Annotated in this window: 49 protein-coding genes, 2 tRNA genes and 2 pseudogenes (1 of these 53 running past the window's edge); 31 read left to right on the forward strand and 22 right to left on the reverse strand. The window is 37.0% G+C overall.

The annotated features are described in order from the left end of the window. Positions 1 to 205: 205 nt before the first annotated feature. From H6F39_RS05960 to H6F39_RS05990, 7 genes are all read right to left on the reverse strand, one after another. On the reverse strand, positions 206 to 844 hold the full coding sequence (locus H6F39_RS05960) for a Uma2 family endonuclease (RefSeq protein ID WP_190396385.1): 639 nt from the start codon (positions 842 to 844) through the stop codon (positions 206 to 208). Between the two features lie 21 nt (positions 845 to 865). Continuing rightward, on the reverse strand, positions 866 to 4,162 hold the full coding sequence (locus tag H6F39_RS05965; protein ID WP_190396386.1) for a helicase-related protein: 3,297 nt from the start codon (positions 4,160 to 4,162) through the stop codon (positions 866 to 868). 219 nt (positions 4,163 to 4,381) lie between these two features. Continuing rightward, complete coding sequence (locus H6F39_RS05970; RefSeq protein WP_190371916.1) at positions 4,382 to 6,661, reverse strand: dynamin family protein; 2,280 nt, start codon at positions 6,659 to 6,661, stop codon at positions 4,382 to 4,384. Between the two features lie 12 nt (positions 6,662 to 6,673). Further along, positions 6,674 to 7,261: a hypothetical protein gene (locus H6F39_RS05975; protein WP_190396387.1), complete on the reverse strand. Its 588-nt coding sequence runs from the start codon at positions 7,259 to 7,261 to the stop codon at positions 6,674 to 6,676. A 158-nt stretch (positions 7,262 to 7,419) separates the two neighbouring features. Beyond that, positions 7,420 to 8,277: a hypothetical protein gene (locus H6F39_RS05980; RefSeq protein ID WP_137907650.1), complete on the reverse strand. Its 858-nt coding sequence runs from the start codon at positions 8,275 to 8,277 to the stop codon at positions 7,420 to 7,422. Positions 8,278 to 8,321: 44 nt separating this feature from the next. Then, positions 8,322 to 10,742, reverse strand: coding sequence for a dynamin family protein (locus tag H6F39_RS05985; protein WP_190396388.1), 2,421 nt, complete (start codon positions 10,740 to 10,742; stop codon positions 8,322 to 8,324). 270 nt (positions 10,743 to 11,012) lie between these two features. Further along, a complete protein-coding gene (locus H6F39_RS05990) occupies positions 11,013 to 11,363 on the reverse strand; it encodes a hypothetical protein (protein ID WP_028090359.1) in 351 nt (116 codons plus the stop codon). Between the two features lie 231 nt (positions 11,364 to 11,594). Here H6F39_RS05990 and H6F39_RS05995 point away from each other — a divergent pair, with 231 nt between their 5' ends. Then, complete coding sequence (locus tag H6F39_RS05995; protein ID WP_190396389.1) at positions 11,595 to 12,491, forward strand: cation diffusion facilitator family transporter; 897 nt, start codon at positions 11,595 to 11,597, stop codon at positions 12,489 to 12,491. A gap of 49 nt (positions 12,492 to 12,540) precedes the next feature. Here the strand turns inward: H6F39_RS05995 and H6F39_RS06000 are convergent, their stop codons facing one another. Next, the gene (locus tag H6F39_RS06000; protein WP_190396390.1) at positions 12,541 to 13,257 is read right to left on the reverse strand and encodes a pirin family protein; all 717 of its coding nucleotides are present in this window, start codon (positions 13,255 to 13,257) and stop codon (positions 12,541 to 12,543) included. Between the two features lie 149 nt (positions 13,258 to 13,406). On the opposite strand from H6F39_RS06000, the gene H6F39_RS06005 reads away from it, so the two are divergent. The 3 genes from H6F39_RS06005 to H6F39_RS06015 all read left to right on the forward strand — a co-directional run bounded on the left by H6F39_RS06005 (position 13,407) and on the right by H6F39_RS06015 (position 15,410). Next, positions 13,407 to 13,820 carry a thiol-disulfide oxidoreductase DCC family protein gene (locus tag H6F39_RS06005; protein ID WP_137907665.1) on the forward strand — a complete coding sequence of 138 codons (414 nt, stop codon included), beginning with the start codon at positions 13,407 to 13,409 and terminating at the stop codon, positions 13,818 to 13,820. A gap of 146 nt (positions 13,821 to 13,966) precedes the next feature. Then, positions 13,967 to 14,305 carry a type II toxin-antitoxin system RelE/ParE family toxin gene (locus tag H6F39_RS06010; RefSeq protein WP_137907646.1) on the forward strand — a complete coding sequence of 113 codons (339 nt, stop codon included), beginning with the start codon at positions 13,967 to 13,969 and terminating at the stop codon, positions 14,303 to 14,305. Beyond that, complete coding sequence (locus H6F39_RS06015) at positions 14,295 to 15,410, forward strand: helix-turn-helix domain-containing protein (protein WP_137907645.1); 1,116 nt, start codon at positions 14,295 to 14,297, stop codon at positions 15,408 to 15,410. Before H6F39_RS06010 ends, H6F39_RS06015 begins: the two co-directional genes overlap by 11 nt. A 29-nt stretch (positions 15,411 to 15,439) precedes the next feature. Here H6F39_RS06015 and H6F39_RS06020 read toward each other — a convergent pair whose 3' ends face one another. Continuing rightward, positions 15,440 to 15,868 carry a hypothetical protein gene (locus H6F39_RS06020; protein WP_137907644.1) on the reverse strand — a complete coding sequence of 143 codons (429 nt, stop codon included), beginning with the start codon at positions 15,866 to 15,868 and terminating at the stop codon, positions 15,440 to 15,442. Between the two features lie 143 nt (positions 15,869 to 16,011). On the opposite strand from H6F39_RS06020, the gene psbQ reads away from it, so the two are divergent. Both psbQ and H6F39_RS06030 read left to right on the forward strand, forming a co-directional pair. Continuing rightward, positions 16,012 to 16,464 (forward strand): photosystem II protein PsbQ, encoded by a 453-nt coding sequence (psbQ, locus tag H6F39_RS06025; RefSeq protein WP_190371922.1) that lies wholly within the window; start codon positions 16,012 to 16,014, stop codon positions 16,462 to 16,464. Positions 16,465 to 16,667: 203 nt separating this feature from the next. Beyond that, positions 16,668 to 17,837 carry an FAD-binding oxidoreductase gene (locus H6F39_RS06030; protein ID WP_190396391.1) on the forward strand — a complete coding sequence of 390 codons (1,170 nt, stop codon included), beginning with the start codon at positions 16,668 to 16,670 and terminating at the stop codon, positions 17,835 to 17,837. A 342-nt stretch (positions 17,838 to 18,179) separates the two neighbouring features. Here H6F39_RS06030 and H6F39_RS06035 read toward each other — a convergent pair whose 3' ends face one another. Next, on the reverse strand, positions 18,180 to 19,544 hold the full coding sequence (locus tag H6F39_RS06035) for an AAA family ATPase (RefSeq protein ID WP_190396392.1): 1,365 nt from the start codon (positions 19,542 to 19,544) through the stop codon (positions 18,180 to 18,182). Between the two features lie 275 nt (positions 19,545 to 19,819). Between H6F39_RS06035 and H6F39_RS06040 the strand changes: the two genes are divergently transcribed. Further along, positions 19,820 to 20,836 carry a hypothetical protein gene (locus H6F39_RS06040; protein ID WP_190396393.1) on the forward strand — a complete coding sequence of 339 codons (1,017 nt, stop codon included), beginning with the start codon at positions 19,820 to 19,822 and terminating at the stop codon, positions 20,834 to 20,836. 116 nt (positions 20,837 to 20,952) lie between these two features. Beyond that, positions 20,953 to 21,561, forward strand: coding sequence for a hypothetical protein (locus H6F39_RS06045; protein WP_206753550.1), 609 nt, complete (start codon positions 20,953 to 20,955; stop codon positions 21,559 to 21,561). A 202-nt stretch (positions 21,562 to 21,763) separates the two neighbouring features. Here the strand turns inward: H6F39_RS06045 and H6F39_RS06050 are convergent. Continuing rightward, positions 21,764 to 22,706, reverse strand: a pseudogene (locus tag H6F39_RS06050) (Rpn family recombination-promoting nuclease/putative transposase). A gap of 236 nt (positions 22,707 to 22,942) precedes the next feature. On the opposite strand from H6F39_RS06050, the gene ffh reads away from it, so the two are divergent. The 3 genes from ffh (at position 22,943) to H6F39_RS06065 (ending at position 26,106) form a co-directional block, all read left to right on the forward strand. Next, on the forward strand, positions 22,943 to 24,388 hold the full coding sequence (gene ffh, locus H6F39_RS06055) for a signal recognition particle protein (protein ID WP_190396394.1): 1,446 nt from the start codon (positions 22,943 to 22,945) through the stop codon (positions 24,386 to 24,388). Between the two features lie 189 nt (positions 24,389 to 24,577). After that, complete coding sequence (locus H6F39_RS06060; protein WP_190396395.1) at positions 24,578 to 25,360, forward strand: Uma2 family endonuclease; 783 nt, start codon at positions 24,578 to 24,580, stop codon at positions 25,358 to 25,360. A 167-nt stretch (positions 25,361 to 25,527) separates the two neighbouring features. Next, a complete protein-coding gene (locus H6F39_RS06065) occupies positions 25,528 to 26,106 on the forward strand; it encodes a Uma2 family endonuclease (protein WP_137907639.1) in 579 nt (192 codons plus the stop codon). A 63-nt stretch (positions 26,107 to 26,169) separates the two neighbouring features. Here H6F39_RS06065 and H6F39_RS06070 read toward each other — a convergent pair whose 3' ends face one another. Next, positions 26,170 to 26,358, reverse strand: a complete 189-nt coding sequence (locus H6F39_RS06070) for a cyanobactin biosynthesis PatC/TenC/TruC family protein (protein ID WP_236097104.1) — start codon at positions 26,356 to 26,358, stop codon at positions 26,170 to 26,172. A gap of 14 nt (positions 26,359 to 26,372) precedes the next feature. Beyond that, the gene (locus H6F39_RS20950) at positions 26,373 to 26,564 is read right to left on the reverse strand and encodes a cyanobactin biosynthesis system PatB/AcyB/McaB family protein (protein WP_347238704.1); all 192 of its coding nucleotides are present in this window, start codon (positions 26,562 to 26,564) and stop codon (positions 26,373 to 26,375) included. A gap of 528 nt (positions 26,565 to 27,092) precedes the next feature. On the opposite strand from H6F39_RS20950, the gene H6F39_RS06080 reads away from it, so the two are divergent. Beyond that, on the forward strand, positions 27,093 to 27,776 hold the full coding sequence (locus tag H6F39_RS06080) for a Uma2 family endonuclease (protein ID WP_190396396.1): 684 nt from the start codon (positions 27,093 to 27,095) through the stop codon (positions 27,774 to 27,776). Here the strand turns inward: H6F39_RS06080 and H6F39_RS06085 are convergent. The 3 genes and pseudogenes from H6F39_RS06085 to H6F39_RS06095 all read right to left on the reverse strand — a co-directional run. After that, positions 27,769 to 28,374, reverse strand: coding sequence for a hypothetical protein (locus tag H6F39_RS06085; RefSeq protein WP_028090379.1), 606 nt, complete (start codon positions 28,372 to 28,374; stop codon positions 27,769 to 27,771). The two genes, H6F39_RS06080 and H6F39_RS06085, sit on opposite strands and share 8 nt — an antisense overlap. Positions 28,375 to 28,437: 63 nt before the next feature. Continuing rightward, positions 28,438 to 28,773 carry a XisI protein gene (locus tag H6F39_RS06090; protein ID WP_168359007.1) on the reverse strand — a complete coding sequence of 112 codons (336 nt, stop codon included), beginning with the start codon at positions 28,771 to 28,773 and terminating at the stop codon, positions 28,438 to 28,440. A gap of 33 nt (positions 28,774 to 28,806) precedes the next feature. Continuing rightward, positions 28,807 to 29,022, reverse strand: a pseudogene (locus tag H6F39_RS06095) (element excision factor XisH family protein); the annotation flags it as partial. Between the two features lie 68 nt (positions 29,023 to 29,090). Here H6F39_RS06095 and H6F39_RS20585 point away from each other — a divergent pair. Both H6F39_RS20585 and H6F39_RS06100 read left to right on the forward strand, forming a co-directional pair. Then, positions 29,091 to 29,270 (forward strand): hypothetical protein, encoded by a 180-nt coding sequence (locus tag H6F39_RS20585; RefSeq protein WP_228036437.1) that lies wholly within the window; start codon positions 29,091 to 29,093, stop codon positions 29,268 to 29,270. Beyond that, entirely contained in the window at positions 29,254 to 30,516 is a 1,263-nt protein-coding gene (locus tag H6F39_RS06100; protein WP_242028613.1) for a PatA/PatG family cyanobactin maturation protease, read from the forward strand. Before H6F39_RS20585 ends, H6F39_RS06100 begins: the two co-directional genes overlap by 17 nt. Positions 30,517 to 30,567: 51 nt before the next feature. On the opposite strand, the gene H6F39_RS06105 is transcribed toward H6F39_RS06100, so the two are convergent. Then, a complete protein-coding gene (locus tag H6F39_RS06105) occupies positions 30,568 to 30,756 on the reverse strand; it encodes a hypothetical protein (RefSeq protein ID WP_137907636.1) in 189 nt (62 codons plus the stop codon). Between the two features lie 68 nt (positions 30,757 to 30,824). Here H6F39_RS06105 and rpsP point away from each other — a divergent pair, with 68 nt between their 5' ends. The 15 genes from rpsP to H6F39_RS06180 all read left to right on the forward strand — a co-directional run bounded on the left by rpsP (position 30,825) and on the right by H6F39_RS06180 (position 43,368). Next, positions 30,825 to 31,085, forward strand: coding sequence for a 30S ribosomal protein S16 (rpsP, locus tag H6F39_RS06110; protein WP_137907635.1), 261 nt, complete (start codon positions 30,825 to 30,827; stop codon positions 31,083 to 31,085). A 7-nt stretch (positions 31,086 to 31,092) separates the two neighbouring features. Next, positions 31,093 to 31,479: a KH domain-containing protein gene (locus tag H6F39_RS06115; RefSeq protein ID WP_137907663.1), complete on the forward strand. Its 387-nt coding sequence runs from the start codon at positions 31,093 to 31,095 to the stop codon at positions 31,477 to 31,479. A gap of 411 nt (positions 31,480 to 31,890) precedes the next feature. Next, the gene (locus tag H6F39_RS06120) at positions 31,891 to 32,841 is read left to right on the forward strand and encodes a PhoH family protein (protein ID WP_190371932.1); all 951 of its coding nucleotides are present in this window, start codon (positions 31,891 to 31,893) and stop codon (positions 32,839 to 32,841) included. A gap of 60 nt (positions 32,842 to 32,901) precedes the next feature. Beyond that, positions 32,902 to 33,309 (forward strand): ChuX/HutX family heme-like substrate-binding protein, encoded by a 408-nt coding sequence (locus tag H6F39_RS06125; RefSeq protein WP_137907633.1) that lies wholly within the window; start codon positions 32,902 to 32,904, stop codon positions 33,307 to 33,309. Positions 33,310 to 33,388: 79 nt separating this feature from the next. Then, on the forward strand, positions 33,389 to 34,165 hold the full coding sequence (locus H6F39_RS06130; protein ID WP_137907632.1) for a DUF6816 family protein: 777 nt from the start codon (positions 33,389 to 33,391) through the stop codon (positions 34,163 to 34,165). Between the two features lie 158 nt (positions 34,166 to 34,323). Next, positions 34,324 to 34,406, forward strand: a tRNA-Tyr gene (locus H6F39_RS06135). A gap of 88 nt (positions 34,407 to 34,494) precedes the next feature. Next, a tRNA-Thr gene (locus H6F39_RS06140) sits at positions 34,495 to 34,566 on the forward strand. Between the two features lie 175 nt (positions 34,567 to 34,741). Continuing rightward, positions 34,742 to 35,860, forward strand: coding sequence for a magnesium chelatase ATPase subunit I (gene bchI / locus H6F39_RS06145; RefSeq protein ID WP_028083523.1), 1,119 nt, complete (start codon positions 34,742 to 34,744; stop codon positions 35,858 to 35,860). 582 nt (positions 35,861 to 36,442) lie between these two features. After that, entirely contained in the window at positions 36,443 to 37,600 is a 1,158-nt protein-coding gene (locus H6F39_RS20200) for a GUN4 domain-containing protein (RefSeq protein ID WP_199290873.1), read from the forward strand. A 473-nt stretch (positions 37,601 to 38,073) separates the two neighbouring features. Then, a complete protein-coding gene (locus tag H6F39_RS06155; RefSeq protein WP_190396397.1) occupies positions 38,074 to 38,766 on the forward strand; it encodes a DUF3800 domain-containing protein in 693 nt (230 codons plus the stop codon). A gap of 76 nt (positions 38,767 to 38,842) precedes the next feature. Next, positions 38,843 to 39,397, forward strand: a complete 555-nt coding sequence (locus H6F39_RS06160) for an RDD family protein (protein WP_190396398.1) — start codon at positions 38,843 to 38,845, stop codon at positions 39,395 to 39,397. A 46-nt stretch (positions 39,398 to 39,443) separates the two neighbouring features. Continuing rightward, on the forward strand, positions 39,444 to 39,638 hold the full coding sequence (gene rpmG, locus H6F39_RS06165) for a 50S ribosomal protein L33 (RefSeq protein ID WP_010998585.1): 195 nt from the start codon (positions 39,444 to 39,446) through the stop codon (positions 39,636 to 39,638). Positions 39,639 to 39,640: 2 nt separating this feature from the next. Next, on the forward strand, positions 39,641 to 39,856 hold the full coding sequence (gene rpsR / locus H6F39_RS06170; protein WP_137907629.1) for a 30S ribosomal protein S18: 216 nt from the start codon (positions 39,641 to 39,643) through the stop codon (positions 39,854 to 39,856). Positions 39,857 to 40,053: 197 nt separating this feature from the next. Continuing rightward, entirely contained in the window at positions 40,054 to 42,114 is a 2,061-nt protein-coding gene (locus H6F39_RS06175) for a ribonuclease catalytic domain-containing protein (RefSeq protein WP_137907628.1), read from the forward strand. A 162-nt stretch (positions 42,115 to 42,276) separates the two neighbouring features. Further along, entirely contained in the window at positions 42,277 to 43,368 is a 1,092-nt protein-coding gene (locus H6F39_RS06180; protein WP_190396399.1) for an extracellular solute-binding protein, read from the forward strand. Positions 43,369 to 43,370: 2 nt separating this feature from the next. Here the strand turns inward: H6F39_RS06180 and H6F39_RS06185 are convergent, their stop codons facing one another. From H6F39_RS06185 to H6F39_RS06200, 4 genes are all read right to left on the reverse strand, one after another. Further along, positions 43,371 to 43,901: a hypothetical protein gene (locus H6F39_RS06185; RefSeq protein ID WP_190396400.1), complete on the reverse strand. Its 531-nt coding sequence runs from the start codon at positions 43,899 to 43,901 to the stop codon at positions 43,371 to 43,373. 201 nt (positions 43,902 to 44,102) lie between these two features. Beyond that, the gene (locus H6F39_RS06190) at positions 44,103 to 44,999 is read right to left on the reverse strand and encodes a restriction endonuclease (protein ID WP_137907626.1); all 897 of its coding nucleotides are present in this window, start codon (positions 44,997 to 44,999) and stop codon (positions 44,103 to 44,105) included. Positions 45,000 to 45,134: 135 nt separating this feature from the next. Next, on the reverse strand, positions 45,135 to 48,077 hold the full coding sequence (gene uvrA / locus H6F39_RS06195; RefSeq protein WP_137907625.1) for an excinuclease ABC subunit UvrA: 2,943 nt from the start codon (positions 48,075 to 48,077) through the stop codon (positions 45,135 to 45,137). Between the two features lie 91 nt (positions 48,078 to 48,168). After that, positions 48,169 to 49,065, reverse strand: a complete 897-nt coding sequence (locus tag H6F39_RS06200; RefSeq protein ID WP_137907624.1) for an alpha/beta fold hydrolase — start codon at positions 49,063 to 49,065, stop codon at positions 48,169 to 48,171. Between the two features lie 253 nt (positions 49,066 to 49,318). Between H6F39_RS06200 and H6F39_RS06205 the strand changes: the two genes are divergently transcribed. Next, positions 49,319 to 50,830 (forward strand): S-layer homology domain-containing protein, encoded by a 1,512-nt coding sequence (locus tag H6F39_RS06205; protein ID WP_190396401.1) that lies wholly within the window; start codon positions 49,319 to 49,321, stop codon positions 50,828 to 50,830. 93 nt (positions 50,831 to 50,923) lie between these two features. Here H6F39_RS06205 and ppc read toward each other — a convergent pair whose 3' ends face one another. Beyond that, a complete protein-coding gene (ppc, locus tag H6F39_RS06210; protein WP_236097100.1) occupies positions 50,924 to 53,923 on the reverse strand; it encodes a phosphoenolpyruvate carboxylase in 3,000 nt (999 codons plus the stop codon). 603 nt (positions 53,924 to 54,526) lie between these two features. Here ppc and H6F39_RS06215 point away from each other — a divergent pair. After that, a protein-coding gene (locus H6F39_RS06215; RefSeq protein ID WP_190396402.1) for a glycoside hydrolase family 15 protein crosses the window boundary here: on the forward strand, positions 54,527 to 57,671 show its 5' portion. Its footprint extends 62 nt past the window's final position; 3,145 of the gene's 3,207 nt are visible here — the first part of the coding sequence; its start codon is at positions 54,527 to 54,529; the stop codon falls past the right edge of the window.

Genomic DNA, 57,671 nt, shown 5'->3' on the forward strand with positions numbered 1-57,671 from the left:
TCAGGGGTTGATAATAATTGCACGTTAGCAAATGTTTGTCCTAGAAATTGTTTCCATTTAGCTTGGTTGTAGGGTTGGTTAAATAGGTTTTGGATTTGTTGTTTTTTCATAATTTTGGTATAGGTTAATTACATTCATTTCTTAGTCCACGTAGGTAAACTTTGTTTGTGTAGCACCGAATTATATTCGCAGGTTTAATTCTTTCTTATTGCTGTTTTATCCACTGTCGAAACTTCCTTAAAGTAGGACTTCTCCCAAAAATACGACTTTCTTGAACGAATTGAGGAATTATTGGCAAAATTGGTAAATTAGGAAAATTAGGACTAACTTCTGATTCTATATATTTACCATTTTGTAGAATATTAATGTATAATTTATCATCTTCATATCGCCATACTTCGGGAACTGCTAAAGCTAAATAAGCATCTAATTGTGTTTTGGAAGTAACATCAATTTCTATGACTAAATCAGGAGGAGGATCAATAGTTAAATCTATTTTTTGTTTACCAATCATCTGTAGATGATTTTGAATATAAAATGAATCATCTGGTTCTATACCACTATTCATATCTTGACGTTTAAAAGTAGTTGAACCAAAACATTCACAATCAATTTCTAACTCCTCTAGGATAATTTTCACTAAATCTCCAATAATAACTTTCGCTACTTCATGCTTAGGTAACGGCATTTTAATTTCTAAATTCCCCTGATAATAAGCTAATCTACTAGCACGATTTTCTCCTAATTCTGTTAATATTTCTTCAAATTCCGGCCAAGAAATTTTGTGTAATATAATTCTATGTCCTGGTGGTACTGTTAATTGTCTTAGTTGTATTGTCACCATATTAGAAAAGGGGTAAGATGATTATATAAAAGATTCAGAAATAATTAATACTGGTTTCTCAACTTTTCTTTTTTCTCCTTTTAGGAAATTGGCTGAATCTAGACTATATTTTTCAGCGATTTTATCAAGTTCCAAAATAGCTACATCTAATTTTAACTTTTTCTTTTGTAATTTGTCAACATCCGCAGGTAAATTAGTGTATTTTCCTATATCAATTAACATGATAATTTTCTTAATATTTTCCCTTTGTTTTTCCATAATTTTAGGATGTTTAATAATTTGAGACAGGAACTTTTTAGCATTTTGGGCTACACCTCCGAACGCTTCTGGATCTATTTGTGATTGTACTAAGTTATATTCTATCCTTTCAAAATGCTTGATAGCGTTATTTATGTGATCATGATGGTTAGCGATTAATTCTTCAGGTTTTTCATTTTCATCAGCTTCAAATATTTTAAATGCTTCTAAGGGTGTAATCTCTCTGGGTTGGTTATGACTATCTATCCAATAAAACTCAAATTTTTTATCTGTCTTTAAAAAAGCAATTGTACCATTTTGTAAAGCAGGTTTTTTAATTGCAGTGGAATTTCTACCTACTCTCGATTTTAACGGCATTTTTTGGATTTTCTCAAACCAAGTTTGATGTTTTTTTCTAAAGTTTCTTAAAAAGTACAAAAATCTTAATCTTTCGTCTTGTTCTTCCTGATAATTCCCGCTAAAAAGTTTAACTTCATCTAAAATTTCCTCAGTAGAGAATACTTGATTATCTTCTCCAAATGCAGTATGAAAAGCCTGAATTTTCATCAAAGCAGTTTTGTTTAACTGAATTTGTGAATCTCCCTGTGCTGAGGGATAAAAAACATAGTTATAAATTGCATTGGCCTTTGTCCCAATGCGATTAACTCGGCCAATTCTTTGCATTAACTTAGTTGAGTTCCAAGGTGTATCATAGTGAATAATCACATTAGCACGATGTAAATTTACACCTTCTGCTAAAACCTCTGTAGTCATGATAATACTATAATCATTTACCTGTTTATCCACCGCACAATTAGCATCAAAATTACTAACAATAGTATCATAAAGCTGTTTTCTATTTTCACTAGAAACTACCAAGACATCTTTGCGAAATTTAGCCTTTAAAGCCTGGGACAAATAATCAACAGTATCCTTTGATTCAGAGAATATCACCAATTTACCTTCTAAATTCATCTTTTTATCAAAAAACAGATTATTTAATTTAGTAATAAATACATCTAATTTCGGATCATTTTCAATTGCGTTCCAATCTTCCACTAATTCGCTTAAAATTTCAGCATCTTTCCTTAAACTTTCAATAAAATCAGGTTTAAAATCCGTACTTTTAAAAGTTTGATTTTTAGGATTTTCTTCGCTTAGTCTCTCAATTTCTTTTTCGATTTCTTCCTCACTCCAACCCTTATCTAACAACTTATTAATATTAGTATCAGGAGCTATAAATATTTTATCATTAGCAAACATAGTAATCATTCTCTTAGTTGCTTGTTGAAAATTAGTTAATGATTTTTTAAAAGCATAAAAACTACTTTCCAATCTTTTCACTAATTGGGTTTTCATGATAAATGCTAAAGATTTAGAAACCGTTTCCGCATTTTCATAATACTTACTTTGAATTTCTGGATTTAACCCCGCAATAGCTTGATAACGACTATATGTAAGTTTATATGTCAGTTGTTCCTTACCAGTCAGATAAATCACAGTTTTATGAAATAACTCATTTAATTTTTCATCCATAAGATATTCCACTTTTTGAGGTGGTTTTACTTGAGGAAATATAATTCCTTGCGCTGCTAAATCTAATTTATATTCAATAATATTTTCTAAATCTGTTCTAGTTCTTCTAATAGTAATAGGTTCAATTACCTTACTCCTAATTTCTCCATAAATTGCTCTGAGCTTATTCACATCTAATTCTTCAAATCGTTTCAAACTTTTATACTGTTCCATTAAAGGATTAAAAAAAGCAGTTAAATTTGTAATTGGTAGGGTTGACTGTCTAGCGTCTTGAAACATTTGAATTTGATAATAAATGTCATCTGGACGATTATTTAAAGGTGTCGCAGATATTAAAATTACTTTTTTTTGATTACCGGGAATTAAACCCTGATTTATTCTGGGACTTTTACAAATTAATTGCAAGTTTTGAAAAGCACCAGTTTTATGATGACGAAATTTATGGGCTTCGTCAACTATCACTAAATCATATTCTTCCTTGTTCCAATAATCTTCATGTTGTGTTAATATCTTATCAAGACTACCATTAGTGATAAACTTGGTATATTTGTCAATATTAAAATCTTTGAAAGTGTTTTTCCAATTCTTTTCTACTGCTGGAGGATAAACAACTAATATTTTTGTATTGTTTCTGCCATTTTCCATTAAAAACTTTTTAGCTACCATAACTGCGATTACCGTTTTACCTAATCCCACCACGTCAGCTAAAATAAAGCCATTGTGCTTGATCAACATATTAAAACCTTCATTTACAGCATCAACTTGATAAGAAAGTTTTTTAAAATTTTCCGGTAAATCACCCATAGAATCAGCATCATAACTAATATGATCACCAACATATTCACTAAAATATTCACTCAGTAATTTTATATATAATTCAAAGGGAGTGGTTTCTGCATTCAAATAAGTTTCTTTAGTAATATCTTTAATATCAACTGGTAATATATCAACAGATTCAACCCAAAGTTTCTCAAATTCCGTAGTCGCAAATTGCACATCCTCATATTCCGTTAATTGCACATTAAACTCATAATTATAAAAATTTCCCCCACCCAAACCTGCATCTGTGAGATTAGAAGAACCAGTTATGACCGTAGCTGGTGTATGTTGATTAAATGGTTCAGGACGTAAAATATAAACCTTCGCGTGCATCTTTTTTTCTGGATGTGCTTTGACTTGAATTTTGTTTTGAATTATGTCATCAATAAATTGTAAAATCCCTTCTTCAGTCTCTTGATCATAATTAGCACTTTGAATATCTTTTTGAATTTCCCGAATAAAATCTGCTCTTGTCCTTTCCTCATGTTTAAAAAATTCCAGCCCTGATTTTTGAGCATTAGCCAGCATTTTATCAACATTAATTCCTACTAATATTCTAATCTGGGGAACTTTGTCTAAAAATGGTCTAATCCTAAAATAACCTGATGCTCTAAAATATCCTACCAAAGCATCAAAATATTGAATATGAGGATTATATGTAAACACCCCTGCAAACTTGTTAATTAGGGTATTTTCTTCGCTATTAGTAAAAAATTTTGTTGACATATTAATGTTTTTTGGATATTCTTTCCCCCATTCTCCATAATATTACTTTTTAAAGCTAAGTAGGTGAACGGAAAAAAACCGACATCAGTAACGAAAAGTAAAGTTGCTCAAAACCGTTCGGCTGACGCTCACGGCGAAGCCCCTTCCCAGTTAAGAGTTCCCAGTTAAGAGTTCCCAGTTAAGAGTTCCTTTGTCATAACGACAATTTTTAGCGCCCACCTACTTACTTTTTAAAGCAATAGATAATTGTCGTAATCTTTCACTAACTTCTAAATTAGATGCTTGTGATTTTAAATGATTTAAATTATTTGGTATCTCCGCTAATAAAAGCGGATTTCCTTGTAACCATTCATTCAAAGCTACCCCCGTCCAAGTACCTTCCTTTTCTCGAAAACTATCAACTAAACCCTTGAGTTCTTGAATACAATAGGATTCAAAACTAGCAGCGTTAAAAATTGCAAACTTTAAATATTCCTCAAAAGCATTAAGATCATTTTCCACTTCAAAAATTACCGCTTGTTGTGGTATTTCATTATTAATAGCTGCTGTTGCTATTCCTGTTACTGTTCCCGTTATTCCCAATACTTGTTGACGAACTTCTAAGTTAAAAAGTAAATCTGCACCATATTTGACATATCTTTTTAAAAGACTATAAGCAGGTTCTTTACCACTATAATAATTGTCAACAATTTCAATATCTACCCCCAGACCTTTAATGATTTTATTGCGAGTGTCACTATTAACAGGACCTCTAATTAATGCTTCTGCGACAGGCCGCGCAAACCGCAAAAATAAAACACTGAGACTATTTTCCAATTTAGCTAAAAAATAATCTTCTGAATTTTCAATTAACCTAGCTTTTACTTGATCACTTCCCCATAATAAACTTGTCATATATGTAACCAAGTTTAAGGATTCATGTTGTAATTCTAAAGCCAATTGTCTAGCAATATTAGATAAAAGTCTACTTATATCATTATACAAATCCTCTCTCCAAGCAAAGTTAGCTTTCATTCTATCAAATTCAGGATTAGAATTAGCCAAAAAGATAGTATCTTTCTTTTTAAATGTTTCCCCTCGGAGTTTCTGCATTTCCTGATCAACGATTTCCAGATATCCTTCTCGAAACTTCTCTATTTGAGTTAAGGAATTAGCAGTTAAATCTTCTACAGCTTTATTGACAACATAGGTATCATAATATTTTTGTAAATCAGCTTTAATGATTAACCATTTTTGATTCCACCATTCTGCAAATAAAACCCGTTGATTGTTTTCTGCAAATAGCTTGGCCTGTTCAGGATTTTCTGGATGATTTTTACTAACTAAACGATAAATTTCTTCAGATGTGCTAATAATTGTATTTAAAGAAGCTTCACACCGTTTCCTTAAAATAGCGACTCTTTCGGTATTAATATAATCAAAGATTTTCTCCTTAATTATCGGCATACCAGTAGCATCTGTTTTGAGAATTTCCACATCATCAATACCTGTTAATCTCTGCAAATGAGATTGAATAACATGAGTATCTCCTATTTCTAATTTAGTTTGTTCTCCAGCGATATTATTTAATAGCAAATATGCACCAGCAGAACCAGAAACTATTCTATGATTTGGTAAATTTGCCCGTTTTAACCAATCTTGAGCAGCTTCTTGAATGTGGGTTTTCATTGCTTCTGCACTACCTAATGAATCAATGCGACTTAAAAATACAAATAATTTATCAGCAACGGTGACGTTTTTATCTCCCTGTTCTGTAAACTTAATGATTTCTAATTCCTTTTCTCGCAGACTGGTAAAACGCTGTACTAATATCACAGCATCACAATCTGATAACATTTCTTGAGCTTCGTCAACGTGCTTTGCTAAACCAGAATCTAAACCAGGAACATCATAAAATACAATCCCTTCCGCTTGTGCAAGTTTGTTTGTATAAAGTCTCGCTTCTAACACAGCATGAGCATATTTTTCATCTGCTACATATTTTTTTAAAGGTTCTCGAATATCCTCTAATCTCGTAAATGGAAATGTTAGATTTCCTTCTTGTCTCACTTCTTGTAAAGTGATTTCATTGGTGCGAATAGTATTAATATCTTCTTGGGCTTGAGCTTTTTCTAATTCTTTGAGTAAGTTAATAAATTCAGCTTCGGTTTTTGCTTGTACTTCTAGTCTTTGTTCTGATTCATGTTCAACCGAATAAATTTGTGTGGTAGTAAATGTACATCTTCCTCCCTTCGCTGGAAGTAAGTCACATTCTAACCAAGCATTCACAAAAGTGCTTTTCCCGGCTTTTTCTAACCCGACTACTGCAATGCGAAATTCCCGTTTTTTGAGTCTTTCCAGTTGACGACGTGCGGGTTGTGCTTCTTGTAATAGGATTTGTTTTAATTTAGGGGGAACTTCTGCTTGAGGTAAGTTGGCTAAATTAACCGCGTGTCTTTGGATGTTTAAAGCGTCGGTTAAACGGGTTTCATAGTAGGAAGATGCTGTTTTCCAATCCATTGTAGATACTCCTTAAATAATGCGGTTAAAATTTTCTAAACCAGATACAGATAGATATTTCAGACAAGCTATTTTTCTCACCACACCTTGTCCATTAGCAGGAAGATTTCTCTTTAAAATGTATGGAACTTTTTTTCCCATGATTCCTGGTGCATCAGCAATATTAATTCTGATGTAAACTTCTCTTTGTTCACTTACATTCGTCATATTTTCCTCAGTTAATTCTAGCTGATTTTGTATCATATCTGCTTCTGCTGGTTCTATACAGAGAAAATATGCAGAATTATCTATTAATTTTTCTAAATCAGAGATATCAATAGGATAATTTTCTCTTATATTTCCTCCCAATACCGAGGCTGGTACAACCAAACACAAGGATACAGGTGATACAGTTTGAGGATTTTTTTGTGGTGGTGAAAATTTACCTGATGGTATAGTTTTAGAACTTTGTGGTTGCTGAAGATATATAAGATAAGCAGCAAATCCTACAATTAAACATCCTGCAACAATCATCAGTAATGGGAGATCATTATTTTCCATATATTTACTCAAATCCGGTAAGTTGTTAAGGGGTTGTTTTTGATCATTTGACGTACTCACAAAAAGACTCAAGAGGTTATCTCTTAATAATGCTTTACTAACAATACCAAATGATGAGCAAATTTTTGTCGCCGATTCTTGTAGAACTATTGAATATATCACTTAACCTAAGACTCCTTTTTTTCATTTTTTATGTCGGGATAACGGGATAAATTTCTTCAAAAAATGCGGTTAAATTCGTCTAAACCAGATACAGATAAATATTTAAGACAAGCTATTTTTCTCACCACACCTATTCCATTAGCAGGAAGATATCTCTTTAAAATATATGGAAATTTTTTTCCGATGATTTCTTCTGCATCAGCAATGTTAATTCTGATGTAAACTTCTCTTTGTTCACTTACATTCGTAATATTTTCCTCAGTTAATTCTAGCTGATTTTGTATAGTATCTGCTTGTGCTGGTTCTATACAGAGAAAATATGCAGAATTATCTATTAATTTTCCTATCTCAGAGATATTAATGGGATAATTTTCTTTGATATTTCCGCCTAATACCGAAGCCGGTACGACCAAACACAAGGATTGAGGATTTTTTTGTGGTGGTGAAGAGTTACCTAATGGTATATTTGATGGTATATTTGATGGTATATTTTTAGGGCTTTGTTGTGCTTTTCTGAGAAATGAAAGACAAGCAGAAGCTCCTACAATTAAACATCCGATCACAACAATTTGAAATAGCTTGAGATCATTATTTTCATATTTATTCAAATCCAGTAAGTTGTTAAAGACTTCTTGGAACTGTGCTGTGATCTGTTGTTTTTTACCATTTGGCGTACTCACAAAAATATCAATGATGTCAGATAATATAGATAAGTCCTCTTCTACCGATGCTTTATCACTAATATTTGATAATGAGAGAATTTCTTGGGCATTTTCTGGAACTATTAAATGTATTACTGTAAAGAGAATTCCTTTTTTATGACCGTTTATGTGGGGATAAACTTTTTCAAAAACTTGTTCATAAAGGGTCTTTAAGTTTTGACCTGGGGAGGATACTAGTTTTTTGTTGCTCATATCATTGTATTTTTGGATGGATAGATCTTATTTTACTTACAAGATTAGTTCTTGAATTTCCAGGAAGTTTCTAAACCAGAAAATTCTGCTGATAGATTTTGAGCTTTTGCTTGCATAGGTAGCCAAACATCTTTTTGTTTTTCATAATCTAAGGTAATTTCTTGGTTAGCTCTATCCAGTTTTTCTTGATAACGATCAAGAATATCATTCTGAATATTATTTACATTTTTTTTTAGAACGTCAATTTGTTCTAACAACCAACGCGCAATTTGATTTACTATTTTAATTTGTTCACCTTGTGATTGGATAATCCAACCTGCTAGTAAGTCTTCCACACTAGGTACTTGAGCATTATCACTAGAACGGGTTTCATATTGGGTTTCATAAAAAGTATGTTCCCAAAGCCATAATGTGTACCAATCTCTTCGCTTTTTTTCAATCTTTATTGCTTCTAGCCATGTTCCTTGTGTAATCGCAAATCCTGCTGTAAACTGAAAATTGAATGTTAGTTGATGATCAACTTGATTGAGTTGATAATCAGAAAACTTGATAGATATATCAGGTGCAATTGTATTTAATCCATCTTCAGTATAAGACAAATGGTGACGAAATAGTTGAGATACAGCTTCATAAATCCTATTTAATTCTTGGGTAGAAATTTGCTTTAATACATCCTCTATGACAATATTGAGGTGGATAGCTAATTCATTCAGTTCTTCATTGATTTTTTGAAGTTGATTTTTCTCTTCCTCTGTCTTTGCTTCCATTGTTTTACCTTCTTTAGCAACGGCAGCAGTATAACCCAAGTTGACTAAATGATTTAAGTTTCTGGATAGTAAATTTACATCTGAAATATTTGCCTTTTTCAAATTTGGATTGTTTAAGTCTATCTTACCAGTTTCTAAAGACTTGGCTACCGCTTCTAATACTTCCTGAAGTCCTTTTCTTAACGCATCACGCCATCCAAACAGGGGAGATAATTTTTCTCCCAATTCTTTATATGGTGCTACATTTTGCAATTCCGCAATTGCCTTTTTGATATGATTTACAGCATCATCTTTTAATTCCTCTTTTAATTCCTCTGCTAGAACTTGCTTAACTTTTGTATCTAATTTTTCAAAAGGTTTTCTTAAATTTGTATCGCTAATTTGTAAGAAACGCTCAATTGATGATCTAATCTGTGATATCTTTTCACATTCTTCTTGATACCGTTCCTCCGAACTATTAAGCACAGCATTTGTTGTCTGTGTTGCCCATTCCGCGATCGCATTTCCAGCAGCTATATTAAAACGTTCTATAATTTGGGGAATTACTAACTGGGGAAAATGTTTATTAATATGTTCCCTGAGATTTTCCTGAAATTCCTCACCATAGGATTTCTCCCATAATGCTTCAGCAACTCTATTTTTATCGTGTCTATTCCATTTTTGTGTATTACGTGGCAAATCTTCTAAAATATCTTCAATTAAGCCATTAAAATGATTATCGGCTTTTTTACAAGCTTCAGCACTGTAAAAATCATCTTGGTTTTGAATTTGCAAAGCTAACAAAGCAGGCCATGTACTCAGTTTAACTACTTTTAAATTTTCAATATCTTCGGTATATTCCTTTAATTGCTCAGTTAATTCATTTTTAATATCACGAATAGCTTTTTCTACAAACCGATTTTCTGATTCTGGCCAGCTTCTATCGGCTCGAAAAACATCAATCCTATTCAGTGCAAAAAGCATCCGCGCTGGAGAACCACCTAAATCTTTTACCTGCTGTACTACCTCTTGCAATAAACTTTTTACCTTCTGAGAATCTGTCTCAGCACTATTATAAGTAACTATACACAAAGCCTCTCGACATTGTTTAATCACATTAGCATTACCCTGATCACCCACATAAGCTAAACCAGGTAAATCAAGTATTCTTACTCTTGTTGCTTTTGGTAATTGTAATTGAGATTCTTTTAACAGTCGAAAAGGATAAGTAATTGTAGATTGGGGACAGGCTAAATTAGGTTGGGTTTCTCTATTTTCGATATAACCTATCATTGCTTGATAAAGACGTTGATAAATTTTATCGTCACTAATGCCTCTCCATTCTCCACATTCCCATAACGCCCCTGGTGTTTCATGAATGATCAGAGATTTTTCTTGACTATACTCAATGGTCACTGCACCAGCGCTCATTTCACTAACTGCAACCGGGACAATTTCCGCACCACATAGCAAATTAACCAGAGTGCTTTTACCACTGCTGGTAGTTCCCGTTGTGGCCAGGGTGAGAGTAGGATTTTGTAGTTCGTAGACTAATTGATTTAATGCTGTTTCTAATTTATCGGTAAGTTCTTGTATTTCCGGTTGATAACTCTCCGGTAGGTGCTGGGATATTTCCGTATGAAAGTTATCCCAATATTGAGCTAGTAGTTTGGCTTTAGACTCGATTTCTGCAAATACTTTATATACTGAGTTGCTCATATTGCCAAATCCATACTTGGTAACTTTGGGTGTTGTCTGGTTGAAAATCCTATTACATAGTATATACATAGAATGTTTCATAAAGCAAGTCCAAGCAAAAAATAGCTTAGTAACAATAGCTCCACCGGAATTTGGTGACAAGTTTAGTCAGGGGTGCTAACTTATCTGGTGATCTCATTCCCATACTCTGTATGAGAGTGAGATATACGCACATTTAATTTTCACCAGATGTTTATTGGCAAAAATTCCCCTTCTTCCCTACTACCTAATTTAAAACTGCTCTAAATACTGATTAAGATCCTCAATAACGCGGGTAAGTTCCGCCTCTGTTGTCAACCGAATACCTAAATTGCGAATTGTTAACAAAACTTTAGCCGCAAAGGGAGTAGGCCAGATATTAGGATTACAAAATATCTCCACAAATACATCCCCAGTATAACGATACTCCAGGGAGGGTTGGGGGCTAACTTTACCTGTACCTGGGGTGGTTTTAGCAGCAACAGCTTTGAGGCTTTTCATTAATTCATTGATTTCTGCTTTTAATTCTTGCGCTGCTTGGGGTGAAAAACTGAAGGAAACAGAACCTTCTACTAGATTTAGTGTTAAAGGTACAAAAGACATAAGCTACTTATTAAAAATAATTCGTAATTATCCATATTACCTCAAGATGCTCCCAGATACCCAACTTCTCAAAGAAGTTGAGAATCTTTTTGTGTAATAAAGATATTAATTCTTAATTAGCAAATTTTGACCTATTTCCTGTATATTTATTCCTAGAAATAAATACCTATTGTTGTACAGTAAGAGAATAAATTCTCTATTCTTTTTTCCACAAATCACAATTATAAATATATGACTTACGATAACCGCACTGAAGTTAGGAAAGTTTTAATTATCACTCTCCTGCTGAATGTATTCGTCATGGGTTTAAAAGTCGTTGTAGGTTATTGGACAGGTTCTTTAAGTTTACTAGCGGATGCTTTACATAGTGTGACAGATAGTGCTAATAATGTCTTAGGATTAGTTGCTATTAAGTTTTCTTCACCATTACCAGACCGAGAGCATCCTTATGGACACAATAAATTTGAAGCAGTGGGGGCTTTAGGTATCGCTGCATTTTTAGGTATAGCCTGTTTTGAAATTGTCCAAGGTGCAGTAGAAAGAATTATCAAAGGTGGTGAACCTGTGAGAGTATCACCTATAGAACTGTGGTTATTACTGATTGTGTTAGGAGTAAATATTTTTGTCGCCTTTTATGAGCGCAATGTCGGGAGAAGAGTCGGTAGTTCCATTTTAGTCGCTGATGCTACCCATACCATGAGTGATGTGTGGGTGACAATCTCCGTTATCGGTGGTTTAATTGGGGTTTGGTTGGGTTATCAGTTGTTAGATGTCCTACTGGCGTTCCCAGTGGCTTTACTGGTATTTTGGAGTGGTTGGTCAGTTTTAAAAGAAAATTTACCTTGGCTAGTAGACCAAATGGCGATCGCTCCAGAAATAATTCATACAATTGCAGTTTCCGTACCTGGTGTCATTAACTGTCATGATATCGCCTCCCGTGGTGTCATCGGTCGTCAAGTATTTATAGAAATGCACTTAATTGTAGATGTACGCGATGTAGAGACTGCTCATATTATCACCGAAGAAGTAGAAAGACAACTAGAAGAACGTTTCAGTCCAGTCAGGATTTTAATTCATGTTGAACCACCCGCATATCAGTCTGAGCGCATAACCTTTGAATCTGAATAAACACTGTTTTCGGTTTAACTTTTGACTTTCGCCGATACTAGTCTGTATTTTAACCTAAATCAAACAGTAATATTTCCCCATTTGAATTACTGCTAATTGTTAATTTTTCTTCTCCTGTAATTTCTACACCATCTCCTGCTTTTAATTTATGATTATTAAAAACTACTTCACCTTTAGCTATTTGTAACCAAGCATAACGATGATTTTGAACGTGATAATTTACCACCTCACCTGGTGCTAAAATTCCCGCATATAAGGATAGGTCTTGGTGAATAATTACAGCCCCATCTCGTCCATCTTCAGCCGCAATTAACCGCAGTTTTCCCCGCTTTTCTTCTATAGAAAAAGCTTTTTGTGCATATCTAGGTTTTAGTCCTTGCTGATTTGGTAAAATCCAGATTTGCAGTAAATGTAATTCTTCTGTTTGAGAAGGATTAAATTCACTGTGCATAATTCCCGTTCCCGCACTCATAACCTGTGCTTCACCAGGAAGAATTACCGCACCTGTGCCTAAACTATCCTTATGTTCAACAGCACCGGATAAAACATAAGTAAGAATTTCCATATCCTTATGTCCATGAGTGGGAAATCCTGCACCAGCAGCAATGCGATCATCATTAATTACTCGCAAAGAACGGAATCCCATCCGCTTGGGATCATAAAAACTGCTAAAAGAAAATGTATGATAACTATTGAGCCAGTCAATATGATAATGTCCACGGGCATCGCCATCATGAATTACATAATTAATGGTATTTTGAGTCATGATTCCACCTTACTATTAATAGTTAGTTGTTTGTACCAGATAATAAATATTTTTCATCTGTTTATATAGTAAAGTAGTTACAGGTAAATTCCCAAATACACACTAAAAAGTAAGATACTTACCAAAAATATACTATGGCTAATAATTTTATGAACTACTACGTGATCTATGATGGCAACTGTAATCTTTGTGTAACTTTAGTCCAATTGTTGGAAACTTTAGACCAAGGGAAACTGTTTCGCTACGTTTCTATGCAAGATGAAGAGACATTATGCCAATGGGGAATTACTTCAATAGATTGTCAACAGGGGATGATTTTAATTGATAGTAATGCCACAGAGAAACGTTGGCAAGGTAGTAATGCTGCTGAGGAAATTGGACGACTATTGCCTTTGGGTAGTATATTTGTGGATGCGTATCGGGCGTTACCGGGGATGAAATGGGCAGGGGATAGGTTTTATGAACAAATTCGGGATCATCGTTATACATTGTTTGGGAAGCGTTCTCAAACCTATCAATCAGTATACTGTCTAGATGGTAGTTGCAAAGCTGATCATGAGTAATTTTGAGTCAGACTTTAATTTAGTACATGAGTTCTATTATGTAAGAATTTAAACCTCTTTTCTGGGCTATTGCCGTTATTTTTGCATTTAAAGCCTAAAATATATTTAACCTTAAAGGTTAACAATATTTATGAAAAATTGGTATAATGGATATTGTATTCGAGAATAGCAAATTTGAAGAAGAGTGCAATAACCAACGCCTTTTAGTCAAAAATCATGGTGCAGATCGAGCAAAACGCATCCAAAAACGGCTCAATTCCTTACTTTACGCCAACGTACTAGAGGATATGCGAAATGTTCCTGGACGTTGCCACGAATTAGTTCATGATCGAGCAGGTCAATTAGCGCTTGACTTGGATCATCCATACAGACTCATCTTTGAACCTGCAAATCACCCAATTCCCACCAAATTAGATGGTGGTCTCGACTGGAATCAAGTAACTACCGTAAAAATAATCGGCGTGGAGAATTATCATGGAAAGTAAGATCCAAAATCGGTACAATCCAGATTACGTTTCACCTCCGGGGGATACCCTGTTGGAAGTGCTGGAAGATAGGGGTATGACCCAAGCAGAACTGGCTGAACGGACAGGAAGACCAAAAAAAACAATTAATGAAATTATTAAGGGTAAAGCCGCAATTACCCCAGAAACAGCATTGCAACTAGAACGGGTATTCAATATCCCAGCCAGTTTTTGGAACAATCACGAACGACATTACCGGGAATTTTTAGCACAAAAGGAAGAAAAAAAGCGTTTAGCAAAACAAGTACCCTGGCTGAAAGAAATTCCTGTCACAGCTATGATTAAATCTGGCTGGATTCGCCGCTGTGGGGATAAAGTAGAGCAACTGCGGGAAGTGTTAAATTTTTTCGCCGTCGCCTCCCCTGAACAATGGGAGGGTATATGGTTGAATCATCATATAAATTTTCGTCAATCTCAAGCATTTCAAAGCGACCCTAAAGCTGTATCTGCTTGGTTACGTCGGGGAGAAATCGAAGCATCGGCAATTGTTTGCGCTCCTTACAATGCCAATAAGTTTAAAGAGACACTACAAAAAATCCGTACTCTCACATTAGAACCACCAGAAATTTTCCAAGCAAAATTAATACAATTATGCGCAGAAGCTGGTGTAGCTGTGGTTTTTCTGCCAGAACTTCCGAAAATGCGAACTAGTGGTGCAACTCATTGGTTGAATGCTGACAAAGCCCTTATTCAACTCAGTTTGCGGTATAAAACTGATGATCATTTGTGGTTTACATTCTTCCATGAAGCTGGTCATATTTTACTACATGGTAAGCGGGATTTCTTTCTTGAGGGAACAGGTATTATCTCCGTTGAGGATCAAGAAAAAGAGCAGGAAGCTAACAAATTCTCTGCGGATATACTCATTCCTCCTGGAGATTTACAACGATTTCTGGACTCAGTTTCACAAATTAGTAAAACCAATATTATCCAGTTTGCTAATGAGATTGATATTGCACCGGGAATTGTCGTTGGTAGACTTCAACATGATCAAGTTTTACCCTCTAATCACTGTAATGATTTAAAGCAAAGGTGGGAATGGGCGTTAGATCAACAGAAAAACTAAAGAAAAACTAATTATTTTTACTGTTATTTTTACTGACTCGGCCGATTAAACACCTCTAAAATTTGCCGACAAACCTGTTTGAGTTTTTCCCCAACAACAGCCAAAGGTACAGAATCACCGATAAAACTCCAGGTTTCCACCGTAGAAAGTCGCCAAACTTCACCACGATGGTCAAATCCAGCCGCTTCCACACCAATGGCGCGACGGTGATCAGTGATGGGATCTTGATAAAATCGAATTTGAATTAAAATACTGCGACAGCGCCAAGATTTGCTGACACCTGGGAAGTGAAAACCGATGTCAATGGAATCTGGATCTACTAATTCTCTGGTTTCCAGGTCATTATGCCAGGGTTTGAGATCAGATTTGACATCAGGAAATTCGTATTTAAACAAATTGACCACCGTAGCAATTTTGCTGGCAAATTCGACGTTTGTGGCTTGTTCGGCTGCGTTCACTCAATAATCTCCTATATTCGGTTAGCCTGGAGGGAAGATGAAGATAAAGACAGAAAAACCTAAGTTAATTGTAACGGTTGATTACATAGCGATCTAAAATAACACTGTTCATCGGCAACCAAAGAAAAAATTAATTTCCATTTATGGTGCGTCAACGTTCTATTTTCTCACTGATTTTCGTATTATTAGCAACATTCCTGATTGGTTGTGGTGGTCCTAGTGTTGCTACTTTACCACCATCTTATACAGCAGCGGAAGTTGCTAAAATTCAGGAGTATGTTCCGGGAATTAAAGCGGTAATTGATCGCCAAGGGGAACTGAAAAGCTTGATTTCTGAGGGTGAATGGATAAAAGTCGGCAATTTTATCCATGGACCGATGACGGAAGCTAAGTTAAATATGACTTATGTAGTCCCCAATTTGGCACAGCAGAACCAGGGAAAGGCAAGACAAATCATTAAAGATTTGTTGAATGACTTAGTAAAAATAGACCAATCTGCTACCGTTGGCAATACCAGTCAGGCTTTGAGTAACTACAAACAAGCTTTTGCGGATATTGACAAGTTCTTAGAACTAGTTCCCGAAAAAAGTAGCTAAAGGAAAAGGCCACAGGCAACAGGTAGGAGGAAACAGGGAATAGGGTAAAGAATAATAAATATATATAATTTATTATAATTCTCCCTCTACTCCCTGCTTCCTGCCTGCTTTCGAGTCTTGAATCACAAAATGCTAGGGTGATGGAGTGATAGGGTGGAGAGGAAGACTTTTCATTCTTCACCCCTGACTCAAGTGCGAAAACCATGAATGTAGTAATTATCGGTTGTGGTGTGGTTGGGGCGGCGATCGCCTATGAACTGAGCCAAGTTAAAGGTTTAAATATCACTGTTTTTGAGCAAAAACAACCGGCACAAGGTTCTACTAGCGCCGCCCTCGGTGTATTAATGGGTGTAATTAGCAGTAAAACTAAGGGTATTGCTTGGCGAATGCGAGAAAGTAGCATCCAACGCTATGGAACTTTGATTCCTGAATTAGAAGCAATTACGGGGCGGAAAATCCCCTGTAACCGTCAAGGAATCGTCATGTTGTTATCGGAAAATTTAGAGCGTCCCCTAGAAAGTGGCGTTGAGGTACTTTCAGAATGGGAACAATTGCGGGAAATTCGTCAATCCCAAGGTTGGCAATTACAAGTTTGGGATCAAGAACAACTCCAAAAATATTGTCCTCAAGTTAATTATCCCCAAAGTATTGGGGCTGTCTATTCTCCCCAAGATCTACAATTAAATGCTACAGCTTTAACTTTAGCTTTAGTAGATGCCGCCCAACGCAATGGGGTAAATTTTCAATTTGGTGTGTCTGTTACGGGTACAGAAACCCCACCTCCTCCCCCCCCAACACCCTTACACATCAAAAAAGGATTGGGAGAAGCACACAAATGTAATTTTATTGAAACTACACAGGGTAAAGTCACCGCTGATTGGTTTATCATGTCTGCGGGTTTGGGTTCAACGGCTTTAACTGCAAAATTAGATCAGATGGTAAATATCCGTCCGGTACTGGGACAAGCTTTATATCTAAGTTTAGGACGGACTTTAGGAAATCCTGATTTTCAACCGGTGATTACTGGTAATGATGTGCATATTGTCCCCATGGGCAATGGTGATTATTGGGTTGGTGCAACGGTAGAATTTCCTAATGATCAAGACCAAATACCGCCAAATCAAGAATTATTAGATGCTGTTAGACAACAAGCGATCGCTTTTACCCCAGATTTAGCCGCCGCTAAGGTTCTCCGCACTTGGTCGGGACTGCGTCCCCGTCCTGAAGGACGACCAGCACCAGTTATTGATAAGTTACCGGGTTTTACTAATGTTCTTCTGGCTACGGGACACTATCGCAATGGTGTTTTACTCGCCCCAGCCACAGCCACAGCCATTCGAGAAATGATTTTACCCCAAGATTCTCATTCTTAAATTTTCCTATATTCCTAGTCCATCAGACCCCGGATTTCTTCAAGAAGTCTGGGATCTGATGTATGGCGATTTCTATAATTAAATACAATTACTGCAAGATAGTTCTTCCTTATCAGAAACTATTATACCAAATTCCCCAGCACAAGTCAATACCTTTAACTCTTAAAATGCGAAATTTTTTCTTTTTCATGAATAGGAATGATTAAAATCTTGTGGTCTGGGCATCTTGGCCGCCAAAGTTGCTAGCATTCCCACGAAAAAGAACAAAAGTAGGCGTAATTCATGAATTACCCTTGGTAAAAATAAGGTTTGTAGGCACATCTTACCTAAGTCCCAATCTACTTATTTAAGAAGTGATTTGACATATTCCCTAAAAATAGGAGACAAATGAAACAGAGTTTTATCTGCCTTGGTTTTGATGATGAGATAGCGTTGTTGTAGAGATTGTAGTCCATTAATAAATTCAATAGATGATAAATTCAGGGACTGTTTTAAACTTTCTCGAACCACGGGGTTTTCAATTTTGCTTAGTTCTAAAACGAGTTGCTTTTCCACAGATGACAATCGATCAAATAATTGTTTAAACTGCCTTTTCATCTGACTAGTAATGATTAACTTATTATCAGCTAAAAATTCAGCAATATTCGCATCAAAACAGTCTTTTATTAAAGCAGCAATATCTTTTAAGTATTGGGGATTACCTTGATATAACTTAATCAGATTCAGCCAATTATCTTCATCTTTTAACCCCATATTTTCCAGAATTTCTCTGTTATTTATTCCTAACAATTCCAGGCATTGAAAGGGGTACAATTCTTTGTCTAAGCATTGCATTTCTGGACATTTTTCCTGACTGATTAAAATGATCTGGCTTTGATGATAGGTTTCCCTGATTGCTTGGAAAAATGTTTGATAGTTGCGATATTCCGGTCGGTATTCGCCAGCCAATTCACCAGGTATAAAAAGATTTTGCACATCATCTATAACAATTAAGCATTTTTGATGCTGGAAAAGATCCAAGAGTTGTTGAAATTGTTCATGTAATGTTTCCTGGAGTTGCTGTTTGCAGCATTTCAACAAATCACTAATCAGTAAATCAAGACTTTTAGGAAAAGTTAAGTTTCTCCAAATAATGATTTCAAAATGTTGATAATTCAGGTCAATTAATTTTTTTACTAGGGTAGTTTTACCAATACCAGGTAGGCCTAAAACTGAAATGAGACGGCTATTTTGCTTGAGTAGCCAACAGCAAAGGATTTCTAGTTCAGATTCTCGGTTGTAAAACTCGAAGATTTGAGGCGCGGTGCTTAAATCGTGATAAGTTAGTTCTTGCTCATTTCTTTGGCATTTATGATTTGCCGCATAGGGATAGTTGCAAATATTAAAACTATTATTACTTTGATTATTATTACTTTGATGATGATTTTGTATAATAACTGGTGATTCAGTGAGTCTAAATCTTTCAATCGTAGAACAAAAATTAGATTTTTTTATATCCTCACTCAAGACAGATGATAAAAGTTGCCAGAGTTCTGCCCCCACATCACTTACATAATTCTTATTAAAATTGCACTGCTGGGCAATATCATCATAGGTTTGTCTTTGCCATGTTCCCACCACCACAGCCCTTTGCACATCATCCAGATGTTTTCCTGTGTGTTCAACTACCAGCCGATCTACAAATTGTAAAATTTCGTTTACATTCATGAAAACTATACATACTAAGGGTTGTAAGTATTGTAGCAAAAGTTGACCCGATTTTTTCTAATTTTTTCCGTTTTTTTTCTTCTAAAATTATTTCACAAAAGAGATGTTTAAATCCGTATTTTTCTGGGTTGTTAAAATTCACAATTAAAGTAAAAGTATAAAGTATCAAATAAAAATTCCCTATCTGCACTAAAACAACAATGAGTCACGTCAATTTTTACCTCCTGCAAAGGTTGGGAACTATGACCACCTTGTTTTGTTGCCTGATTCCGGGCTTGGCTTTAGCTCAGAGTTATTCTAGCGATGGGTATAATATTGAAGCCTTAGCCCAAACCAACCAATCAGACCCAAACATAATCCAGCCTGGGAATCTATCTATTTCTGATGATACCTCAGTTTTACCTGTTTTCTCTAACATTGAGACACAAACAACAAAAAATGATTCAGTTCCCACGGTGTTGGCTCAGAAAAATGTTGTGAATGATGAAAATACCTTACCTGGCAAAACAACAACACCAGCAGTCTCCCCGACTCCAGGAGAACTGGATAGGCAAATTCAAGACTTACAGAAACGGCTACAGGTCTTAGAGAACAACATTCCTGAGTTTATTTGGACTTCTTCCCCTGGTGATAGTTTTGACGTACCGAGCGCCTATGGTGCTTCTTTTGGAAATATGGGCATTGGCGCTGGTTTTCAGAGTCGGACTCGTTTTACCCAGACTGCTGATGGTGGTATGGGGATAACTTTTGGTTTAGGTGATCCCGATCATACCATTGGTTTTGATGTCGGTATTAATATCAACGATTTAGGTATTAATAGCAATCAAACCTTTGGTGAGAGGGGTAGTTTTTCCTTTAAGTTGCATCGGGTTTTACCGGGGAATTTTAGGGCTGCTGTAGGGCTGGAAAATTCTTTAGTTTGGGGTGCTACTGATACCGATACTAGTCTTTATGGCGTTGTCAGCAAGGTTGTAAAACTCAAGCAGAGCAAGTTTGACCCCCTTAGTCGGCTGTATCTTAATGCTGGGCTTGGTAATGGACGGTTTCGCACGGAGAGTCAAATTTTTAATAATACTGATTCCGTGGGTGTTTTTGGTAGTGCTGGTTTGAGGGTAATTGACCAGATGAATGTTTTTACTGAATGGACTGGTCAGGATTTAAATGTAGGGCTGTCTATCGCACCTTTTGCGAATATACCCATTGTAATTACTCCTGCGGCTATTGACATCACGGGTAGTGCGGGAGACGGTGTGAGACTTGGTATTAGCATAGGCTACGGATTTCAATTTTAAAATTGGCAACTTTTGTAATTCATAAAAAGGTGATGATCATGAAATTTTCTTTCCGGGAACAAAAAATTAATTTTACAATGGTTTTATTTCTAAGTCCATTATTTGCTACTACTCTTTTGGGTAAGCCTGTACTAGCAGGGAAAACATCTCAATCGGATAAAATTGTTGATGTTAAACCTATTCCTATTCCTATTCCTATCATCGGTCCTATATTGGAGAATATATTTAAAACTGTTAATATTTTGGTTAGCAACACAAATTTCAATGCCAATTACAATACCGGGCAACCAAAAACCCTGAAACCGGAAAGTGCTAAATCTAAATTTGGTTTTAGGGAAGCTGCTGTTCAATTGCTGAAAGGACAATCAATTATGGCATTACAAAGAGGTAAAGCAGTTAAGAGGATAGAGAATAATATGATTCCACTTGATACTTTTACTAAAGATTTTGAACAGGTGGCAGATGTTTTGTCTATTTTGATATCACCCAATAAAGAGGTAACTATAACTGAGATTAATAATCTGACGAAGGCGGTTAATAATTTAAGAAAATCTACATATATTGTAGGAGAGGATATGAAAAATATTTCTAAACAAGTTTCCTCTGAAGAAGACTTAATTGCTGTAAAAGATATGGTAAAATCTATTGAAACAGCAACGCTTTTATTAGAAAATCTCACTCCTCAACTTAACCAGATTCGCTTGGCAATTTCCACAAGTGATTAGACTAGACTATCTAATTCTTTTTTGAGATTGTCAATAAATTACAGCAGATTACCATAAGGTTGAGGTACAATTTTAACAGGCAAGACTTGTACTGAGTTTGTCCGTTGTATGCCCGCACCACAATGTTTTTATCATTAATATCTGTACCTCAGAATATGGGCAACTGCTGTAATAAGTCAAGTACAGTTTTATAAATTTTAACTTAATCATGCTTATCTAACCAATTTTGTAGATCTTCCACAGTATCTAAATCAAATATTGCTTCTGCTAACACTTCAATTACCTCGATATTTAAACTTTTCACGCGGTTTTCTAATTCCATATCAATATTTCCTACTTTTCTCTTGATTTGACGGACAATTAAATCTTTTTCCTTGACAATTGCTTCTTGACGACCTTGTTCAATACCTTGTTCAATACCTTGTTCCATCCAACTAGTAACTATCTGCATAACTTCCTCCTTTTCCGCTGGTATTAATGAACCTATTTCTGCTTTAAATGTCTGTTCTTCTATTTTATTCAGTCGCAAATATGTGTCAATAAATCCTGATATCAATTGCATTTTTGCCGGATTTAATTTTAGGGTTACTAACAACCTTAAACACTCTGCTTTTACCTTTGCTCTATCTGCTGGTGCTATATTCATTTTTGACATTAAAGCAGATGCAACTGGATTTTGACGATTTAAAAAGTCTCTCCAATTTAGCTGATTTAGTTGTATGACTTGATAATTAAATTTTAGCACTTCTAAATCAGGAAAGCTGATTTGATAGTTATTTATGGCTAAGGTTTTGGGAGAAGAATATGAAAAAATGACTATCGGATAAAATTGGTAAGTCAAATTTTTCATGTAATCTGGAAAAATAACGGAACATTCTTTGATTAAATTTCGGTTTTGCTCCTGATTCGGCCTCAATATGAATGAGAAAGTAAGAAGGTTTACCTAAAAATTGGACTTTGGCTATTAAGTCGGTTTCATATTTGTCTCCTGCGGTAACATCTGTAAATAATTCTTTGTCTAATAATGACACTGAGTTGGTATCTAGATATTTAAGAACTTGGGGAAAGAATAGTTCTATAAATTCTATGAAAAATGTGGATATCAGTTCTTTAAATAAACGGTCATGGTCTATTTTTTCGCTCATGTTTTTGTCATATAGATTCCTTTGTAAAATACAGCAGTTTTCCTGACTTCTCCGTATCCTCTCTGTCTAAAGTGGTTCTTTTTTCTATAGCTGAGGATACTTATTACTAAATAAAACACTTTGAAAGTTACAGTTTACCAGATCAATGGACTGCTAGAGTCGGATAAGCTGGGTATTGAAGATCCTGAAAAACTTACCAAATATTCTCAACAGACTAACTACATTGTAACTGAACTATGTTTGATGCACTATCTGACCGTTTAGAATCCGCCTGGAAAAAACTGCGAGGACAGGATAAAATATCAAAATCTAACATTCAAGACGCTTTACGGGAAGTGCGTCGGGCTTTGTTGGAAGCAGATGTTAATCTTCAAGTCGTTAAAGATTTTATTAGCGAAGTTGAAACCAAAGCACAAGGGGCTGAAGTTATCAGCGGTGTGCGTCCTGACCAACAATTCATCAAAATTGTTTATGATGAACTGGTGCGGGTCATGGGAGAGGAAAATGTTCCCTTAGCAGAAGTTACAGGGAAAACCACCGTTGTGTTAATGGCTGGTTTACAAGGGACCGGGAAAACCACAGCCACAGCCAAATTAGCCTTACATTTACGCAAACAAGAGCGTAGTTGCTTATTAGTGGCTACGGATATTTATCGTCCCGCAGCAATTGATCAATTAATCACTCTGGGTAAGCAAATTGACGTACCAGTTTTTGAACTGGGAATTGAGGCAGACCCCGTAGAAATTGCCCGTCAGGGTGTGGAACGCGCCAGAGCAGAAGGCATAAATACAGTAATTATTGATACTGCCGGACGGTTGCAAATAGACGAAGGGATGATGGCGGAATTAGCCCGTATTAAACAGGTAGTTGAACCCGACGAAACCTTGCTGGTTGTGGACGCAATGACCGGGCAAGAAGCGGCAAATCTAACGCGCAGCTTCCATGATAAAATTGGTATTACAGGGGCAATCCTGACAAAAATGGACGGGGATAGCCGAGGTGGTGCAGCGTTATCTGTGCGGCAAATTTCCGGCGCGCCGATTAAATTTGTGGGTGTGGGGGAAAAAGTCGAGGCCTTGCAGCCATTTTACCCGGAACGCATGGCTTCGCGGATTTTGGGCATGGGGGATGTTCTCACCCTAGTAGAAAAAGCCCAAGAAGAGATAGATTTGGCAGACGCGGAGAAAATGCAGGAGAAAATCCTGTCAGCGAAATTTGATTTTACTGACTTTCTCAAGCAAATGCGGTTGTTGAAAAACATGGGGTCATTAGGTGGAATCATGAAGATGATTCCGGGTATGAACAAGCTTTCCGATGACCAGTTAAAGCAGGGAGAAACCCAGTTAAAACGCTGTGAAGCGATGATCAATTCCATGACTGGAAAAGAGAGACGTGATCCAGATTTATTATCTAGTTCTCCCAGTCGGAGAAAGAGAATAGCGGCTGGTTCTGGATACAGAGAAGCGGATGTAAGCAAACTAGTGGCGGACTTTCAAAAAATGCGATCGCTCATGCAGCAAATGGGACAGGGTGGCATCCCCGGTATGCCAGGAATGTTTGGGGGTGGAAATCCTTTAGCCGCAGGAAATCGTCCTTCACCCGGCTGGCGCGGTTATCCTGGGGGCGCAGCACCAGCGAAGAAAAAGAAAGAGAAAAAGAAAAAAGGTTTTGGCACTCTTTAAAATTTAAGCACAAAATCCCGGATTTCTTCCATAAATTCGGGACTTGCCAAGTGCAATAACTACGGAGTTTGTTTAGGGGTTCAAAAAAACGCAAAGCGATCGCAAATCACTATAATTGTTAATATATTCATCAGTGCCACTGCTTGTGTTCAAAACTTTATTTACCTTTGGTAAAATGGAGATTTAGATATGGTACAGCAACTTATACCACCAGAAATCAAACCAGAAATCATCTACCCTGATAGTGATGGCAACCCTATGTCCGATAATACTAAACAATATGAATGGATTGTTAAAATAAAGGAAAATTTAGAAATACTATTCGCCCCAAACGATGATGTATTTATAGCTGGTGATTTACTTTGGTATCCTGTAGAAGGAAGTGTAAAAACCCGACAAGCACCTGATGTTATGGTGGTGTTTGGAAGACCCAAAGGTGATAGAGGTTCTTATAAACAATGGCAAGAAAATAATATTCCTCCCCAAGTGGTATTTGAAATCCTTTCTCCAGGAAATACTACCAAAGAAATGGCCAAAAAAATCCTCTTTTATCAACGTTATGGAGTAGAAGAGTATTATATATATAATCCAGATACAATTGAATTAACAGGATTTATTCTTGAACAAGAATGTTTAGAGGCAATTGAGGATATTAATAATTGGGTCAGCCCGCGTTTAGACATACGTTTTAAACTCACAGCAGATAACTTAGAAATTTATTATCCTCATGGCGGTAAGTTTCTCACATCTGTGGAATTAAATCAACGTGCAGAGAAGGAATATCAACGCGCCGAGCAGGAACAGCAACGTGCTGAACAGGAAAAACAACGTGCTGAACAAGAACAACAACGTGCTGAACAAGAAAAAGAACGTGCTGAACAAGAAAAACAACGTGCCGACCAAGAACACAAAAATTATCAAGACCTATTAGCAAAATTAGCAGCTAAAGGTATTGATCTCAATAATCTCTAAAAATTAGAATTATATCCCCAACTTCTCAAAGAAGTCGGGGATATGAAAACTGCACCAACTAACACCACCAACTAACACCAAATGCGACCACCACGGAAAGGTTTATCAGGTTCAGTGTGTTGGGATTTTTAGAATATATAATAGCAAATCCTCAAGGAGCAAGATATATGACTACAATTCAGGTTAAAAGCTTCACCCTAGAAGAATATCACGAACTCATCGAAATTGGCTTTTTAAAAGAAGATGATCACATTCAATTAATTAACGGAGAATTGGTAGAAATGGTATCAAAAGGTACGGCACATGAAACTTGTTTAAGAAAGCTATTAAAGGAACTTCCAAAACTTATAGAAGATAGAGCAATTCTGCAATCTCAAGCCCCTATCAGTATACCACCCAAAAGCGAACCAGAACCAGATTTTGCCATTGTCAAAAACCGTGATGATGATTATTTTTCATCTCACCCACAAGGGACAGATATATTGTTAGTCATAGAAGTTGCAGATTCTTCCATAGACTATGACCAAAAAGTGAAAATACCTCTTTATGCAAAAGCGGGAATACCTGATTATTGGATATTTAATTTATTAGATAATTGCTTGGAATGTTACAGTGAACCATATCAAAATAAACAGGGGATATTTGGGTATACAAATAAGCGAATTGTTTTACCTACTCAGGTGATATCTTTACCTTGGTTTACTGATTTACAGCTTGATTTAAGTAAAGTGTTTCCTGTGTATTAATGAATATCCCCAACTTCTCAAAGAAGTCGGAGATATGAAAACCGCACCAACTAACACCACCAACTAACACCAAATGCGACCACGACGGAAAGGTTTATCAGGTTCAGTTTGTTGGGCTTTTTGTCTAGCCATTTCCTGTGACCAAAAACCATAATCTTCCAAACCAGTAGATAACAATTTGCGTTCAATTTCTTGTGACTGTTGAGGTTCTGGTTGACTCGAATTTGCGGGGGTTTTCTTTTGTTTACTCATAACTTTGATAACTCCTAAATTGCACAACTGCAAGAAGATTTAATTTGCTGATAGCTACGATTTTGAAATGCGGCGGGGTCATTATAATTAGCACCATGTAATAAGTCCATACGAATGCTAACAAGGAAATAATAGCTGGAAGAATAGAAAATTTGAATCTTTATTATCAAATGAGTTCTTCTACAACCACCAACAGAAACTAACAATAACCTGTAATTCTACCTGGCAAAGACAGCAAAGATGCAAAACCCTATCAAGAGAAAGATATAATAGAAAGTATCAAATAACTTGAACAACTAGAAAAAGGAGATGAACTATGAAATATAGTATTCTAATTCAATAGTCCCAAGAAGATCAAGCGTATATTGCTTTTTTACCTGAGTGGGGAAAATATGCTAAAACCCACGGAGAAAGCTATGAAGAAGCTCTAGAAAATGCTAAGGAAGTGTTAGAAGATTTGCTGTATGGCTATAATCAAATCGGTAAGCCTATACCCCAACCCCAAATATTACAAAATATAGCTTAAAAAAGACATAATCTGACAATAATGATATCTATAAGTTAGATGTAGGTTGGGTTAAGCGACAGCGCAACCCAACAACATTAAATCACAAAATCACCGAAATGTTGGGTAACATCCTGTAAATCCTGAAATCCTGTACTTCGACTCCGCTCAGTAACCGTAAATCGTGATTGGTGACAATTTCATTTTCTGCAAAATTTGAGCAAATTTTATGATATCTACTACTGCAATTTCTCCCATCTTAACTATTCCTCCCCTAGAAAACGGCGACAAATTAACCCGTCATGAATTTGAACGGCGTTATCATGCCATGCCGAATCTCAAAAAAGCCGAATTAATTGAAGGAGTAGTTTACGTGGCATCACCATTAAGAATCAAAAGTCATGGAGAACCCCATGCTTATATTATGACTTGGCTGGGAGTTTATAAAGCAGCTACACCGGGCATAGGTTTCGCCGATAATGCCACAGTGCTAATAGATACAGATAACGAACCACAACCGGATGCTTTATTAAGAATTGAAACAGGAGGACAATCAAGAATAAATAAAGATGATTATGTAGAAGGTGCGCCAGAATTAATTGTGGAAATTGCTGCTTCTAGTGCTTCCTATGATGTGCATGAAAAACTCAAAGTTTATCGTCGTAATCAAGTCCAAGAATATTTAATCTGGCGAGTTTATGACTATCAATTTGATTGGTTTAGATTACAACAAGGGGAGTATATTCAACTTCAAACCAATGCAGATAATATAATTTGTTCCCAAGTATTCCCCGGTTTATGGTTAGATAAAACAGCATTATTAGGAGGAGATTTAGGTACAGTATTAGCTGTTTTGCAGCAGGGTTTAGCAAGTCCAGAACATGAGAATTTTATTAGTAGATTATCTAGTTAGCAGCAGTTACCATCCAAACTAAAATTCCTAAAATGACATCAACAGGAGGAAGGGGATAATCTGTAAAATCAATTGTTACAGTTTGTTCCGTTAATTGTAGAAATCGCCAAACAGTACCATTAGTGACGCTACCATAAATTGTAGGAATGGGTTGATTATTAATTTCATTGAATTTTTGAGCAGCAATCATTTCCGCAATACACTGGCCAATACCCGGATTTAAGTCTGATTTTTTAGCTTCCACAATCATAACTGCTGGTGCTTCCACTTCTAACTGTTCCGTTGAACGACTCAGAACAAAATCACAGACTCCATTCAATCCTAAAGCCGAATCTACAGTAAAATCTGTACCAGAAAATAAACTAATTTTTCTTTGTAAAATCTTACGAACCTCTAGTAAAACCGGACTAATGATTAACTCAGAACGTGCTTTTTCACTTCCTGTCGCTATAGCTAATGGTAAACTTTCTGCTAAAAAATCAGTCAGGGTTGCACTAGCAGCTATTGGTTGGATTTCTGGCAGAAACTTTTGATTTTCAATGGTATTTATGCCAAAGGTTTGCTTGACTTTTCTGAGGGTAAAATCACTGTATGACATAATGTGACATAATGTAAATATTTTCAAAAATGATGTACAATTCATGTAAAATGTATGTGAGAATCAACCAACAGCAAAACCCGTATATTGTCTCACTAAAGGTTCATGAAATGCTAAAACAATATCTGATTTTGGCACTCCTAATTTAACTAACTCATCTGCTATACCAATTTCAGTTCCATCATGTTGTATCCAAATTTTCTGATCTTTAATATCCAAATGCAAAACACAACCATGCTGCCGTCTTCTGTTTTTCCAACCCACATACATCAATTGATAATGATCACCAAAACTATCAAAAATCAATTGTTGTTCAATTTCATCTTTAGCTGAACCTAATTGAGCATATTCTGTGATCACTTGTTTGACATAATTGCGATATTGTTCTAGTTTTTCCATGCTACAATTACCTCCTGAACTGGATCATAAATCATGATATTGAGAAATATTAGATGTACCAATAAAACTCTTAATTTCTACAGCTATTTTTTCTCCTTCTCTTTCAGCAGCTAAAACTTGCTCTGCACCGAGATCAATATACATTTCCACATCACCGACTTCTATCCTTAAAGGATCATCTGTAATCACCCAACCGTCTTTTTCTAACCCGATCCTAACAGCATCATGAAAAATATCTTTAGCTGGCATTAACTTTATAAAAAATTAGACTTTTCACCCATAATTATAACATCAATTACAACAACACAATCAAAATCATGCCTAACCTTACCGACATTCCCGGAATCTCCCAAATTTGGACACGCACAAAAGGCGACCCTCGCATTAAAATTGCTATCCTTGATGGTGCTGCTGATTTAGAACGCAGTTGTTTTCAAGGGGCAAAATTTAGTCAATTTAAACCCTACTGGGCAGAAGATATTGAACTTAAACGTTGAATACTATTATTATCTCAATTTATATTTAGATTTTAACAAACAACAAAAAGACAAAAAAGACGACCCCGACCACGATAAAGAAGAGGCAAAAAAAGAACGGGAGGCATTTTTTGCACCTTTCCCTCCAGCTATTAGACAACGCATTGAATTATCCAGTCATGCTACTCACATTTCTAGCACAATTTTAGGGCAACATGGCACACCCGCCCCTGGTATTGCCCCTTTATGTACAGCATTAAATATTCCTATTTCCTTCGCTAATGATGATTTTATTTCCCCTATCAACCTTACCCACGCTATTAATACCGCTTGGCAATGGGGAGCGAATATTATCCATATCGCTGCTTGTCACCCTACCCAAACCGGAGTAGCACCTGATTTATTTGCCCGTGCTGTGAAACAATGCCAAGATAACAATATGTTAATTGTTGCCCCAGGTGGTAATGATAAAGGGGAATGTTGGTGTATTCCCTCTATTCTTCCTGGTGCAGTGAATATGGACGGGGCAATTATCCCTGCTAATCCCTATGATAGCCGGCAAATGGTTGATTACTTGTCAGCAAATCCTACGGAAGCTAAACCTTTAATTTGGACTCTTAACCAAGAACTGACTCCTATTTATGCTTTAGAACCTGTAAGTGGTTTTGCCGCAGATATCTATGAAACTCTAATTGCTATGTTAGAGGGACAAATTCAACCAGAAGATAGTGATGATTTTGTGGAACGGGTAAGTATTCCTGCAAGATTAACAGATAGAACTGTGGAATTATTTTCTGGTCAAGTTGTGCCTGTAATTACTCTAACTAATACTAGGGGAATGTATGGCTGGAAAGTCAATAGTTTAGTAGATATGTCAATGCAAACTGTAATTACGGAAGCTACACCACCAGCCCAAGAAATGGCCATGAGAAAGGCTTTGAGTAGTTTCTTAAATCGAGTATACTATGATTTGCGAAATTTAGGACAATTTGCTAAAGATCGAGCGCTGAATTTTTCTGTAACTAATGCTTTTCAAGCGGCTTCTAGTTTTTCTCAAGCTATTTCTACAGGGATGCAGCTTGATAGTATTGAAGTGGAAAAAAGTCCTTTCTGTCGGATTAATAGTGATTGTTGGGATGTGAAATTAAAGTTTTTTGACCCGGAAAATGGCCGCAGAGCTAAAAAAGTCTATCTATTTACCATTGAGGTGAGCGATCGCATTCCTGTAACTTTAGGTCAAGTTCGCTCTTGGTCTGTGCGGAAATAAGCACCTAGTCTAGCTCAAGACCTAGAATTTATCAAAATCGTTTATAATGAATTAGTGCAGATAATGGAGTAAAGATTGAGGTGCTACAACTGTTTTATCCCGAAACCACGGGAGCAGGGGGCTTAAAAGAATATCTTTCTTACCGACAACTGACAACTGACAACTAACTAATAGCCATTCACGGCCAGGAAGTGCTAAAATTAGCGTTTCAGTGTCGGAAATTGTGAACGCGGGTGTCATAACCCAGTCACTTCCTCATCAATCAGTTGCAAACTCACTAACTAGGAACAGGAGAAACAGTTCTCAACATGATCAAACTGCGTTTAAAAAGATTTGGCAAAAAGCGAGAAGCAAGTTACCGAATTGTTGCCATTAACAGCCTGGCTCGTCGTGACGGTCGCCCCTTAGAAGAATTAGGATTCTATAATCCCCGAACAGATGAAGTAAAATTAGACATTCCTGGTATTGTGCAGCGACTACAACAAGGCGCTCAACCTACTGATACAGTCCGTCGTATTCTCGTAAAAGCTAACGTTTTTGAACAGGTCAGTGCAACAGCCGCATCATAGTTTTGAGATTAAATCCTTAGCAACCAGTCCCAATTATGTTGGGCTGGTAAAGTTTCTTGTGCAGCCGTTTTTAGAATCTCCAGAATCTTTAAAGGTTGATTGTGAAATATCTCAAACCCTGAAGCGGGCTTGGGTACGCATTGCTTTTGATAGTACAGATAAAGGAAAAGTGTTTGGTAGAGGGGGACGCAATATCCAGGCAATTCGCTCTGTAATTGCCGCCGCAGCAGAACTAGCTGGTCAATCAGTATACCTGGATATCTACGGTGGTGCTTCCCCAGGTCGGGAAAGTATGTCTTTTGATGAAGAACAGGAAGAGCGGACACTACCACCCAAGTCGAAAGAAAGAGAGAGTAATATTCCCAAACCTGTTGTTAAACCACGTTTGCGGTAATATCAGCTGCATGAAAATTAAATATTAAAAATTAAAAAAAGCGGATTAAATAAGCTTTTGAGAAATTTTTAGTATTTGGTTAATTTCCGCCTTTGTCAAGTAGTCAGTTGAGATTGTTGGAGACGGGAGACAACAGTATTGTCAAATCTTGGCTAATAATTCCGTGTTTATTGCGGATTTACCAGCCAAGAATTAACAAGTGTTGTCAGCCTATTTCCCAATCATAAACATATTAACTAACGGAAAGTTAAATTGCCCCGCTGAGGTAGCCACGGGGTCGCTACCCTTACATGAAATGTAAATCATTTATATGGTTAATTTTGTCTACCTGCTTAGACAATTTTAAATTTACATGGAATAGGAAAATATTAATTTTGTTAAAAACCATTTTTCACCCAATTCAAGAATAATATGGCAGATGATTTGATCCAACTGCCTAATATGTCCAGTGCGATCGCTTTAGCAGGATATAGTGAGGCTAATATCAAGTTTTTATCTCAACAAACAGGAGCTAATTTAGTTCTGCGGGGACAAGAATTATTAATTTCAGGGACACCAAAACAGGTAGAATTAGTAAAGAAATTGGTGCGATCGCTAGAAAATTTATGGAGTAAAGGTAATAATATCTCTAGTGCTGATATTCTCACAGCCCGTCAAGCCCTCGATACCAATACAGAAGACCAATTACAGGACTTACAGCGCGATATCCTAGCCAAAACTCGCAGAGGGTTAGAAATTCGCGCTAAAACCTTTCACCAACGCCAATATATAGACGCGCTTCGCAGACGCGATTTAACCTTTTGTATTGGTCCTGCGGGAACAGGGAAAACCTATCTGGCTGTAGTTGTCGCAGTTCAAGCACTACTTAGTAATCAATTTGAACGGTTGATTTTAACTCGTCCCGCAGTGGAAGCCGGGGAAAAACTCGGTTTTTTACCGGGAGATTTACAGCAAAAAGTTAATCCCTATCTGCGTCCCCTTTATGATGCCATTAATGAGTTTATAGACCCGGAAAAAGTCCCCAATTTAATCGAGCGGGAAATCATCGAAGTTGCACCACTGGCCTATATGCGGGGAAGAACCTTAAATAATGCTTTTATAATTGTTGATGAAGCCCAGAACACTACACCGGCGCAAATGAAAATGGTCTTGACGCGCTTAGGTTTTAATTCCCGGATGGTGATTACAGGTGATATTACGCAAACTGATTTACCAGCATATCAAAAATCCGGCTTAGATGTGGCTTTACAAATTTTAAAAAACGTAGAAGGGATTGCTATTTGTGAATTTTCTCAGAAAGATGTAGTGCGTCATCCTTTAGTACAGCGCATTGTTGCTGCTTATGAGAAATATGAAACGTAGTAAATTAGTTATTGGTTATCAATCTGAAATTGAACACTCACTAGTAGAAAATTAACAAATATGACAACAACATTGAAAGAATTTTTAGAAGCTTGTGAAAGCTTAGGAACTTTGCGGTTAATTGTCACCAGTAGCGCCGCCGTTTTAGAAGCAAGAGGAAAAATAGAAAAGCTATTTTACGCAGAATTACCAAAAGGTAAATATGCAAATATGCACACCGAAGGCTTTGAATTTCATTTAAACATGGACAAAATCACCCAAGTGAAATTTGAAACAGGTGAAGCCAAAAGAGGGAATTTTACAACTTATGCAATTCGGTTTTTAGACGAAAAATCAGAACCTGCATTAAGCCTATTTTTGCAATGGGGTAAACCCGGAGAATACGAACCAGGACAAGTAGAAGCTTGGCAAGTTTTAAAAGCAAAACATGGCGAAATTTGGCAACCTTTACCCGTAGAAATTTTGTAATTTTTCGTTTCTTTCAGATCCCCGACTTATTTGATAAGTGGGGGAGTAGGTTTAATATTGAATTATTGAATTATTGAATATGTTTACAAAAATAATTGTTAGTTGTTGCTTAATGCTTTTATTGTTTTTAGGAAATAACGAAGCACAAGCGGGAGAATTAGCGGAACATTTAGCCAAATTCCCCCAATGGGAAAAATTAACATCAGTCAAACCAGCAGAGGGAGATTTATTGTATCCTGACTGGATAGCTGGTAAGTGGAAAGTAACAAGTACATTAGTAGATTTAGCAGCACCGTTAGCACCGAATATAGTCACACCAGGCTTTGAAAATAATCGCAGTCAATTAAATAAACCAATTAGTTTTTTAGTCAGATTTGTGAAAGTTAAACCAACTAATTCAGGTTTAAAAATTCTTGCTTATTTCCAAAATCAAACACCAATATTAGTAGCTGATAGAGAATTTAATAGTTTAAATTTAACCAGAGCGTATTTAGGAGATGAAACTGTATTATCATCCAAGGTAGATCCTGAATCTCCTAATCGTCAAATTACATTTTTGCGGGGTGAACGTCAATTAATTTCCATTGTCACTGCTCGCGCTACAGAGAGAATATCAGAACATCAATTCATCACTTCCGAAGTTTTTCAACAATTATTTAAAGGTGGTTCTCGTCCCTATTTGAATACTGTAGAATCAACCACCGCTTACCAAAAACTTTCCACCTCTTCCCCAACCATTACAGCCGACCAAGTTACCGCTGTCTACCTTTCCCCCCAAGATCCTGATTATTTTACCGCAGGTTCTCGACCAGTAGCATTATATCGCTATCGCTTAGAATTTTTCCCTTCCAGCTGAAGTTTCAGGTCAAAATGGTGTTTAACCCCGCTTGTACTTGTGAGCAACTGGGAAAACTGGCTTGGAGTAAAGGATTTAGGCTTTATGAAAAATATTTTCTCTAACCCCTTGCCAAACTTAAAAACTATTGCTATTATAGTTGAGCGTGGGACACAAACGGGTCGGTGTCCGAGTGGTTAATGGAGACGGACTGTAAATCCGTTGGTTTACGCCTACGCTGGTTCAAATCCAGCCCGGCCCACCTCTTACGGATGTTAGGAATTATAATTGCTGTGTAATGATAAAATACACAGCAATATAAATCTTGATTTACAAATTGTTTCAGTTTTGCCCGTGTGGCTCAGTGGTAGAGCACACCCTTGGTAAGGGTGAGGTCACGAGTTCAATCCTCGTCACGGGCTTTTAAAAAAGCATATAACTTACCCAAGAGTTGCGAAAGAATGAACCACGAAGAAGGGTTAACCTAAGGGTTTGAACAATATCTACCATTGGAAATTTGCTGTCATACCCATCCCGTCATCTCCCCAGATGTGTCAAAATAAGGAATTGTCATCAAAAATATTATAAGGTAATTTAGTGACTTCAACTGCTCAAGCTAGTGCGAGTGCGCGTCGTGCGGTCTTTCCATTTACAGCCATCGTTGGTCAAGAAGAAATGAAACTGGCGCTGCTACTAAATGTCATTGACCCCAAAATTGGTGGTGTAATGATTATGGGCGATCGCGGCACCGGCAAATCTACAACTATCCGCGCATTGGCGGACTTATTACCGGAAATACCTGTTGTTGCCAATGACCCCTTCAACAGCGACCCCAACGACCCGGACTTAATGAGTGATGAAGTGCGTCAACAAGTAGCCCAAGGGTTAGAAGTTCCCATTGCTCATAAAAAGGTGCAAATGGTAGATTTACCATTAGGCGCAACAGAAGACCGGGTTTGTGGCACAATTGACATTGAAAAGGCTTTATCTGAGGGTGTGAAAGCTTTTGAACCAGGACTACTAGCTAAAGCCAACCGAGGGATTTTGTACGTTGATGAGGTCAATTTGTTAGATGACCACTTGGTAGACGTTCTTCTTGATTCCGCAGCGAGTGGTTGGAATACCGTTGAACGGGAAGGGATTTCTATTCGTCACCCCGCGCGGTTTGTGCTTGTTGGTTCAGGAAACCCAGAAGAAGGGGAACTGCGTCCTCAATTACTCGACCGTTTTGGAATGCACGCAGAAATTCACACAGTTAAAGAACCAGCTTTACGGGTGCAAATTGTGGAAGAAAGAGGGGAATTTGACCAAAATCCTGCTGTATATTTGGAAAAACACCAAACTCCCCAAATAGCATTACAACAGCAAATTGTCAATGCTCAGGAATTATTACCACAAGTTAATTTAGACTATGATTTTCGGGTGAAAATTTCCGAAGTTTGTTCAGAATTAGATGTGGATGGTTTGCGGGGTGATATTGTCACTAACCGCGCTGCTAAAGCCTTGACCGCTTTTGAAGGACGAACAGAAGTTACAGTTGACGATATTCGTCGCGTAATTACTTTATGTCTGCGTCACCGTTTGCGGAAAGACCCCTTGGAATCTATTGATACTGGCTATAAGGTAGAAAAGGTCTTTTGTCGGGTTTTTGGTGTGGAACTTCCAGAAGATTCCTCACAAAAAAACGGTGCGGGAATGAAAGCCGGAGTGCGTTAGTGATCATCTGGAGACGTTCTGGGGAACGTCTCTAAAACCGTTAATTAACAACTAACAAATTAAGTAGGTTGGCGTTAAAAATTGTCGTTATTTATTGAAAACCCATTGACGATAATTAATGTTTTTTCTTAAAAAAAGCCCATGCAGATTTTATCTAAAAAAATTCTACAAAAAATAGTTGAGAATTGCAAGCTCTGAAATAAACTTTTTGCGTTAACTTATTGAGAAAATTCTCAAGATTATTGAGAATATAGGCTAATATAGGGTACTTGTGCTTTTTTGCTGAAAAATGATTTAAATAACTTATTGGATATATTCAGATGTATAAGAATCATTGATGATGGTGCGTTACGCTGTCGCTAACACACCCTAGCTAAATGAAGCTCTTTCTCGCTAATTACAGCAGTTTCCGATATTATGAAGTACAGATATTAATAATAAAACTCTTGTGGTGCGGGCATCTTGCCCGCACAAGGTTTTAGAACTTATGAACTTGAGAACTTTGCGCCTTTGCGTGAAGTAGAAAGAAAGGGTATTATAAATAATAGTATTATAAAAAACAATTATTACAGACAAAGAACTATGAAATTTTCCCAGGGATTAGGAGTAATTCTAGGGACAACAACCCTAGCTTTAGTACAATACCAACCCGTATCTGCTTTAACCTCTGTAGAGGTTAATGATATTGCTAAACCAATCACCGTCATGATTGGAGGACTAGATGGTAAGGGTTCAGGAGTAATTATTGCCAAAAATGGTAATACCTACACTGTGCTGACAGCCAATCATGTGGTTAAAAAAGCGGGATATGGTATTTATGAAATTATCACCCATGATGGGCAAAAATACCCCATGGAAAGCGCTCAAACTGTGGGAAAACTGGATTTAGCCTTAGTTAGATTTACCAGTTCTAAAAATTATCCCTTTGCTAAAATTGGTGATTATCGGACAGTTAAAGAAGGTGCAACGGTATATAATTCTGGATTTCCTATTCCTTCTAGTTCTAATAATCAACAGCGAAATTACTTCTTCATTACAGCCCAAATCACATCTAGGGGAAGGGGAGAAAATCTGGGATATGATTTATTTTTCAGTGGGAGTCCAAGACCGGGGATGAGTGGGGGACCAATATTAAATGACCAGGGGGAAGTAATTGGTATTTATGGTAAAGCTGAATATGGCATAAGTGAATCAGCGTTAGCAAGAGATGGAGTTCAGGGAATACCGACGGAAAAATTCCCGAATTTAATTAGTATCATATTTCAAAAATTAGAAGCATTGTTAAAAGCAAAAAAATGGCGAGATGCAGATTTAGAAACTTGGAAGTTGATGAAAAAGTTAACTAAACGAGAACAGCAAGGATGGTTAAGAGTTGAAGATGTGAAAAATTTTCCCAGACAGGAATTGCGAAAAATGGATCAATTATGGGTAAAATATAGCAATGGTAAATTTGGTTTTTCTGTACAAAAGCAAATTTGGCTGGACTTGGGAGGCAAGTTAGGTGGAGAACCCGACTGGGATACTTTTAAGAAGCTAGGTGATCGCGTTGGTTGGAGAAAAAATAATGAATGGCTCAGTTACGATAGTTACACCTTTAATAAGGATGCACCACAGGGACACCTCCCTTCTACTAAGGTTTTAGGTAGTTTCGTGGAACTGTGGTGTTGTGTGTGTCCACGGAAGGATCCGCTCCATTCCACTTTGGTTACTCTTTTCTCTTCTCTAGACTATAACCCATAAGCGTTACACAAGATTATAAGTATTTCTGATCAAAAAATAAACAACCGATTTATTAGGCTTTGGGGATTTCATAGTTTGTAGGTTGGGTTGAAGCATGAAACCCAACATGAGCCTCGGGTTGCACTGTCGCTTAACCCGACCTACAAAAAATAAAGTATTACCTGATACAGAAATATTTGATTAAATAGGCATATAGAGACATTACACCTAAAAACTTAGTATTGTACTTTACTTTAGTTAAAGTTAAACGTGCTGTATCTTGGTTAAATAGCTTGATTTTATTAGTATGATTAGGTTTCTAATTTTAACAGTGTATAAAGTTTTGACGGGTGTATAAATATAAAAAATTAGTCATCCTACAAACAAAATAGCTGCTATAATGTGAATAGCAGTCAAGAGGTCTGACTTTTTCGGATCGTGGTAGCTAGGTCTACCCTTGACTGATTTTTATTGTTTAAGTATACATAAAAACCATGTACTTGCTGTATGCAGACGAGTCAGGTACTACCCATGACCAACACCAGCAATATTTTGTACTGGCTGGATTTTGTATGTTTGAACGTCAAGGCTATTGGATTTCTGATCAGCTTGATAAAATTGCTGCTAAATTTGACCCTGCTGATCCTTTATCAGTTGAATTACACGGTAGTCCAATGCTAAGTGGTAGAGGAAAGTGGAGAAGCTATTCAAAAAATGATAGAGAGAAAGCACTTGAAGATATTTTACAAGTTTTTTTACAGTCACACCCAAGTAACCGACTATTCGCAAGTGTCATCAAAAAGACTTTAGTATCGCCAAAAGATCCTGTTGAGGTTGCATTTGAACAACTTGCTAGTAGATTTGATAGATATCTGATCAGGCTTCATAAACATGATAATACACAGAGAGGAATTATCATTTTCGATAAATCTACTTATGAAACAACCATTCAATCTTTAGCAACTGATTTTAGAACCATTGGATATAGTTGGGGTGTGATCAGAAATTTTTCTGAAGTACCGTTATTTTTAGATTCAAAAGCTTCGAGACTAATTCAACTTGCTGATATACTCGCTTACGCAATTTTCAGAAATTTTGAAAAGGGAGATAGTAGATTTTTTTCTATCATTCAGCAAAGATTTGATTCTGAAGGCGGTATAGTGCATGGTTTACACATATTACAATAGAATTAAATAAATTGATATTGATTTTGTATGATTTATTCTATGATACGTTACCTATACTACCTGTGATGTAAAGGGTATGAGTCTTGTTAAAGCAAATCAAAGACACTACCAGAAAGGAGACATTACCCGTCGGGGTATGGCCTTAGCTCTTGACTTCTTGACCGCATGGTTTCTCAGTTCTATCGTCAGAAATAATCAAATCGGTGTACAATTTACCCAAATCTTTGTTTTTATTTTTGCTTGGCTAATTTTTCGCGTCGTCATAGTTTACAATAATCAGGGACAAAGTTTAGGACGTTGGGCATTTGATTTAAAGGTACTAGAAGTCGTAAATGGGGAAATAGTCAATAAAATCCCCCAATTTCAGACGTTATTGCTCAGAGAAGGGATTATTTGCTTTTCTAGCTTATTATTATCCATTTTCTTGACTAATATCATTCTCAATCCCACTGCTATCGTGTTATTGCTTCCCCTAATCATTGACAGCTGTGCTGCTTTATCTGATACTCAAATGCGTCAGTCTTTCCATGACCGCTTTTTTCGGACTATCATAGTTTCCTCCCAACGTGGTTATTCTTTAGATCTAAAAATTAAAAGACTAGTTGAAAAATTTCAGCGAAATGTGAGATAATGACCATTTGTGTTAATTGTCTCCAGGCTTTACAGTTTGTAAGTTTATGGCTAAGAGTAAAGGTGCGCGTATAATAGTGACACTAGAATGCACCGAGTGTCGGACAAATCCAGATAAACGTTCCCCTGGTGTATCCCGCTATACCAGCACTAAAAACCGTCGGAACACAACCAACCGTTTAGAACTGAAAAAGTTCTGTACCCACTGTAACAAACACACAGTTCATAAGGAAATTAAGTAAGAATGAGTTATTATCGTCGTCGTCTTTCTCCCATTAAACCAGGGGAGGTCATTGATTATAAAGATGTAGATTTGTTACGGAAGTTTCTCACCGAACGTGGTAAAATACTACCTCGGAGAATTACTGGGTTGACTTGTCAGCAACAACGGGTGCTGACTCTAGCTATTAAACGGGCCCGGATCGTGGCTTTGTTACCCTTTATTAACGCCGAAGGTTAAGAAGATTTTGGATTTTGGATTTTGGAAGATCATCCAAGAAAAGTGGCGGTTGCATGGATATTGCGCGGTTACTTTGAGTCCAAAATCTAAAATTTAACAATTAATTAATGGGATAATGGGTAGAAAAGGATTAGATACTGGTTATTTAATCCCGAATCTCCAGTCTAAAAATCTAAAAATATTAAAGTGCGACAGTTGTGGATAAGGGGACGTTAGTTGAATTTAGGGTTCAAAGCGATCGCCGTCTGGGGGTGGTAGATCGTCCAGATGGGAAAACTCGTTGGTTTGTAGTAGATGAACGTGGTCAATCCCACAGCCTCGCACCGCGCCAATTTACTTACACAGTTAGCGGACAAATCTATAAACCAGGGGAAATTCCTGAGTTTTTAAATCAAGTCCAGCCTTATCTAGATCCGTCGAGTTTGGAAGTAGCATGGGAACTACTGATTGAAGATGGGGAAACTGTCACCCCTCAGCAAATGGCGAATCTACTGTTTTCGGAATCAGCCCCTCCCCAGTGTTATGCAGCCCATTGTTTGCTATCAGAGGATAAACTCTATTTTAAGCAAAAAGGGGAGGCTTACGAACCACGCAGCGCAGCCCAGGTAGCAGAACGCAAGCACCAGATGGCTGTAGAATCACAAAAAGCAAAGGGACAGCAGGAATTTTTAGCCCGTGTAGAACAGGCACTTCAGGGCGAAGTGGTAGAATGGCAAAGAATAGATCGCCAGCGTTTAGAAGCATTAGAAAAGTATGCGACTCTGCTGGCAGATGTGATCATGCTGAAGGTGAATTACGACTCTTTAGCCCGTGCTTGTCCGCCTCCAGCTTCAGTATTAGAAACTATGAATATGCTGGGACGTTCTGCTACGCCCCAGGGTGCTTTTCAACTATTGATAGATTTGGGTTGGTGGAGTTCTCATGAAAACCTGTTCCTACGCCGTTCATCAATTTCTGTTCAATTTCCTCATCAGGTATTAGAAGTGGCGCAAGAACGTTTGGATTTCCCTAGTACAGATTTAGACACAAACCGTCTCGATCTCACTCATCTCAAGGTATACACCATTGATGATGAAAGCACGACGGAAATAGACGATGGTTTGAGTTGGGAGGTATTACCAGATGGAAGAGAACGGTTATGGGTACATATAGCAGATCCTACCAGGTTATTAATACCAGATGATGAATTAGATTTGGAAGCGAGAAAACGGGGGAGTACGGTTTATTTACCTACGGGGATGATTCCCATGTTTCCAGAGGTGTTAGCTACAGGTCCGATGAGTTTGGTACAGGGGAAAGTCTGTTGCGCTCTCAGCTTTGGGGTGATTTTAGATCAAGTTGGGTCTGTAGAAGATTATTGTATACATACTGGTTTAATTAAGCCTACCTATCGTCTCACCTATGAAGATGTAGATGAGATGTTGCAATTGGGAGTACAAGCAGAACCAGAAATTGAAGCGATCGCTAATTGGGCAAAAATACGCAAAAATTGGCGTTATGGTCAAGGGGCTATTAGTATCAATATGCCAGAAGCGATGATCAAAGTCAAGGACGATGATATCAATATTGATATTTTAGATGATTCTTTGTCCAGGCAACTAGTAGCAGAAATGATGATTCTGGCTGGAGAAGTTGCCGCCCGTTATGGTCAAACCCATAATATCCCTCTCCCCTTTCGCGGTCAACCCCAACCGGAATTACCTCCAGAGGAAGAATTACTGCAATTACCAGCCGGTTTTGTCCGTTCCTGTGCTATGCGTCGTTGTATGCCTAAGAGTGAAATGAGTATTACCCCTGTGCGTCATGCTGGCTTAGGTTTAGATACTTATACACAAGCTACTTCTCCTATTCGCCGTTATAGCGACTTACTGACCCATTTCCAATTGAAAGCACATTTACGCGGTGAAGGTTTACCTTTTTCTGCGGAACAACTCAAAGAAGTGATGATGACAGTCAGCAGCGCCACCCAAGAAGCAACGATGGTGGAACGACAAACTAATAGATATTATGCTTTAGAATATTTACGTCGTCATCCTGAAGAAGTTTGGCAGGTGACAGTATTGATGTGGTTGCGAGAAGATAGCAATTTAGCGCTGATTTTATTAGAAGATTTGGGTTTACAATTGCCTATGTCCTTCCGGCGTTCTGTGAGTTTGGGAGAAAATTTATTAGTAAAAGTTAGTTTGGCTGACCCGCAAAAAGATTTGATTCATTTCCAGGAAATTATGTATCAAGAAGCCCAATCAATTATAAATTAATTAGCGATTGACCTAAAGTCCACGCAGGTGGACTTTGTTTGTGTAGTAGCGACAAAAGTTAGGTTAACATAATCAAACCAAACTGTGTCAAGAAACGTAAAATCGCTGAAAACTTTTTTTCTTTACTCTTTACTCTTGCCTCTTGCCTTAAATGCAAAATCCATGGACAGACGATCTTTTTTATTAGGTACAACTACTTTAGCACTTTCTCAAATCATAATTGGGTGCGAGACAAAGCAACCGCCTCTGAATGTACAGCTATTAAAAAATTCCATTCCCGGTCAGGTAGTTAATCAGTTTCGGAAAAGTGTAGAGTCAGGGGGAAATTTGAAATTTACCCCAATTGATCAGATTGAGGAATTATTTAAATTATTACAAACTTGGCAAAAACCACCAACTAATAAAAATCAAAAATCATTGCCAGCAAATTTGGTAACATTGGGAGATTATTGGTTACAAGCAGCAATTAATCAGAAATTGATTCAACCCTTATCAACAGGAAAGATCCAAAATTTAGCTAAACTAGATGAAAAATGGCGACAATTAGTTAAGCATGATCAGGAAGGGAAAATTTGGGGTATTCCTTACCGCTGGGGGAATACAGTCATTGTTTATAATCAAGAAAAGTTTGAAAAGTTAGGATGGAAACCGAGAGATTGGAGTGATTTATGGCGCAGCGAATTAGAAAATCGAATATCTTTACTTAATCATCCGCGAGAAGTAATTGGTTTAGTGTTGAAGAAATTAGGAAAATCTTATAATACCGAAAATATTCATCAAATCTCCTCCTTAGAATCAGAATTACAAGCATTAAATAAACAAGTTAAATTTTATGATTCTACAAACTATTTAGAACCATTAATCATTGGGGATACTTGGTTAGCAGTAGGATGGTCAAATGATATCATCCCAATGATCAGTCGTTATCAAAAATTTACCGCAGTTGTTCCCCAGTCAGGAACAGCAATTTGGGCAGATTTATGGGTAAGTCCTACAGGAGTTAGTAATGATACTCTAGCATATAAATGGCTAGATTTTTGTTTGCAACCGAATACATCTGGGCAAATTGCTTTACTAACTAAAAGCAATTCTCCCATTGACAATAATATTGCAATCACAGATATCCAGAAGCCCTTACAGAACTTGTTATTGAATAATTCAGAAATTTTTGCCAAAAGTGAATTTTTACTTCCCTTACGCCCTGAAGTAACACAAGAGTATGAAGATTTATTTATGAAGATGAAAAAATCGTAATTTTAGAAAGAGGGACGCAAACCAAATTTGCTTTGATTATTCATCTGAATACTACAGGAAACGGGAGTTTGAGTAAAATTACAAGTATAAGCTGCTAAAAATTCTTTTTGATAGTCAAAAACTCGAATATTGTAACCAGATTTACTAGTTAAACTCCCCAAACGATTGACAAAAACATACTGTTCTAAATAATCTAATAAAATCCAAACTTGCTGATTAACAATTAAATCTACTCGTGGGGGTTCAGACTGGGAAGCAGGGTAAACTATCCAATTATCCAAAAGCTTGTTTTCCGAGTTTTCCTGAGACCACCATAAACTAGGAATTGTCAATTTTTGGGGATGAATAGTTTTAGAAGTGATGATATTATCTTTTGGTTGGGTGAGTAAATCTAATTCTAAAGGTGCTTGAGAAGGTAAAGGGATATTTTGGGATTTTGACGGAAGAATAGGAAAAAAGCAAGAAGTAGTAAAAGTGAGAATTGCTAATAATAGCTGGGGTTTTTTGTGGGTAAATAAATTATTTTGACTCATATATTTTCCTGTATTAATAATAAAACTCTTGTGGTGCGGGCATACTTCGACCAATCTCAGTACAAGTCTTGCCCGCACAAGGTGTACCTCACTCAAAGCTACTTGCTGTAATACTTTTAACTCTCTAACTTTCCTACGCATATATGATTATAAAACATTTTTAGTATTTAAGATCCCTATATTGGATAAAAATATAAATAATTATATTCCTAAAAAATAAATAGGAGTAAGAGGTAATCTTTTTTTGTCTTCATCTAGTAATTTTTCATAAAATTGTTGCCATAAACTGATAAACCTATCAAAATCTATGAGTTCAATATGAGTATGAGAACTTCTTGTTTCATTTTTCGCATCAGATGTAAAACCACCAGTAGCAACAAAAATTCCCACATCTCCATCTTTTTGTAATACTCCTCTTAATTGTCGAATTTCATCCACAGAAGCAGGTGATTCTCGATGTTTAATTTGAACTTTGATTCTTGGTGATACCGTCCCTAATGGATCTTGATATGCAATTACATCTAAACCACCATCTTTTCCCTTGGGAGCAATAAAAGGTGTATAGTAACCCATACCTCTTAATAAGGCTGCTACTAAATCTTGAAATTCATAAGGGTTCAAATTTCTGACAAATTTCTTTAACCCTTCTACCGCAATTTCTTCATATTCACTAATAGTTACCTCGCTAACTTTATCAACATCATTGTCTGTTTCTGCTTCATTATCTACCGAAGCAATATTTTCTTTTTCCGCTTTCCATTGTTTAAATGCCTGAGTAGCGGATTTTAAAAGTTGAGATTCTCCTAATTCTAAGGCTTTTTCTCCCTCTGGTGTTAAATACCAAATACCTTGATTTTTTAACATAAACCCAGCTTTGAGACAATCTATAGTGTAAAAATTCAAAACACTTTTCCAGCGAATATAACCAGATTTTTCATATCTAGCTTTTTCCCATTCATCTAAATCTACTCTTTTGCTAACTTCTTCAATTACTTGTTGTCCTTGTAATTCTCCTTCATGTTCTCTGAGAATTTGCAAAGCTGCAAAAATTACCTTTTCTCCTAATTTCCATGATTTAGAACTGCGGTTTTTATTCATGATCATATTTCCATGCAAGGAATTATTTTTGATTTTGAAAATATTTGAACTCTAAAAGTCAGATCAAGGACTCCCGGATAAGTCCTCTCTCCGTAATCTTTCCTTCGCGCCTCTGCGCTTCTGGGTGAGAAAAAATTACCCCATTGCTGGATATTGAGCCAACACCTGCCGTAAATATTCCCCAGTATAAGAACGGGGATTATTGGCCACATCTTCGGGCGTTCCCGCAGCAATTATTTCTCCTCCTTTATCTCCTCCTTCTGGTCCTAAATCTATTACCCAATCTGAACAACGAATCACATCTAAATTATGTTCAATGACTAAAATTGAATTTCCTTTATCTACTAATCTTTGTAAAACGTCTAACAATTTATGAACATCATAAAAGGATAAGCCTGTGGTTGGTTCATCTATTAAATATAAGGTTTTTCCGGTCGCGCGTCGAGATAATTCTGTCGCTAATTTCACCCGCTGCGCTTCTCCACCAGATAAGGTTGTGGCTGGTTGTCCTAATTGGACATAACCTAAACCAACATCTACTAATGTTTGTAATCTCGTTACGGCTTTGGGAATATTTTGACAAAAATCTAATGCCTCTTCAACGGTCATGTTCAAAACATCAGAAATTGATTTATCTTTATATTTAACTTGCAGGGTTTCTCGGTTATATCTCGCACCTTTGCAAATTTCACATTGCACATAAACGTCAGGTAAAAAGTTCATTTCAATGACATTTACACCCTGTCCACTACAAGCTTCACAACGTCCACCTTTGACATTAAAGGAAAATTGTCCAGCTTTATAACCTCTGGTTTTCGCTTCTACAGTTTGGGAAAAAACATCACGAATAATATCGAAAACTCCGGTATAGGTTGCGGGGTTAGAACGGGGAGTTCTCCCTATAGGTGATTGGTCAATGACAATGGCTTTATCAACACAGTTTAAACCTTTGATTTCATCTATATCTTTGGGTGCGGGAGATTTTTTGAGTAAATGATGTTGTAATGCTGGATAAAGTAATTCATTAATTAAGGTAGATTTTCCTGAACCAGAAACACCCGTAACAGAAACAAGTTTTCCCAAGGGAATTTCTACATCTACATTTTGTAAGTTATTGCGACGCGCATTTTTAATAGTTAAAGCTCGGCCATTTCCTTCTCTTCTCTTGGTGGGAGTATTTATGACTCTTTTTCCTGATAAATAAGCCCCGGTTAAGGATTTTTCTGCATTGAGTAAATTCTCTAAATTTCCTTGAGAAATAATATGTCCTCCATGAATTCCCGCCCCAGGACCAATATCAACTATATAATCAGCCGCGCGGATAGTTTCTTCATCATGTTCGACGACTATTAGGGTATTTCCTAAGTCCCGTAATTTGGTTAAGGTTTTTAGTAATCTGGCGTTATCTCTTTGATGTAAACCGATACTTGGTTCGTCTAAAACGTATAAAACTCCTGTTAGTCCTGAACCAATTTGTGTCGCTAACCGAATGCGTTGAGCTTCTCCACCTGATAATGTCATGGCGGGACGATCTAAGGTGAGGTAATCTAAGCCAACATCTAATAAAAATTGTAATCTAGCTTTTATTTCTCTCAAAACTAAATCAGCTATTTGACTTTGGCGATCGCTCAATTTTAATTTTTCTATTCTTTCTCGACATTCCCGAATGGAAACGGTAGTAAAATCTAAAATTCCATATTGTCCCAATTTCACAGCTAAGGCTTCGGGTTTTAATCTTTTCCCTCCACAAACTTCACAAGGTTGATCAATTAAATATTCTTCTAATTTCTGTTTAATTAACTCTGTTCCCCCTTCATATTGTCTTTGTAAAATCGGAATTACGCCTTTAAAAATTTGCTTTTTCTCGGTTGGATTTTTCGGTTCTTCTTCTCCATACAAGACAATTTTTTGCTGTTGCGCTGTCAATTTCCCCCATTGAGTTTGTAACTCAAACCCATAATTTAACCCCACAGCATACAATAACTCTAAATAATAGGAATTTTCCTTTTCTGACCAAGGAGCGATCGCTGCATACATAGGCGAATTTTCATCAGGTACAACCAACTCCGGGGAAAATCTTCTTAAAGTCCCGATCCCATGACAATGGGGACAAGCGCCATAAGGTGAATTAAAAGAAAACAACCGTGGGGATAATTCTTCCATTACCGCACCATGTTCGGGACAAGCAAAGTTTTCTGAAAATACCATTTCTTTGGGTAATTCTTCTTCAGAAATACCTTGATTTTTTCCTTCAGTTGATATATACTTACTATCAGGTCGCTCCAGCGCTATCTTATCTAATGTATCATCTAATACCTCAATTATGGCAATACCGTGAGATTGCTTAAGACAAGTTGCTAGAGAATCTACCAAACGCTCTTGAATACCATCTTTTTTAACTAATCTGTCAATAACCAGTTCTATAGTATGTGTGCTATTTTTATCTAACTCAATCAAATCAGATAGCTCTCGGACCTCCCCATTTACCCGCAAACGAGCGAAACCTTGGGAAGCTAAACCAGAAATTAATTTGCGGTGAGTTCCTTTTTTTCCGCGGACTACAGGGGCTAAAATTTGGAAGCGGGTGCGGTCGGGAAGTTCCATAATGCGATCGCACATCTGGTCTATGGTTTGAGGCGCGATAGAGTGATCACAAAGGGGACAATGAGGTTCACCCGCTCGACCATATAACAATCGCAAATAATCATAAATTTCCGTTACTGTTCCCACTGTGGAACGGGGATTATGGGAAGTTGATTTTTGGTCAATGGAAATTGCGGGACTTAAACCCTCAATTGCTTCTACATCAGGTTTATCCAATTGTCCCAAAAATTGGCGAGCATAGGCGCTTAGGGATTCCACATAACGACGTTGACCCTCCGCAAAGATGGTATCAAAGGCCAAGGAGGATTTACCCGAACCAGAAACCCCGGTAAAAACAATCAAACGATCACGGGGTAATTCCAAATCAATATTTTTCAGATTATGCTGTCTAGCACCCCGAATGCGGATAGTATTTTGGCTATGATTAGGGGATGGAAGCACATCATTTAAACAAGCGGCTAAATTTTCTGACATATTGACAGGCTAGGGAAAGTTACACAATGAAACAATCCTTAATAATACTATCTTTATCTGGTTTATGGTAGAATTTGATTTTGAGTTCCTTTTACCCATTACCAATTACCTGTCCTAACCAACTAATAATTTCACCATTAACAACATCGGGAACTTCATCATGGGGACAATGGCCCGCACCAGGAACAGGGACAATTTTCACATCTTTACCATCTTTTTGTGCTAGTCTATAAACATCCGCCCCTGTAATTGGTGTCCAAGGATCTTCCTCACCCCAAATTACTAATAAAGGCCATTCTAACTTAGGTAATAACGAACTAGGACTAGGTCCAGGGGGTGCGGTCAGAATCGCAGCAAAAACATCCTGCGCTCCTGGGTCACAGGATGGTATATAGAGTAAATCTACAAGTTCATCAGTTACGGCATTGCGATCGCGGTACACTTGATATAATGTCCGTCTAATTTGTGATTTTTGGCGAATACGGTTAAAAACAAATTTACCCGTCACTGGGTTAGCCACTAACTTGTTAAAAGTCCCCATAAAAACCCGTAGCAGTGGGTTTAATTCCTGGGGACGGTGACTCAAACCACCAGCGGAGTTAATTAACACCCCACCAACCGCAATTTCGGGGTATTCTGTTAAAATAATTAAACTTAAAAGTGCGCCAATAGAATTACCGATAAATATAGCTGGTGTTTGGATATGTGTATTGTGAAAATCTTTTAATAATTCCGCCCACAGTTCCATGGTATAATCCACCTTGGCTTTATCAGAACCCCCAAACCCCAACAAATCTAAAGCAAACACCTGATAACCAGCCGCAGCTAGAACCGGGATATTTTTCCGCCAATGACCAATGGAAGCACCAAACCCATGAATAAGTACCAATGGTTGGCCTGTACCCATAACTGTATATTGAACTTTATAACTGCGCCAAGTCCAAACTTGTTTTTCTAATGTCTGTAAATGCTGGGTTGTAATTGTCATTTGTCAAAATTTCAGTGTAAATTTCTGGTTTAATTTATTATTTATGATGATCAATTGTCAATTATCATTGGATAATTGTAGGCTGGGTAAAGCAACAGCGAAACCCAACCAGGTCGTGAAGATGTTGATATTGAGTTTTGTTCCTCAAACCAACCTAGACAATTTAATGCTTGTGCCTTAAACTTAACAGTGTTTACTTGTAATTAATTACCAATTATCATTAGTTTACTTGCCAGGTGTGAGCTAAAATACCATGAACCCCATTAAATTAACTTATTGGAGTAAATTAGTTGTTACAACTGTTTCTATTGTCGCAATATCCTCAATATCTTCTGCATTAGCATTATCAAAACTGTCTTCTTTAGATACATCAAATCTCAGTCAGTTCTCAGAAAAGCAAGTTTTAGCAGATAAAGCAGATAAAGCAGATAAAGCAGATAAAGCAGATAAATATGACAGTGAAGCAGTCGGAGTTACTATTGCTACTAGTTCTTTTCCAGAGAAAAAACCAGCATTCACGCTTTATATCTGGCAACCAGGTGGTACAATCTCAGAGGTAACAGCCCGTATTTCCATCAAAAGTAAATATGGAAACAAATACCGCCAAGAGAGATTTTTAGGCGATTATAGATATAGGATGAAGCAAAAGGCTAATTTTGTCAAGGGGTTTAAATCAGAGGATCTTATAGTTGTTCGTTTATATGATACCACAAACCGCCTGATTGGCTACAGTGAATTTGCGATTTTACCGGAAAATACTGCGGTTAACATAATTTTATCAGCTAATCCCATAGTAGAACAAGTAGTTCGCAGCTTTTATGGTGCTGATGTTAACAATGATAGCATTGTTGATGATGATAGTATCAAATACGACTACTTCACCCAAGTTAATAACCAAAAAGTTACTTTCCTGAGTAGTTCGGAAAATGTCAGTATTAGTCAATACCAAGCAGCAGGTTTTTCTCAAATTCCCAGAACTGCTGCTTATCCCATATCCCTGAGTGATGTCGTTGGTAAATCTATCAACATCTTTGATTCCAACTTAGCACAAGCCTTAACAGTCCCTCCAGGGAGGATAACACAGTTGATTCCAATTCAGGAAAATTCCAGTTTTGAACTGGGACAACTATTAAGTAAATATCGGCAAATAGGTGTAGCAAAAAATATTAAAGTTTCATTTTCTGATATTTCCAAAGACTATTGGGCTAAAGAATATATTAGCGAATTAGCCGCAATGGAAATAATTGGTGGCTTTCCCGATGGTTCTTTTCGTCCTAACGCAGCGGTAACTCGTGGGGAATTGGCCGTCCTGCTGCAAAAAGTGTTCACGAAAAGTAAAATTCGTAAAGCGGTAGCTTTTAAAGATATTCCACCGCGACATTGGGCTTATAATGCGATTCGAGAGAGTTATGAAATGGGCTTTTTCAACACATTGAATAGTAAAAAATTCAACCCTGCTCAAAAGCTGACTCGCTTAGATATTTTCATCACCTTAGCCAAAGGACTGAATTATCAATTTACTGGTTCTACAGAAAATATCCTTTCAGTTTACAGCGATGCTTCTACTATTAAGAGCGAACATCGTAATTTTCTCGCTAGTCTAACACAAAATGGTGTAATTGTCAACTATCCAAATATAAAATTGCTGAATACTAAAAAAATTGCCACCAGGGCAGATGTATGTGCGTTGCTATATAGAGCAATGGTTGTTAATGGTGAAGTAGTAGATTTCCCCTCCAGATACAATGTGAAAATCACAAGATAGAATGTGCGAAAATAGGGGAAACAATGGGTTTTTGATGATATTTTTGTTTCGCGCAAAGGAAGAAATAGAATGTCTCTTCCTTATGGTCTTTTATCAACCAGTATTTCTCATTCCTGCTGCAATACCGTTAATGGTTAATAATGCACCTCTGAGTAATTCTCCTTTACTGTAACGGGAGTGAATTACGCCGGTTGTGGGCGCATTTTTAGACTGACGCAAGCGTTTTAAGAGAGAAACTTGGATAAATCCTAAAGGCACAATTGTTCCGTTTCTTAATTGTACAGAACGTTGTAAAATTGGATCACCATCTAATAGTTTTTGGTGTCCAGTGATTTTTAAAACTAAATCTCTAGTGAGGAAAAATTCCCTAGAAATTTGTTCAAAAACATTCTCAAATCTAGTTTTGTCTTCAGGGTTAGATAATTCGTTGACATAATGACGTGCCATTTCCATGTCCACCTTTGCTAAGGTCATTTCTGCTTTAGAAATCACCATTTTAAAGAATGGCCACTTTAGGTAAAAATAGCGCAGTAATTTTAAATGTTGTTCTGGTTCTTCGTCCAGAAATTTTTGTAAAGCTGTACCAATTCCATACCAAGAAGGTAATAAGAAGCGGGTTTGTGTCCAACTAAATACCCATGGGATAGCTCGTAAACTGCTTAAATCTTTTTTACCAGATGGACGACGGGCCGGACGAGAACTAATTTGTAATTGGCTGATTTCTTCTATGGGTGTAACCTGGTGAAAGAAGTCAATAAAATCAGGTTGCTCATAAATTAGGTTACGATAGTGCTGACGGGAGGCATGAGCTAATTCTTCCATGATCTCATTCCAAGGTTCAATATCATCAAACCCTGTCCCCAATAAACTCGCTTGAATTACTGCTGTGGTGATAGTCTCTAAGTGATATAAGGCTAAATCTAATAAGGAGTATTTGGAAGCTAATACTTCCCCTTGTTCGGTGATTTTGATCCGGCCGCTAATACTGTTACCTGGTTGGGCTAAAATTGCTTCATAAGCAGGACCGCCACCGCGACCCACAGACCCCCCGCGTCCGTGGAAAATCCGCAGATTTACACCATAACTTTCAGCAATTTTCTGGAGTGATTTTTGGGCTTTATGAATTTCCCAGTTACTACTTAAAAAACCAGAGTCTTTGTTACTATCAGAATACCCTAGCATTACCTCTTGTAAGTTAGGACTCAGTGTAGCAATAGATGGATGTGCTTGTGCCTCTGTATTGTTAATTGCAGCGTAGCCTCCAGCCAGCATAGCACGATACAAGGGCAGTTCAAACAGTTGTTGCATTACGCTTCTGGAGCGTTGTAAATCTTCTACGGTTTCAAATAAAGGCACAACGCGAATTGTCCCCACCGCAAGTACAGGGTCAAATAAGGTTGATTCTTTGGCTAATAGTAAAACTTCTAGTACGTCGCTAACTTCACGGCACATACTAATAATATAAGTTTGACAGATATTGATACCAAATTCTTGTTGCAGCGATCGCAAAATGCGGAAGGTTTGAATAACATCATTGGTTTTTTCCGAAAATGGTAATTCAGCGGGAATCAATGGTCTACGAGTTTGCAATTCTGCGGTTAACCAAGCTATTCTTTGTTCTTCCGATAATTCATGGTAAGATTGCGGTAAAAGCTGCAAATATTCCAGAATTTCATTAATTGCATCAGCATGACGAGAGGATTCTTGACGAATATCTAATTGCGTCAAATTAAAGTCAAATATTTCTACTTGACAAATCAGATTTTCTAACTCCGCACAACTTAAACCTGTTTCCCGCAAGTTGCGTTGAATTAATAACAATTCCGCTAAAAATTCTGTACCAGACCGGTATTTATGTGCATCTTCATTTTGCGGCGTTTCTCGATTATATAAGGCTAAATTCCGATCTCGTGTATTTTCTAGTCTTTTAAGTATATAAGATAACTTCAGGCGATAAGGCTCTTGACGAAACCTTAAAGCTAAAGAGTCATAAACGCTACTTAGCTGTGATTGATCTAACTCCAGAGATTCCAGTAAATCTGGCAATACATCACTCCACTGCATAGAAACGCTCAGTAATGTCACTAACTCTTTCACAGATTTAATATACCGCTCTAAAACCATTTTCCGTTGATAACAGGCGGTTTTCCATGTTACTTCTGGTGTCACGGAGGGATTACCATCTCGGTCTGAACCTACCCAAGAACCAAAGGAGCAAAAATTTGTCCCCGGTGGTTGTAACCAGGGAAAAGTTTCCTCTAGGGAGTATTTAAAGCGTTTATATAATTGTGTAATCCCATCAAATAACACCTCTTGAAAGTAGTGAAGGGCATAATCTACTTCATCTAAAACCGTCGGTTTGAATTGATGCAATTCATCCGTACGCCACCAGAGACGAATTTCTTCCAGTAACCTCTCTTTGATTTCTACTGTTTCCCAAGGATAACTACCAGCACGAGTGATACTATCATCCATTTTTTGTAAAAGATGTACCACCTGACGCTGTTTATCTCGGATAGTATGACGGACAATTTCCGTGGGGTGTGCGGTGAAAACCAAGCGGATATCCAGTTGAGAAATCAGACGTTGAATTTGTTGTGGGGGAACATTCAATTGAAATAATAGCGGAAATAAAGCCGCAAAACTGCCTTTTTGCTGGGTTTCCGGTGTCATTAAGTCGCTACCTACTTCTTTGGTAATCAGTACATCTTCCTCCCGTTGGTTGGTAGCATAAATGATACTGGGAAAAAGTTTTTGATCAGGTTGAATTGCATAGCGGGTTAATTGCTGCTTTTGCTCGTATTCCTGCTCAATAATATTAATTAGCTGAAAATAGAGCGCGAAAGCACGGGCGGCACGAATAGCCTCATTGATATTCAACTGTTCAATTAATTCTACGGCTGAGGCGGCTTGGTGATGTGTGGCTTGTCCTTCCGGGGAACACAGATTCCGCAGTTGACGTAATAAATCTACCATTTCTTGACCGCATTCTTGCCGGAGAACTGTTTCCCACAATTCCTCTACTACTTGTAGACGGTGACGCAAGAATAACTCCGAGTGTAGTACCGGAAAATCAATATTTTCAGTTTTCATACTTTTGATCATACTCATAAGATACTCAAAATGCTTAATCTACCTTGTTTTGAGTATCCAACATCAAGCTGTTAGCTTTTTTAGGAACTACTCACAGGTGATTCATGTTACTTTTAACTACTTTTGGTTCATTTTCGATAGGAAGAGGCAATTTGAATAAACCACTTCACTAAATGTCTACTCATCATTTTAAGATAAAGTTCGCCTTCACTCAATAGCAAACAGGAGAAAAGATATTTTCAGAATATTTACTCTGTTGTCACTGACTCAGATCATGGTAACTGGGATACAATCAATAAAAATATATCTATTTCAGTAACTTATTCTCTTAGCACTTTATACAAGCGAGTATTCTGAAAACTTAAATCTAACCTTGGTTCTATCTCAACACGAATTAAGGGAGTCAAGCGAGAATAGAATAAATAATCTTGGTAATAATTAATAGAAAATAGAGTCACGTCGCATATTATGATTATAATGTGTCTTGTCTGTAAAAACTTCCCCAGGTTTTTGCATACACCCACAGGAGAAATTGTAAAAAGTTCTTATTTATTCACCCGACACCAACAGAGTTAAATTTTTCAGCAGTTTATCATCAGCATAATGAACATATCTACCACATTCACAACCCGCTTAGATTCTTATTATCAGGAAATCAAAACAATTATTTTAGCGCGTCAAAATCCCATTACTGGTTTATTACCCGCAAGTACCGCTGTGACTGCTCATGGTGATTATACAGATGCCTGGGTGCGAGATAATGTGTATAGTATATTAGCAGTTTGGGGTTTAGCTTTAGCATATCGCAAATTAGATAGTGACGGTGGTCGCACTTATGAACTAGAACATAGTGTTGTCAAATTAATGCGTGGCCTGTTATTTGCTATGATGCGACAAGCTCATAAAGTAGAGAAATTTAAATATACACAATCTTTATTAGATGGACTTCACGCCAAATACAATACGTCCACAGGTGATATTGTGGTTGGTGATGATGAATGGGGACATTTACAACTTGACGCTACATCTATCTTCTTGTTAATGTTAGCAGAAATGACCGCCAGTGGCTTATCAATTATTTTTACATTAGATGAAGTTAACTTTGTTCAAAATCTAGTTTATTATATTGGCAGAGCTTACCGGACACCAGATTTTGGAATTTGGGAACGGGGTAATAAAATTAATCATGGTAATGCAGAATTAAACGCCAGTTCTTTAGGAATGGCTAAAGCAGCTTTAGAAGCAGTAAATGGACTCAATTTATTTGGTGTTTATGGTAGTCAAGCCTCAGTAATTCACGTTTTACCAGATGAAATTGCCAGAGCAAGAATCACCTTAGAATCATTATTACCCAGAGAATCAGGTTCTAAAGAAATTGATGCAGCGTTATTAAGCATTATTAGTTATCCCGCTTTTGCTGTCAAAGATGATAAATTACGAGAGCGAACCTTTAAAGAAATTGTGAGTAAATTAGCCGGAAAATATGGCTGTAAACGCTTTTTAAGAGATGGACATCAAACAGTTTTAGAAGATACCGAACGTTTGCATTATGAACCTAGCGAACTGAAAGAATTTGAGCATATTGAATGTGAATGGCCATTATTTTTCACTTATTTAGTTCTTGATGGATTATTTCGCGGTGAAAAAGCACAAGTTGAGAAATATCAACAACTTTTAAAATCATTGTTGGTAGAACAAAATGGATTACAGCTATTACCAGAACTATATTATGTTCCTGAAGAAAATATAGAATCTGAAAAATTAAATCCCCAAACTCAGTTAAGATTACCTAACGAAAATATTCCCCTAGTTTGGGCGCAAAGTTTATATTATCTGGGAGAAATGTTAAGCGAGGGTTTAATTTCCTTAGGAGATATTGATCCTTTAGGTAGACATTTAAGCGTAGGAAAAAGCAGAAGTGCCTTAGTACAAATTGCTTTAATAGCCGAAGATGAAGAATTACAAAATCAGTTAAAAATATATGGAATTGAAACCCAAACACCTAAGCAATTAGCACCAATTCAAGTCAGAAAATCTGAAGAACTTTCGCAAATTTATACCCAAATTGGTAGAAATGATCAATTAGGTTTAACAGGTCGTCCCCTGCGAAGACTGAGAAGTTTAACGACATCAAGATTTTTTAAAATTCAAGATCAAACAGTAGTATTTTTACCATCATTTTTAGATTCTCAGCAGTTTTATCTAACTCTTGATTATCACTTTTTAGTAGATCAAATTAGAGGAGAATTAGCTTATATTCAAAAATATTGGAGTGATTTAGGTCGTCCGACTTTGACCTTAATGATTACTCGGACAATGCTAGAAACTGGTGCAGAAGCATTATTAGAATTAATGCAAGAACTCAAAGATGGTATTTGCCATGGAGTGCAGGTAAAATTAGGAAAATTAAATCAATTAATGCTGACAGCCGCAATTCAAAAAATTGATTTTTTGTCAGACATAACATTATCTCAATCATCAGTAATTAATCAAAAAATTCGTTGTAATTATCTGACTTCCCATTTAGAAAAAAGTTGGTCTTTGGGACATACTCAAGAATTTCAAATGGAATGCGAAACCAACTTAAATTTATTATTACAATATTTGCGTTCATCGGAAAATATCTATGAGCAGATTGAATTACTGCAAACATTAAGTCGCTTACGGGGTTTAGAATTTAATACAGGTTATGCAGGTCCAAATCATAAAGTCACTGTAGCTGATTTACTGGATGAAGTTTACAACAAAGCCGGCGATTTAGGGATTTGGGCGGTGGTACGACGGGCTGCGGGTTTACGTCAAATGCTTGATATTGGCTTATCAGACGCGGTAACAAGTATTTTGGTGCAAGGAAAGCAAATTGCAGTCGGGAGGGCTTATAGTCAGGCTTCTTTAATGGTTGTTCCCATGTCTGCAAATGAAATTGCTGAGAAAATCAATAACTTCTGTCGTGAAGATATCCGCGACCGGGTTTTAACACAAGAAATTCTCATTTATCTTGGTGTTTTAATCAAATCTGAACCAAAATTATTTCGCGGTTTTATCACATTAAGAGTCGGTTATCTGATTCTTTTAATTACTAGCGACATAGCTAGAGAATTTAATCTCACCCAAGATGAAGCTTATGAGAAATTAATGGAGTTATCACCTTTTGAAGTGAAAATGCGTCTGCGTCAAGTGTTAACTGGATATAGTGGTGTAAGTAATTTATTGCGTCAACAGGAATCATTGCACGTCAAACAAAAAGAAAGTGATATCGCTTGGGTTGTGTTACCTGTAGTCAGTCAAGAAATAGAAGTTCCTCCCCATGGTTGGCGCAGATTTCGTCAAGCAGAAGGAGCATTAAATCGTGTACCCAAGGACTTTTTTAAACAAGTTTGGCTATTAATGCAGCATTGCAAAGGTGTAGTCATTGGTGATAAATTAGAACGCCGGAATCGTTTAGAAAGTGAAATTATGCTTTCAGAAATGACCGCCGGAGAAAGAAATTTTGCTTTATTGGTTGAACATTTACTGAATAAAATTGAAGCCCCTGAATATCGTCAAGTCAATGTAGAAGCCCTGATGGAATTGGCTACAATTGTCGCTAATAACCCAAACTTGCAAATTGAAGAATATATCGTTTTAGATGTGTTAATCGGTCACGCAGTGCGGTTAGCTTGGTTAGAAAATCATCCCCATCGTCAAGATAATTATGATGAAGATAAAGCTAGTGCCTGGCCATCATTTTATAATAGTTCTCCTCAAG

This window comes from Dolichospermum sp. FACHB-1250, assembly GCF_014696335.1.
GTDB classification, from domain to species: Bacteria; Cyanobacteriota; Cyanobacteriia; order Cyanobacteriales; family Nostocaceae; genus Dolichospermum; species Dolichospermum planctonicum.

Excerpts from the sequence above, each read along its gene's own strand:
- H6F39_RS05960 (WP_190396385.1), bottom strand. The coding sequence starts at position 844 with ATGGTGACAATACAACTAAGACAATTAACAGTACCACCAGGACATAGA.
- H6F39_RS05965 (WP_190396386.1), bottom strand. The coding sequence starts at position 4,162 with ATGTCAACAAAATTTTTTACTAATAGCGAAGAAAATACCCTAATTAAC.
- H6F39_RS05970 (WP_190371916.1), bottom strand. The coding sequence starts at position 6,661 with ATGGATTGGAAAACAGCATCTTCCTACTATGAAACCCGTTTAACCGAC.
- H6F39_RS05980 (WP_137907650.1), bottom strand. The coding sequence starts at position 8,277 with ATGAGCAACAAAAAACTAGTATCCTCCCCAGGTCAAAACTTAAAGACC.
- H6F39_RS05985 (WP_190396388.1), bottom strand. The coding sequence starts at position 10,742 with ATGAGCAACTCAGTATATAAAGTATTTGCAGAAATCGAGTCTAAAGCC.
- H6F39_RS05990 (WP_028090359.1), bottom strand. The coding sequence starts at position 11,363 with ATGTCTTTTGTACCTTTAACACTAAATCTAGTAGAAGGTTCTGTTTCC.
- H6F39_RS05995 (WP_190396389.1), top strand. The coding sequence starts at position 11,595 with ATGACTTACGATAACCGCACTGAAGTTAGGAAAGTTTTAATTATCACT.
- H6F39_RS06000 (WP_190396390.1), bottom strand. The coding sequence starts at position 13,257 with ATGACTCAAAATACCATTAATTATGTAATTCATGATGGCGATGCCCGT.
- H6F39_RS06005 (WP_137907665.1), top strand. The coding sequence starts at position 13,407 with ATGAACTACTACGTGATCTATGATGGCAACTGTAATCTTTGTGTAACT.
- H6F39_RS06010 (WP_137907646.1), top strand. The coding sequence starts at position 13,967 with ATGGATATTGTATTCGAGAATAGCAAATTTGAAGAAGAGTGCAATAAC.
- H6F39_RS06015 (WP_137907645.1), top strand. The coding sequence starts at position 14,295 with ATGGAAAGTAAGATCCAAAATCGGTACAATCCAGATTACGTTTCACCT.
- psbQ (WP_190371922.1), top strand. The coding sequence starts at position 16,012 with ATGGTGCGTCAACGTTCTATTTTCTCACTGATTTTCGTATTATTAGCA.
- H6F39_RS06030 (WP_190396391.1), top strand. The coding sequence starts at position 16,668 with ATGAATGTAGTAATTATCGGTTGTGGTGTGGTTGGGGCGGCGATCGCC.
- H6F39_RS06035 (WP_190396392.1), bottom strand. The coding sequence starts at position 19,544 with ATGAATGTAAACGAAATTTTACAATTTGTAGATCGGCTGGTAGTTGAA.
- ffh (WP_190396394.1), top strand. The coding sequence starts at position 22,943 with ATGTTTGATGCACTATCTGACCGTTTAGAATCCGCCTGGAAAAAACTG.
- H6F39_RS06060 (WP_190396395.1), top strand. The coding sequence starts at position 24,578 with ATGGTACAGCAACTTATACCACCAGAAATCAAACCAGAAATCATCTAC.
- H6F39_RS06065 (WP_137907639.1), top strand. The coding sequence starts at position 25,528 with ATGACTACAATTCAGGTTAAAAGCTTCACCCTAGAAGAATATCACGAA.
- H6F39_RS06070 (WP_236097104.1), bottom strand. The coding sequence starts at position 26,358 with ATGAGTAAACAAAAGAAAACCCCCGCAAATTCGAGTCAACCAGAACCT.
- H6F39_RS06080 (WP_190396396.1), top strand. The coding sequence starts at position 27,093 with ATGATATCTACTACTGCAATTTCTCCCATCTTAACTATTCCTCCCCTA.
- H6F39_RS06085 (WP_028090379.1), bottom strand. The coding sequence starts at position 28,374 with ATGTCATACAGTGATTTTACCCTCAGAAAAGTCAAGCAAACCTTTGGC.
- H6F39_RS06090 (WP_168359007.1), bottom strand. The coding sequence starts at position 28,773 with ATGGAAAAACTAGAACAATATCGCAATTATGTCAAACAAGTGATCACA.
- H6F39_RS20585 (WP_228036437.1), top strand. The coding sequence starts at position 29,091 with ATGCCTAACCTTACCGACATTCCCGGAATCTCCCAAATTTGGACACGC.
- H6F39_RS06105 (WP_137907636.1), bottom strand. The coding sequence starts at position 30,756 with ATGACACCCGCGTTCACAATTTCCGACACTGAAACGCTAATTTTAGCA.
- rpsP (WP_137907635.1), top strand. The coding sequence starts at position 30,825 with ATGATCAAACTGCGTTTAAAAAGATTTGGCAAAAAGCGAGAAGCAAGT.
- H6F39_RS06120 (WP_190371932.1), top strand. The coding sequence starts at position 31,891 with ATGGCAGATGATTTGATCCAACTGCCTAATATGTCCAGTGCGATCGCT.
- H6F39_RS06125 (WP_137907633.1), top strand. The coding sequence starts at position 32,902 with ATGACAACAACATTGAAAGAATTTTTAGAAGCTTGTGAAAGCTTAGGA.
- H6F39_RS06130 (WP_137907632.1), top strand. The coding sequence starts at position 33,389 with ATGTTTACAAAAATAATTGTTAGTTGTTGCTTAATGCTTTTATTGTTT.
- H6F39_RS20200 (WP_199290873.1), top strand. The coding sequence starts at position 36,443 with ATGAAATTTTCCCAGGGATTAGGAGTAATTCTAGGGACAACAACCCTA.
- H6F39_RS06155 (WP_190396397.1), top strand. The coding sequence starts at position 38,074 with ATGTACTTGCTGTATGCAGACGAGTCAGGTACTACCCATGACCAACAC.
- H6F39_RS06160 (WP_190396398.1), top strand. The coding sequence starts at position 38,843 with ATGAGTCTTGTTAAAGCAAATCAAAGACACTACCAGAAAGGAGACATT.
- rpmG (WP_010998585.1), top strand. The coding sequence starts at position 39,444 with ATGGCTAAGAGTAAAGGTGCGCGTATAATAGTGACACTAGAATGCACC.
- rpsR (WP_137907629.1), top strand. The coding sequence starts at position 39,641 with ATGAGTTATTATCGTCGTCGTCTTTCTCCCATTAAACCAGGGGAGGTC.
- H6F39_RS06180 (WP_190396399.1), top strand. The coding sequence starts at position 42,277 with ATGGACAGACGATCTTTTTTATTAGGTACAACTACTTTAGCACTTTCT.
- H6F39_RS06185 (WP_190396400.1), bottom strand. The coding sequence starts at position 43,901 with ATGAGTCAAAATAATTTATTTACCCACAAAAAACCCCAGCTATTATTA.
- H6F39_RS06190 (WP_137907626.1), bottom strand. The coding sequence starts at position 44,999 with ATGAATAAAAACCGCAGTTCTAAATCATGGAAATTAGGAGAAAAGGTA.
- uvrA (WP_137907625.1), bottom strand. The coding sequence starts at position 48,077 with ATGTCAGAAAATTTAGCCGCTTGTTTAAATGATGTGCTTCCATCCCCT.
- H6F39_RS06200 (WP_137907624.1), bottom strand. The coding sequence starts at position 49,065 with ATGACAATTACAACCCAGCATTTACAGACATTAGAAAAACAAGTTTGG.
- H6F39_RS06205 (WP_190396401.1), top strand. The coding sequence starts at position 49,319 with ATGAACCCCATTAAATTAACTTATTGGAGTAAATTAGTTGTTACAACT.
- ppc (WP_236097100.1), bottom strand. The coding sequence starts at position 53,923 with ATGAAAACTGAAAATATTGATTTTCCGGTACTACACTCGGAGTTATTC.